Origin of the sequence: Pontibacter rufus (assembly GCF_015694705.1) — a bacterium.
Lineage (GTDB): Bacteria > Bacteroidota > Bacteroidia > Cytophagales > Hymenobacteraceae > Pontibacter > Pontibacter rufus.
In genome coordinates, this window is the sequence record NZ_JADQDR010000002.1 from 57,672 (window position 1) to 115,004 (window position 57,333).

General features: G+C 49.0%; 56 protein-coding genes, 3 tRNA genes and 1 riboswitch (1 of these 60 cut by a window edge). Of the genes, 37 read left to right on the top strand and 22 right to left on the bottom strand.

What is annotated here, in order from left to right; genetic code table 11:
* Positions 1-94 precede the first annotated feature (94 nt).
* The 3 genes from I2I11_RS04705 to I2I11_RS04715 all read right to left on the bottom strand — a co-directional run bounded on the left by I2I11_RS04705 (position 95) and on the right by I2I11_RS04715 (position 540).
* A tRNA-Arg gene (locus I2I11_RS04705) sits at positions 95-168 on the bottom strand.
* Between the two features lie 95 nt (positions 169-263).
* Positions 264-337, bottom strand: a tRNA-Pro gene (locus tag I2I11_RS04710).
* A 116-nt stretch (positions 338-453) separates the two neighbouring features.
* Positions 454-540, bottom strand: a tRNA-Ser gene (locus I2I11_RS04715).
* A gap of 352 nt (positions 541-892) precedes the next feature.
* On the opposite strand from I2I11_RS04715, the gene I2I11_RS04720 reads away from it, so the two are divergent.
* The 14 genes from I2I11_RS04720 to lysA all read left to right on the top strand — a co-directional run bounded on the left by I2I11_RS04720 (position 893) and on the right by lysA (position 18,460).
* A complete protein-coding gene (locus tag I2I11_RS04720; protein ID WP_196266529.1) occupies positions 893-1,864 on the top strand; it encodes a VWA domain-containing protein in 972 nt (323 codons plus the stop codon).
* A complete protein-coding gene (locus tag I2I11_RS04725) occupies positions 1,861-2,817 on the top strand; it encodes an ICP22 family protein (RefSeq protein ID WP_196266530.1) in 957 nt (318 codons plus the stop codon). The genes I2I11_RS04720 and I2I11_RS04725 overlap by 4 nt, the downstream gene beginning before the upstream one ends.
* A gap of 416 nt (positions 2,818-3,233) precedes the next feature.
* Positions 3,234-4,418, top strand: coding sequence for an acetyl-CoA C-acyltransferase (locus I2I11_RS04730; RefSeq protein WP_230679897.1), 1,185 nt, complete (start codon positions 3,234-3,236; stop codon positions 4,416-4,418).
* Between the two features lie 235 nt (positions 4,419-4,653).
* Complete coding sequence (locus I2I11_RS04735; RefSeq protein ID WP_230679898.1) at positions 4,654-5,976, top strand: toxin-antitoxin system YwqK family antitoxin; 1,323 nt, start codon at positions 4,654-4,656, stop codon at positions 5,974-5,976.
* 123 nt (positions 5,977-6,099) lie between these two features.
* Entirely contained in the window at positions 6,100-7,386 is a 1,287-nt protein-coding gene (locus I2I11_RS04740) for a hypothetical protein (RefSeq protein ID WP_196266531.1), read from the top strand.
* 373 nt (positions 7,387-7,759) lie between these two features.
* On the top strand, positions 7,760-9,394 hold the full coding sequence (locus tag I2I11_RS04745; protein ID WP_196266532.1) for an amidase: 1,635 nt from the start codon (positions 7,760-7,762) through the stop codon (positions 9,392-9,394).
* 132 nt (positions 9,395-9,526) lie between these two features.
* Complete coding sequence (locus I2I11_RS04750) at positions 9,527-9,865, top strand: hypothetical protein (RefSeq protein ID WP_196266533.1); 339 nt, start codon at positions 9,527-9,529, stop codon at positions 9,863-9,865.
* 284 nt (positions 9,866-10,149) lie between these two features.
* Positions 10,150-11,148, top strand: a complete 999-nt coding sequence (gene bioB / locus I2I11_RS04755) for a biotin synthase BioB (protein WP_196266534.1) — start codon at positions 10,150-10,152, stop codon at positions 11,146-11,148.
* 78 nt (positions 11,149-11,226) lie between these two features.
* Positions 11,227-12,366: an aminotransferase class I/II-fold pyridoxal phosphate-dependent enzyme gene (locus I2I11_RS04760; protein WP_196266535.1), complete on the top strand. Its 1,140-nt coding sequence runs from the start codon at positions 11,227-11,229 to the stop codon at positions 12,364-12,366.
* The gene (gene bioD, locus I2I11_RS04765) at positions 12,363-12,992 is read left to right on the top strand and encodes a dethiobiotin synthase (RefSeq protein ID WP_196266536.1); all 630 of its coding nucleotides are present in this window, start codon (positions 12,363-12,365) and stop codon (positions 12,990-12,992) included. The genes I2I11_RS04760 and bioD overlap by 4 nt, the downstream gene beginning before the upstream one ends.
* A 145-nt stretch (positions 12,993-13,137) precedes the next feature.
* The gene (gene bioA, locus I2I11_RS04770) at positions 13,138-14,454 is read left to right on the top strand and encodes an adenosylmethionine--8-amino-7-oxononanoate transaminase (protein WP_196266537.1); all 1,317 of its coding nucleotides are present in this window, start codon (positions 13,138-13,140) and stop codon (positions 14,452-14,454) included.
* A 120-nt stretch (positions 14,455-14,574) separates the two neighbouring features.
* Positions 14,575-15,783 (top strand): beta-ketoacyl synthase N-terminal-like domain-containing protein, encoded by a 1,209-nt coding sequence (locus tag I2I11_RS04775; RefSeq protein ID WP_196266538.1) that lies wholly within the window; start codon positions 14,575-14,577, stop codon positions 15,781-15,783.
* Positions 15,784-15,993: 210 nt separating this feature from the next.
* Positions 15,994-17,325: an aspartate kinase gene (locus tag I2I11_RS04780; RefSeq protein ID WP_196266539.1), complete on the top strand. Its 1,332-nt coding sequence runs from the start codon at positions 15,994-15,996 to the stop codon at positions 17,323-17,325.
* Positions 17,318-18,460 (top strand): diaminopimelate decarboxylase, encoded by a 1,143-nt coding sequence (lysA, locus tag I2I11_RS04785; protein WP_196266540.1) that lies wholly within the window; start codon positions 17,318-17,320, stop codon positions 18,458-18,460. The genes I2I11_RS04780 and lysA overlap by 8 nt, the downstream gene beginning before the upstream one ends.
* A gap of 101 nt (positions 18,461-18,561) precedes the next feature.
* On the opposite strand, the gene I2I11_RS04790 is transcribed toward lysA, so the two are convergent.
* The 4 genes from I2I11_RS04790 to I2I11_RS04805 form a co-directional block, all read right to left on the bottom strand.
* Positions 18,562-19,236 carry a S8 family serine peptidase gene (locus I2I11_RS04790; RefSeq protein WP_196266541.1) on the bottom strand — a complete coding sequence of 225 codons (675 nt, stop codon included), beginning with the start codon at positions 19,234-19,236 and terminating at the stop codon, positions 18,562-18,564.
* A gap of 224 nt (positions 19,237-19,460) precedes the next feature.
* Positions 19,461-20,708 (bottom strand): homoserine dehydrogenase, encoded by a 1,248-nt coding sequence (locus tag I2I11_RS04795; protein WP_196266542.1) that lies wholly within the window; start codon positions 20,706-20,708, stop codon positions 19,461-19,463.
* Entirely contained in the window at positions 20,698-21,750 is a 1,053-nt protein-coding gene (locus I2I11_RS04800) for a homoserine O-acetyltransferase family protein (RefSeq protein ID WP_196266543.1), read from the bottom strand. Before I2I11_RS04800 ends, I2I11_RS04795 begins: the two co-directional genes overlap by 11 nt.
* Before the next feature lie 104 nt (positions 21,751-21,854).
* Positions 21,855-23,183, bottom strand: coding sequence for an O-acetylhomoserine aminocarboxypropyltransferase/cysteine synthase family protein (locus tag I2I11_RS04805; protein ID WP_196266544.1), 1,329 nt, complete (start codon positions 23,181-23,183; stop codon positions 21,855-21,857).
* A 274-nt stretch (positions 23,184-23,457) separates the two neighbouring features.
* Positions 23,458-23,564, bottom strand: a riboswitch (SAM riboswitch).
* Positions 23,565-24,051: 487 nt separating this feature from the next.
* Between I2I11_RS04805 and I2I11_RS04810 the strand changes: the two genes are divergently transcribed.
* The 3 genes from I2I11_RS04810 (at position 24,052) to I2I11_RS04820 (ending at position 26,365) form a co-directional block, all read left to right on the top strand.
* Positions 24,052-24,987 carry a phosphoribosylaminoimidazolesuccinocarboxamide synthase gene (locus tag I2I11_RS04810; protein WP_196266545.1) on the top strand — a complete coding sequence of 312 codons (936 nt, stop codon included), beginning with the start codon at positions 24,052-24,054 and terminating at the stop codon, positions 24,985-24,987.
* A gap of 67 nt (positions 24,988-25,054) precedes the next feature.
* Positions 25,055-25,432 carry an STAS domain-containing protein gene (locus tag I2I11_RS04815; protein ID WP_196266546.1) on the top strand — a complete coding sequence of 126 codons (378 nt, stop codon included), beginning with the start codon at positions 25,055-25,057 and terminating at the stop codon, positions 25,430-25,432.
* 15 nt (positions 25,433-25,447) lie between these two features.
* Complete coding sequence (locus I2I11_RS04820; protein WP_196266547.1) at positions 25,448-26,365, top strand: ribonuclease Z; 918 nt, start codon at positions 25,448-25,450, stop codon at positions 26,363-26,365.
* On the opposite strand, the gene I2I11_RS04825 is transcribed toward I2I11_RS04820, so the two are convergent.
* Positions 26,349-26,792, bottom strand: a complete 444-nt coding sequence (locus I2I11_RS04825) for a DoxX family membrane protein (RefSeq protein WP_196266548.1) — start codon at positions 26,790-26,792, stop codon at positions 26,349-26,351. The genes I2I11_RS04820 and I2I11_RS04825 overlap by 17 nt on opposite strands.
* Positions 26,793-26,912: 120 nt before the next feature.
* Here I2I11_RS04825 and I2I11_RS04830 point away from each other — a divergent pair, with 120 nt between their 5' ends.
* From I2I11_RS04830 to trpS, 7 genes are all read left to right on the top strand, one after another.
* Positions 26,913-27,581, top strand: a complete 669-nt coding sequence (locus tag I2I11_RS04830; RefSeq protein WP_196266549.1) for an RNA polymerase sigma factor — start codon at positions 26,913-26,915, stop codon at positions 27,579-27,581.
* A gap of 192 nt (positions 27,582-27,773) precedes the next feature.
* Complete coding sequence (locus I2I11_RS04835) at positions 27,774-28,238, top strand: heme-binding domain-containing protein (protein WP_196266550.1); 465 nt, start codon at positions 27,774-27,776, stop codon at positions 28,236-28,238.
* Between the two features lie 161 nt (positions 28,239-28,399).
* Positions 28,400-29,194: a queuosine precursor transporter gene (locus tag I2I11_RS04840; protein WP_196266551.1), complete on the top strand. Its 795-nt coding sequence runs from the start codon at positions 28,400-28,402 to the stop codon at positions 29,192-29,194.
* 122 nt (positions 29,195-29,316) lie between these two features.
* Positions 29,317-29,715 carry a GxxExxY protein gene (locus I2I11_RS04845; protein ID WP_196266788.1) on the top strand — a complete coding sequence of 133 codons (399 nt, stop codon included), beginning with the start codon at positions 29,317-29,319 and terminating at the stop codon, positions 29,713-29,715.
* A 137-nt stretch (positions 29,716-29,852) separates the two neighbouring features.
* On the top strand, positions 29,853-30,770 hold the full coding sequence (locus tag I2I11_RS04850; protein ID WP_196266552.1) for an EamA family transporter: 918 nt from the start codon (positions 29,853-29,855) through the stop codon (positions 30,768-30,770).
* Positions 30,771-31,255: 485 nt separating this feature from the next.
* On the top strand, positions 31,256-31,732 hold the full coding sequence (locus I2I11_RS04855) for a copper resistance protein NlpE (RefSeq protein ID WP_196266553.1): 477 nt from the start codon (positions 31,256-31,258) through the stop codon (positions 31,730-31,732).
* 88 nt (positions 31,733-31,820) lie between these two features.
* A complete protein-coding gene (trpS, locus tag I2I11_RS04860) occupies positions 31,821-32,795 on the top strand; it encodes a tryptophan--tRNA ligase (protein ID WP_196266554.1) in 975 nt (324 codons plus the stop codon).
* 172 nt (positions 32,796-32,967) lie between these two features.
* Here the strand turns inward: trpS and I2I11_RS04865 are convergent, their stop codons facing one another.
* The 6 genes from I2I11_RS04865 to I2I11_RS04890 all read right to left on the bottom strand — a co-directional run bounded on the left by I2I11_RS04865 (position 32,968) and on the right by I2I11_RS04890 (position 35,895).
* On the bottom strand, positions 32,968-33,333 hold the full coding sequence (locus I2I11_RS04865; RefSeq protein WP_196266555.1) for a methylglyoxal synthase: 366 nt from the start codon (positions 33,331-33,333) through the stop codon (positions 32,968-32,970).
* 291 nt (positions 33,334-33,624) lie between these two features.
* On the bottom strand, positions 33,625-34,038 hold the full coding sequence (locus I2I11_RS04870; RefSeq protein ID WP_230679899.1) for a ribosomal maturation YjgA family protein: 414 nt from the start codon (positions 34,036-34,038) through the stop codon (positions 33,625-33,627).
* Between the two features lie 115 nt (positions 34,039-34,153).
* Positions 34,154-34,465: a helix-turn-helix domain-containing protein gene (locus I2I11_RS04875; RefSeq protein WP_196266557.1), complete on the bottom strand. Its 312-nt coding sequence runs from the start codon at positions 34,463-34,465 to the stop codon at positions 34,154-34,156.
* A 2-nt stretch (positions 34,466-34,467) separates the two neighbouring features.
* Positions 34,468-34,803, bottom strand: coding sequence for a type II toxin-antitoxin system RelE/ParE family toxin (locus I2I11_RS04880; RefSeq protein ID WP_196266558.1), 336 nt, complete (start codon positions 34,801-34,803; stop codon positions 34,468-34,470).
* A 151-nt stretch (positions 34,804-34,954) separates the two neighbouring features.
* Entirely contained in the window at positions 34,955-35,431 is a 477-nt protein-coding gene (locus tag I2I11_RS04885) for a hypothetical protein (RefSeq protein ID WP_196266559.1), read from the bottom strand.
* A gap of 95 nt (positions 35,432-35,526) precedes the next feature.
* Positions 35,527-35,895 carry a hypothetical protein gene (locus I2I11_RS04890; protein ID WP_196266560.1) on the bottom strand — a complete coding sequence of 123 codons (369 nt, stop codon included), beginning with the start codon at positions 35,893-35,895 and terminating at the stop codon, positions 35,527-35,529.
* A 120-nt stretch (positions 35,896-36,015) separates the two neighbouring features.
* On the opposite strand from I2I11_RS04890, the gene I2I11_RS04895 reads away from it, so the two are divergent.
* On the top strand, positions 36,016-36,921 hold the full coding sequence (locus tag I2I11_RS04895; protein WP_196266561.1) for an IS982 family transposase: 906 nt from the start codon (positions 36,016-36,018) through the stop codon (positions 36,919-36,921).
* An 84-nt stretch (positions 36,922-37,005) separates the two neighbouring features.
* Here the strand turns inward: I2I11_RS04895 and I2I11_RS04900 are convergent, their stop codons facing one another.
* The 4 genes from I2I11_RS04900 to I2I11_RS04915 all read right to left on the bottom strand — a co-directional run bounded on the left by I2I11_RS04900 (position 37,006) and on the right by I2I11_RS04915 (position 39,714).
* Complete coding sequence (locus I2I11_RS04900) at positions 37,006-37,959, bottom strand: hypothetical protein (protein ID WP_196266562.1); 954 nt, start codon at positions 37,957-37,959, stop codon at positions 37,006-37,008.
* A 94-nt stretch (positions 37,960-38,053) separates the two neighbouring features.
* A complete protein-coding gene (locus I2I11_RS04905; protein WP_196266563.1) occupies positions 38,054-38,506 on the bottom strand; it encodes a hypothetical protein in 453 nt (150 codons plus the stop codon).
* 200 nt (positions 38,507-38,706) lie between these two features.
* Positions 38,707-39,027, bottom strand: coding sequence for a hypothetical protein (locus tag I2I11_RS04910; protein WP_196266564.1), 321 nt, complete (start codon positions 39,025-39,027; stop codon positions 38,707-38,709).
* Positions 39,028-39,318: 291 nt separating this feature from the next.
* Positions 39,319-39,714 carry a hypothetical protein gene (locus I2I11_RS04915; protein ID WP_196266565.1) on the bottom strand — a complete coding sequence of 132 codons (396 nt, stop codon included), beginning with the start codon at positions 39,712-39,714 and terminating at the stop codon, positions 39,319-39,321.
* Between the two features lie 152 nt (positions 39,715-39,866).
* On the opposite strand from I2I11_RS04915, the gene hppD reads away from it, so the two are divergent.
* The gene (gene hppD, locus I2I11_RS04920; protein WP_196266566.1) at positions 39,867-40,961 is read left to right on the top strand and encodes a 4-hydroxyphenylpyruvate dioxygenase; all 1,095 of its coding nucleotides are present in this window, start codon (positions 39,867-39,869) and stop codon (positions 40,959-40,961) included.
* A gap of 347 nt (positions 40,962-41,308) precedes the next feature.
* Positions 41,309-43,042, top strand: a complete 1,734-nt coding sequence (locus I2I11_RS04925) for a phospho-sugar mutase (protein WP_196266567.1) — start codon at positions 41,309-41,311, stop codon at positions 43,040-43,042.
* A 51-nt stretch (positions 43,043-43,093) separates the two neighbouring features.
* Here I2I11_RS04925 and I2I11_RS04930 read toward each other — a convergent pair whose 3' ends face one another.
* Both I2I11_RS04930 and I2I11_RS04935 read right to left on the bottom strand, forming a co-directional pair.
* Positions 43,094-43,450 (bottom strand): histidine kinase, encoded by a 357-nt coding sequence (locus I2I11_RS04930; protein ID WP_196266568.1) that lies wholly within the window; start codon positions 43,448-43,450, stop codon positions 43,094-43,096.
* 36 nt (positions 43,451-43,486) lie between these two features.
* On the bottom strand, positions 43,487-44,749 hold the full coding sequence (locus I2I11_RS04935; protein ID WP_196266569.1) for a PAS domain-containing protein: 1,263 nt from the start codon (positions 44,747-44,749) through the stop codon (positions 43,487-43,489).
* A gap of 326 nt (positions 44,750-45,075) precedes the next feature.
* Between I2I11_RS04935 and I2I11_RS04940 the strand changes: the two genes are divergently transcribed.
* Positions 45,076-45,663: a nitroreductase family protein gene (locus I2I11_RS04940; RefSeq protein ID WP_196266570.1), complete on the top strand. Its 588-nt coding sequence runs from the start codon at positions 45,076-45,078 to the stop codon at positions 45,661-45,663.
* Between the two features lie 84 nt (positions 45,664-45,747).
* Here the strand turns inward: I2I11_RS04940 and dnaB are convergent, their stop codons facing one another.
* Positions 45,748-47,292 (bottom strand): replicative DNA helicase, encoded by a 1,545-nt coding sequence (gene dnaB / locus I2I11_RS04945; RefSeq protein WP_230679930.1) that lies wholly within the window; start codon positions 47,290-47,292, stop codon positions 45,748-45,750.
* A 184-nt stretch (positions 47,293-47,476) separates the two neighbouring features.
* Between dnaB and I2I11_RS04950 the strand changes: the two genes are divergently transcribed.
* Both I2I11_RS04950 and I2I11_RS04955 read left to right on the top strand, forming a co-directional pair.
* Entirely contained in the window at positions 47,477-48,853 is a 1,377-nt protein-coding gene (locus I2I11_RS04950; protein ID WP_196266572.1) for a UDP-N-acetylmuramate--L-alanine ligase, read from the top strand.
* 18 nt (positions 48,854-48,871) lie between these two features.
* Complete coding sequence (locus I2I11_RS04955; RefSeq protein ID WP_196266573.1) at positions 48,872-49,678, top strand: 3'-5' exonuclease; 807 nt, start codon at positions 48,872-48,874, stop codon at positions 49,676-49,678.
* 207 nt (positions 49,679-49,885) lie between these two features.
* Here I2I11_RS04955 and I2I11_RS04960 read toward each other — a convergent pair whose 3' ends face one another.
* Positions 49,886-50,683, bottom strand: a complete 798-nt coding sequence (locus I2I11_RS04960; protein WP_196266574.1) for a M48 family metallopeptidase — start codon at positions 50,681-50,683, stop codon at positions 49,886-49,888.
* Positions 50,684-51,047: 364 nt separating this feature from the next.
* Here I2I11_RS04960 and I2I11_RS04965 point away from each other — a divergent pair, with 364 nt between their 5' ends.
* From I2I11_RS04965 to I2I11_RS04995, 7 genes are all read left to right on the top strand, one after another.
* A complete protein-coding gene (locus I2I11_RS04965; protein WP_196266575.1) occupies positions 51,048-51,659 on the top strand; it encodes a fumarylacetoacetate hydrolase family protein in 612 nt (203 codons plus the stop codon).
* Positions 51,646-53,583: a M23 family metallopeptidase gene (locus I2I11_RS04970; RefSeq protein ID WP_230679901.1), complete on the top strand. Its 1,938-nt coding sequence runs from the start codon at positions 51,646-51,648 to the stop codon at positions 53,581-53,583. The genes I2I11_RS04965 and I2I11_RS04970 overlap by 14 nt, the downstream gene beginning before the upstream one ends.
* A 139-nt stretch (positions 53,584-53,722) precedes the next feature.
* Positions 53,723-54,178, top strand: a complete 456-nt coding sequence (bcp, locus tag I2I11_RS04975; protein WP_196266576.1) for a thioredoxin-dependent thiol peroxidase — start codon at positions 53,723-53,725, stop codon at positions 54,176-54,178.
* Positions 54,179-54,302: 124 nt separating this feature from the next.
* Positions 54,303-54,521 carry a hypothetical protein gene (locus I2I11_RS04980; RefSeq protein ID WP_196266577.1) on the top strand — a complete coding sequence of 73 codons (219 nt, stop codon included), beginning with the start codon at positions 54,303-54,305 and terminating at the stop codon, positions 54,519-54,521.
* Positions 54,522-54,524: 3 nt separating this feature from the next.
* The gene (locus I2I11_RS04985) at positions 54,525-54,848 is read left to right on the top strand and encodes a type II toxin-antitoxin system PemK/MazF family toxin (RefSeq protein WP_196266578.1); all 324 of its coding nucleotides are present in this window, start codon (positions 54,525-54,527) and stop codon (positions 54,846-54,848) included.
* Positions 54,849-55,020: 172 nt separating this feature from the next.
* Positions 55,021-55,881 carry a transketolase gene (locus I2I11_RS04990; RefSeq protein WP_196266579.1) on the top strand — a complete coding sequence of 287 codons (861 nt, stop codon included), beginning with the start codon at positions 55,021-55,023 and terminating at the stop codon, positions 55,879-55,881.
* Positions 55,882-55,955: 74 nt separating this feature from the next.
* Positions 55,956-57,333 carry the 5' portion of a vWA domain-containing protein gene (locus I2I11_RS04995; RefSeq protein ID WP_196266580.1) on the top strand. Its footprint extends 14 nt past the window's final position, so the window shows 1,378 of its 1,392 coding nt (coding positions 1-1,378); it begins with the start codon at positions 55,956-55,958; the stop codon falls past the right edge of the window.

Genomic DNA, 57,333 nt, shown 5'->3' on the forward strand with positions numbered 1-57,333 from the left:
AAGATCAGACGTACTTACCCAGAGATGTGTATAAATTGTGTGCACACAAAAAAAGCACTTACAAGTTTTACCTTATAAGCGCTTGATAACAAAGTGATCCCGTTTGGATTCGAACCAAAGACCTACTGCTTAGAAGGCAGTTGCTCTATCCAGCTGAGCTACGAGACCATCATAAAAAAAATTACGAATTATAAATCAGAATTAAGAACAGCTACAATTAAAGCTCCGTAATTCGTAATTCGTAATTCGTAATTTATAAAAAGTCGGGGTGGCAGGATTCGAACCTACGACCTCCACATCCCAAATGTGGCGCGATACCGGGCTACGCTACACCCCGAACTATATTTCCGCTTTCAGAAACAGTGGCCTTTAAGCGCCCTTGCGTTTGATTGCGATGCAAAAGTAAGCGAAGTTTTGAAAGCATCAAATTTATTTTCAAATTTATTTCGCTTGCGGAGAAGGGGGGATTCGAACCCCCGGTACCGTTTCCAGTACGGCAGTTTAGCAAACTGCTGGTTTAAGCCACTCACCCACCTCTCCGGGCTCTTCCTGCTAAAGAGATTGCAAACATACTACATTAGCGCTTACGGCGCAATAGCCCATCTTATTTTTTAGGCTGCTTCAGTTGCTTTTTGTTGCTGTTAAGGGTCTGCCCTGCACTAAGTAGCTGACTTTATTTGGCTTGCCCGCGCGGTATGGTATAAAAATAAATATCCTGCTTTTCCTGTTACTCCTCCCCGCCCGGCTGAGCCTGTATTTTCAGGCGCTCCTGCTTCCTGCTATATCAGTTCACTGCACCGGCGCGTTGTGTCAGCGGAAGTATGGCGGGCTTTTGTATATTTGTCACTGCTCCGGCAGGCAAAAAAAGATCCAACCGCAGCCGCTTTGTAACATGACCTGGTACCAAACCATCACGCTGCTCGAAATCCTGTTCGGCATCCTGTTTTTCGGGTTGTACGTGGGCTACCTGTACCGTGTGTGGCGGGTGGCGCGGTTTTTCAGACAACGGCCGCATGGCGTCTGGGTAAAGTTCCTGCTGCGCCACCTGTACGCAGCCCTGCTCGTTGTGGCGTTGCTGGGCCCATCGTTCGGCGCCATGAAAAAAGAAATCAGGACCATCGGCAAAGATTTATACATCGCCGTAGATCTTTCCAAATCAATGGACGCCACAGATGTGCAACCTTCGCGTCTCGAAAAAGCCAGGCATGAAATTCAGCGCCTCATCAGCCGTTTCAACTCCGACCGCATAGGTCTGATTGTGTTTTCTGACGAAGCCTTTGTCCAGAGTCCTCTCACCTATGACCAGAATGCGCTGCAGCTTTATACCCAGGCGCTGCGGACCAACCTGGTGCCCAACGCCGGCACCAACTATGGTCCGGTGCTGCAACTGGCCCTGAATAAACTGGGACAGCACAGCAAACCGGAAGCCACAGAGCAGAAAGCGCGTGTGCTCGTGCTCATCAGCGATGGCGAGGACTTTGGCGGCGATATAGACCAGCTGGCCAGGCAACTGCGCGAGCAGAATATCCGCGTGTACACCCTCGGCATTGGCACCACCGATGGCAGCCGCATCCCTGTAGGGCGTGGGTATAAAAAAGACGAGGAAGGCAAAACCGTCATCACCAGCCTGAACCCTGCGCCCCTGGTGCAACTGGCAGAACTGACCGGCGGGCAATATTTTGAGGTGAATAACCGCGTGAGCGAGGTGAGTCGGCTCATCAGCGCCATCAATAGCATTGAAGACGAAATGCGCGAAAGCAGGACCATCGACGTAACCGCCAACAAATATATTTACCCGCTGGCGCTCGCCTTGTTTTTTATTTTGCTGGATGTATTACTCACCATTAAGCTTATCCGGATATGAAAGCGGGATTGTTTGCTGTACTGCTGATAAGCTTCCTGAGCGGCGGGCTGCGCACCATTTCCCGCATCAACGAGTATGCGCAGGAAGCAGCGCAGGCATACCATCAGCAGAATTATACCAATGCCATTGCCGCGTACGAGTACCTGCTGCATGATTTGGAAGTGAACGACGACCAGCTTCGCCTGAACCTGGCGCACGCCTATTACGAAGCCGGTTTAATGGAGCAGGCAAAAGAAGCCTACCGGCTGCTGGCCGATCACCCCACCAGTCACCTGCGTGCGGTAGTGCACCTGCAGCTGGGAAATATTGCGGCGCGGCAGCAGAAGTATAAACAGGCGCTTTCGCTCTACAGGCAGGCGCTGATAGCCGATCCGGCCAGCGAAACAGCCCGCTACGATTACGAGTTACTGAAGAAATACCTGGAGCTGCACCCGGAAAAAGCGGAGCAGGCGACAGAGGAAAAGCTGCCCCCAAAAGCACAGGAAGACAGCCTGCAGGCGCCTCCGCCATCTGATGAGCAGCTGGAACCGCAGCCCGGTAAAAAAGAAGATGCGCAGGGAAACGAAACGGCGGAAACAGATAAGCAGGAACCATCTGACAGGTCAACAGATCAGCAGCAACCGGAAGGTGGCGAACCGGAAGATAGTTCCGGCAACGACGCAGGCGACAAGAACCGCGAAGAGGCCGGTGGCACAGCGCCCGGCGACACCAAAGGGCAAAGCCTGGAGGATGCTCCGCTATCCGGCCAAAGCCCGCTCCATGGCAGCTCAGAAAATGCTTCTGGCCAGGATCAGCGGGCTCAAACGCAACGAATCCGCCTCCAGCAAATGAACATGAGTCCTGAAAAAGCAAAACTCCTGCTGGATGCTATGCGCAATGCTGAATTGCAGTATATTCAGCAGCTCCCGAAAAAGTCTGCCCGCAAACCCGATCCCGGCAAGCCTGACTGGTAATTGCTCCACTGTTCTACCGTGTTTAAAAGATTTATCAAAGCAACGCAACCCTTCCTGTCTGTGGCTGATCATCCGGAAAAAGGCGCTTGTTACTAAAGCCTAGTAACCAAAGCAATAACAAGCTATACCTCTACGTGCATCTGCTTGCAGGTGATAACATAAGCAAAAGCGATAAGACGAAAGCCTTAAAACCAATAGCCGGACTGCAGGATTACCTGCCTGCCTGGCTGAATACACTATCTGCTTATACTTCATTTTAAGCACAGGAAACACAGGTTTAAATTCAATTAACTTAAACAAAAGGCTTCCGGTTATAGTAGCATCAATCATAAACAGCAGGCATGCGCTTGCCTAACGAACGTTTGGTTTTCAGCGAAGAAACAGGTAATTTCACATAACGAAATCAATACAAAAAGATGCAGATAAAAGAAGTATACATCATTTCGGCGGTACGCACGCCTATTGGCAGCTTTGGCGGTGCTTTGGCCAGTCTTTCTGCTACGCAGTTAGGTGCAGCCGCCATTAAAGGTGCGCTGGCGAAAGCTGGCGTGGATGGCAAAAACGTGCAGGAAGTTATCATGGGCAATGTGCTGTCTGCCAACTTGGGCCAGGCACCTGCCCGCCAGGCGGCTATTGGCGCGGGACTTGGCTACGAGGTAGAGTGTACCACTGTGAACAAAGTATGCGCCTCCGGTTCCAAAGCCATTATGTTTGCCGCACAGGCCATTATGCTGGGTCATAAAGATGTGATTGTGGCAGGCGGCATGGAAAGTATGAGCAACGTGCCCTATTACCTCGACAAAGCCCGCTGGGGCGCCAAACTTGGCCACGGCCAGATGACGGACGGCCTGCTGAAGGACGGCCTGTGGGATGTGTATAATGATTTCCATATGGGCAATGCAGCAGAAAATACCGCCCGCGAAATGAAAATTACACGCGAGATGCAGGACGACTTCGCTATAAAATCTTACAGAAAAGTGGCCGAAGCCGCTGAAGCCGGCTTGCTGAAAGATGAGATTGTGCCGGTGGAGGTTCCGCAACGCGGCAAAGATCCGATTCTGGTTACAGAAGATGAAGAGTATAAAAAAGTTAATTTCGATAAAATACCGGGCCTGAAGCCTGTATTCGACAAGGCAGGCACGGTAACGGCTGCCAATGCTTCAACCCTGAACGATGGCGCAGCGGCTGTGGTGCTCATGAGCAAAGAAAAGGCGGAAGAGCTGGGCGTTAAACCCATTGCCAGAATCCTGGGCTTTGCCGACGCCGAGCAGGACCCTATCTGGTTCACGACCACGCCATCGCTTGCCATACCCAAAGCGCTCAAAAATGCCGGGGTAAATGCTGCGGATGTAGACTTCTATGAAATAAACGAAGCTTTTTCGGTGGTATCCATTGCCAATAACCAGAAGCTTGGCCTGGAAGGCAGCAACGTGAACGTGTTTGGCGGCGCAGTGTCTCTGGGCCATCCGCTTGGGGCGTCCGGCGCGCGCATTGTGGCCACGTTGTGCAACGTACTGGATAAAAAAGCCGGCAAAATCGGCGTTACCGGCATCTGCAACGGAGGTGGCGGCGCTTCTGCTATCGTGCTCGAGAAAATGTAATTCCGCCTTTCCGGCACATAATTTGACAGAAGCCTTACGTTAAGCCCGTAAGGCTTCTTTTTTATAAGCTAACAAAACCTCGCGGCGTGCGCACCTGAAAGGCATCTTTTTAATGAGGATGCCTTCAATTTATACTTCGTTTGAATCGTTTTAAACGCATACTTGTTCTTCGTCTTTAGAGCGGCACAAGTATAAAATTTATCTTCCGCAGAATCATAAAATACGATTGTCATACATGATGCGTACATTATTCTTTATTTTCCCGGCGTTTTGCCTGCTGCAAACCGCCGCTTTCGCTCAAACAAAAGTTACCACCTTTCACGACGAAGCGCATACCGCTGTAAAGGAAGTATACTTTGTGACACCCGACTCAACTATTGTAGGCTATTACAACCGCTACTACCCTACCGGTCAGCCGGAGGTGCGGGTTAAATTTGTGGAAGGCAAGAAGGATAGTGTTTATACGGAGTTTTACCCGGATGGCCAGCCGAAATTGCAGGTAACGTATGCCATGGATGTAAAGCAGGGCCCATACAAAGCTTACCGTCCGGATGGCAAGCTGCTGCAGGAAGGTAGTTATGTTAACGACCAGCAAAGCAATCTGTTCAGGATATTTTATGAGGATGGTTCCCTGAAAAAAGAAACACAGTTTGTAAACGGCTTTCCGGAAGGGCTTGTGCGTGAATATTACCCTGGCGGCAAGCTGAAATCGGAAGTTACTTACCAGGGCAGCCAGCAGAACGGGCCGGCCAAAACATACTACCCGAACGGCAATATAGAATCGGATGCCACTTACCGCAATGGCATGCTGGAAGGCTCCCATAAAACCTACTTCGACAACGGGCAGCTACAGACGGAAGTTAGCAATGAGGCCGGCCGGAAGAACGGCACATTCAGGAGTTACTACCGCAGCGGCAAACCCAGCACCGAAGGCAGCTTTCTGGCCGGTAAAATGCATGGCGAATCCAAATCATACTACGAAAGCGGGCAGCTGCGCAGCAACATCACCTATAAAAACGGGCAGATAAGTGGCACGGGTAAATACTTTTACGAAGACGGCAAGCTGAAAGAAGAAGTAACAGCCAGCAACAACGGCGAGAATACCAAATCAACTTTATACTATCCGTCTGGCAACCTGCAGGCCGAACAGCAGCTGAAAGACAATAAAAAACACGGCGCCTGGAAAACATACTTTGATGCACCCGGCAAACTGGTGCAGGTTTCGGAAAACTATGATGCAGATAAACTGACGGGCGACAGGTTGGTATACTATGAAAACGGCCAGGTAAAGGAGAAGTATACGTATGAAGACGGTAAAATCGTAGGCATCAGTTACGAATACTATCCTTCCGGTAAAGTAAAATCAGAGACAAACCACAAAGACGGGCTTCGCTTTGGCCCTTACAAACAGTATTTTGAGAACGGCAAGGTAGAAGTACTCGGGCAGTTCCGCAACAACCGCGAAACCGGCACCTGGAAATACCAGGATGAAAATGGTAAGGTGCTGAAAACGCTGGTTTACCGCAACGGCCAGGTAGTGGAAGATAAGGCCAAATAGCGAAGTATAGCTTTCGCAAAAACACCTCCGATTGCAAAGTTGGAGGTGTTTTTTTGCTTAAATTTACAGGTATGTTCTGCCGGCGGTTCTATAAACCCGGCCTATCTTCTATACTTTACCAGGATGAACGAAGGGAAGCAGCCATTAAAACTCGACTATAACAGCTCTTATATCAGCGTAAACCTGCTCGACGAACTCGATTACATCATCGGCGGTTATGGCCAGGCAACACTTGCCTCAGTGTTTTCGCTCAACACCTTTATCGAATCTTTTATACTTAACGGGCAGTTTTACATCTCGGACCTGGAGTTTAAGCATATGCAGCTTACGTCCCGCCCTTTTTTCCCGAACGGACGTCCGGTTTTTGATTTGCTCGCGAATGAGGAGTGCATTTCGGTTATTTCCGGCATTGGCACGCCGGTAGCGAAAAGCGTGTATGTAGAGAAAGTTGACAAGCAGAATCCAGAAGAAGTATACAAAGCAGTAGCAGGGATTCAGGACACGCTGGCCGCAGAAGGCAAGGCTGCTTACCTTATCCTCGCAAAGCCGGACCAAACGCAATACAACATCAGGTACCTGAGCCTGGGCGGTACTGAAGACGGCCTTATAGTAGGTGAGCACAGCAGTTCTCCGGAGGCGATTGTAAAAAGGCTTTACGAAGCTTTGGGCAACACCAACGTGCAGACCACGCTGCCGATGTATACTTACCCTTTCCAAATTAGCGAACTCAACAAGCAGGGTATCAGCAAAGAAATCCTCTGGAAGCTAAGCGATGCCTTCAGTCAGAAACAAAACGAACTCAGTCATTACCTTGGGTTCGATTACCAGCCTATCCCGCCGCTGGTACCTATCCTATTTTCGCAGTGCAATACAATCGCTGATATTCCCGCAAAGCTGCTGCAACTGCGCCACGATTTCCAGGATTTGAGAAGCTCCATCCTCAAGTTTGAAAAGCAAATTAACGAAGCCGAATCGATAAAAGAGCAGTTTGAAGCAATTAAAGAGATAGACGAATTCTGGAAAGTGTTTAACAGCAAGTATAAGGAGAAAAGCAGCAGGCTGCTGTACCGCTTCTGGGATGTGGCCAAAGAATCCGACTACGAAAAAGCAGTTGATGGGGCAATAGACAACGACACTACATCCGACATAATCAAAGACCTGAACATCGGAAAAATTGCCGGAAAAACGCTCTCCAAAGTATACGACTGGTATAAAGAAAAAAGAGTTTTAAACCGGTTCAAAGGCGTCACCAACATCTGGGACTTGTTTCAGGATGCCCCTAACCTGCGGCAGCAAATCGTGGAGGTTGAGCGCATATTTAACATAACAATTGACACTACGGAATTAAATATGCTAAATCAGCAGATAGACAGCATGAAGCAACACCTGTCCAATCCCGACAAGCCCTGAATCGCTTCAAGCTCGCTCTTCAGCAAGAATAAATAACAGTAGGACTTCATTATGTTTAGAGGACTATACTTAAAAGAAGGCAAACTATAACAAAGCAATATTTGCCAGGTGCACATTATGAGCCTCCACTGTTCGAGCGTTCAGCGAGTGGGGGTAGGGGCCCTCGATTTGAAGCTTCTTGATTCTTTTGTCCCGAATGCTTTCGGGAGCCTAGCCGGCGAGGCGAAAAGCTAGCTATAAATCTTATACTTTAAATCCACAGTGAGCCTTTTCTACAGAGCAGAATTATTACCGCCCCCTCTCCTGCATAATTTCTCCAACAACTATATTATACTTTGAAGCAAACCCACTATCTTACTATTAAAAACATACGATGGATAGGAGAAACTTTATACGGAACGGCTCCCTGGCAAGCCTGGCGGTATCTACGCTGAGCATAAGCGCCTGCAACACGGTTGCAAACGAAAAAGAACAGCATGAAACTGCCGCTAAAGACGGGACGATAAAAGATTTTGAATTGGATGAAGCAACAGTTAACGGGCTGCAGGAGAAAATGCAGAGCGGCGAACTGACGTCCAAAGCCATTACGCAACTATACCTCGACCGCATCGAGGCCATTGACAAAAACGGCCCTAAATTAAACGCCGTGATTGAAGTAAACCCGGATGCTTTAAGTATAGCTGAGGCGATGGACAAGGAACGTAAATCAGGCAGAATAAGAGGCCCGCTGCACGGCATACCTGTATTGATTAAGGACAATATTGATACGGCTGATAAAATGCAAACCACCGCCGGCGCACTGGCACTGGAAGGCAACATCGCCTCGAACGATGCTTACATTGTGAAGCAACTGCGCAAAGCAGGTGCTGTATTGCTGGGCAAAACCAACCTGAGCGAATGGGCCAATTTCCGCTCTACCCGCTCCTCATCGGGCTGGAGCAGCCGTGGCGGCCAGACGCGCAACGCCTACGTGCTCGACCGCAGTCCCTGTGGCTCATCTTCTGGCTCGGGGGTGGCCGTATCAGCCAACCTTTGCACTATAGCCGTAGGCACCGAAACCGATGGCTCTATTGTTTGTCCAGCCGCCGTTAGCAGCGTAGTGGGCATCAAACCAACTGTTGGCCTGGTAAGCCGCACCGGCATCATTCCTATCTCCGCCACGCAGGACACCGCCGGTCCGCTGGCCCGCACCGTAACTGATGCTACCATACTTCTGGGCGTGCTCGCCGGTGCAGACGCGAAAGATGCTGTGACCAAAGAAAGTACCGGAAAGTCCTATACCGATTACACGCAGTTTCTGGATGCCAACAGTTTGCAGGGCAAGCGCATCGGCATAGAAAAGACGTTCATGAAAGGCCACGAAGGTGTAGATGTGCTGTTGCAAAAAGCCCTAGATACGCTTCGCAGCAAAGGCGCTACCATTGTGGAAGTAGAGGTGGTAGACAAAATAAACAAGCTCGGCAGCGATGAGTTCAAGGTGTTGCAGTATGAGTTTAAAGATGGCGTAGATAAGTACCTGGCCGGGGCCAATGCCAAAGTAAAATCACTCGACGATGTGATTGCCTTCAACAAAGCCCACGAGAAGGAAGCGATGCCATATTTTAAGCAGGAAACACTGGAAAGCTCAGCAGCCCTGGAAGGTTTAGATAGCAAAGATTATCAGGAGGCACAGCAAAAAAACCTGACTACTTCCCGCAAAATTATAGATGAGGTCATGGCAGAAAATAAACTTGATGCTATTTCCGGTCCGACCTATGGCCCCTCCTGGTGCATCGATGTAGTAAACGGCGATTCCTTTTCGGGCTATGGCTTGTCCACACCTGCAGCCATTGCCGGTTATCCGCACATAACAGTACCCCTGGGCGCAGTACAGGGGCTCCCGATTGGAATCTCTTTTTTTGGCGGCGCTTATACAGAACCCAAACTCATCGGCATTTCCTATGCCTATGAGCAGGCAACACACAACAGGATCACACCCGAGTTCAAGAAGTCTACCAATCCGGCCTAAGTATACATAGTATGATTCACAGAACTCCCCTGCCCCTCCGAGCAGGGGAGTTCTATTTTTTAGCCCTTCTCTGTCCCTGCCCCATCTCCTCCTCTTATCCTGATATTCTACCTCCAAAACAGTAGAGGAGTCATGCTGCACATCCTAAAACTTTCATTCCATAGAGACAGCCTCACTCCCTTCCTCAAGAATTTTTGCAGAATGACAGAACGGATAACCAATCCTGAGATTGGTACTTCTACTTCTGCTAAAGCACAGGCCGCAACCATCGTACCGACTGAAAAAACAGAAGCTTTCGAAAGAACATTAGCTACTGGAATGAATCCCAGTCCCTTGATTGGGCGCCTTGGTGTGTTCCGGTGCCGCGCATGCGGCAGCGCTCCAGCGCAGGTTCACGCCGCCGCGCCCAATCAAGGGACGAGCCCCCGCGGGCTTGAGCGCACCAAAGCCAAAGATGAAACAAGAAGCTAATAAAGCCGTGGATGAACAGCAGCTACAAAGCATAGCAAAGGAATAACTTCAAAACCATAAGATTCAAGCGATTTACAATCCATCCAACTACCTCACCAACCTGCTATACTATAAAACTTCCAGTAAACCCACCTTCTACATTAAGAATTATTTTCTAATAATTTTATCTGCTTAAAACACGCAACAGCTGAATTACTTATGCATTTATCGATGAAACCTGCGGCCGGGGTTGATTTTTAATTCCTAAATCTTCAAATTACCTTCGCAACCTAAACACGCATACCATGATGCAAAACGGACTGAACGAAGGCCTCCGGAATAACTGGAGCCTGGAAGAGATAAAGGAGCTTTACAACAAACCTGTGCTGGAGCTGATTGTAGAAGCAGCCAATGTGCACAAGCAGTACCAGGCCACCGGCGAAGTACAGGTTTGTACCTTGTTATCCGTAAAAACCGGCGGCTGCCCCGAGGACTGTGCTTACTGTCCGCAGGCAGCGCGCTACAACACCGGCGTGGATGTACACAAGCTGATGAGCCAGGAGCAGGTTTTGGCCTCCGCGCAGCGCGCGAAAGAAGGAGGCTCTACCCGCTTCTGCATGGGCGCTGCCTGGCGCGAAGTGCGCGACAACCGCGACTTCGACAAGGTGCTGAACATGGTGAAAGGCGTAAATGATTTGGGCCTGGAAGTATGCTGCACGCTGGGCATGGTAAACGAATACCAGGCAGAGCGCCTGAAAGAGGCCGGCCTGTATGCCTACAACCACAACCTGGATACCTCCGAAGATAACTATGCCAGCATCATCACCACGCGTACCTACGATGATCGCCTGAATACGATTGACAACGTGCGCAAAGCAGGAATTTCGGTGTGCTCCGGCGGCATTATCGGCTTGGGCGAAACGGAAGAGGATCGCATCGGCATGCTGTATACCTTGTCTACGATGGAGCAGCATCCGGAATCGGTGCCGGTCAATGCGCTGGTGCCGGTAAAAGGCACGCCGCTGGAAAATCAGCCGCGTGTGTCGGTGTGGGAGATGGTGCGCATGATTGCCACAGCCCGCATCCTGATGCCAAAATCAATGGTGCGCTTATCGGCTGGCCGTGAAGCCATGGACGTGACCGAGCAGGCCCTTTGTTTCCTGGCCGGTGCAAACTCCATCTTTACCGGAGAAAAGCTCCTTACTACGCCAAATCCTGATTTCGACCAGGACCGGGCGATGTTCCAGTTGCTGGGCCTCAAACCCCGCAAATCATTTAAAGAAGAAACACAAGCTGTTTGTTAGATTTTAGACGCTAGATATTAGACGTTAGACTTTACTAAAATGAAATCTCTTTCTTTTCAGTCTAAAATCTAACATCTAATGTCTAGTATCTTAGAAGAAAACCTACAGCAAAAGCTCACAGAGCGGGCGGCAAAAGGGAATTTGCGCCAGCTTAAGGTTACCTCCGGGCTGGTGGATTTCTGTTCGAACGATTACCTCGGGCTGGCACGAAGCGAAAAACTGCGGGCGCTCATCCGGGAGGAAGAAGAGAAGTATAAACATTTGCCGCTGGGCGCAACCGGCTCCCGGCTTTTATCCGGCAACCATCCGCTGTTCGAGGAACTGGAAACCATAATTGCCACGTACCATCACGGCGAAGCAGCGCTGCTGTTCAATTCCGGGTACACGGCCAATGTTGGGCTCTTGTCGGCACTGCCGCAGCGGAGCGATACTGTTTTTTACGACGAGGCCAGCCACGCCTCCATGAAAGACGGCCTGCGCCTGAGCTTTGCTAAAAGTTATAGTTTCCGGCACAACGATGTGGCCGACCTGCGTCAAAAGCTAAAACTGGCTGCCGGACAAGTATACGTGGTGGTGGAAGCTGTATACTCAATGGATGGCGACCAGGCACCTTTGCAGGAACTGGCACAACTCTGCCGGGAACAGAACGCCGCGCTGATAGTAGATGAAGCCCATGCGGTTGGTTTGTATGGCGAAAAAGGAGAAGGCTTAACCGTGGCGCTCGGGCTGGAAAAAGAGGTGTTTGCGCAGGTGATTACGTACGGCAAAGCGATGGGCAACCACGGTGCTGCTGTGGTGGGCGCTAAAGTGCTGCGCGAGTTTTTGATTAACTACAGCCGCGCTTTTATTTATACAACCGGCTTGCCAACACACGCCCTGGTGGCGCTGAAATGTGCTTATACTTTGTTGCCGGATATGACGCAGGAACGCAGGCAGGTAAAAAGGCTGGCACAGCAATTATACGGGCAGCTAAACCAACTGCCGGGTATCCGCTGCGCGCCGCAGGAGAGCGTTATACTTTCTGTATTTGTGGAGGAAGGCGGAACAGCGAAGTTAAAGACCTTGGCTTCGTTTTTACAGCAGCAGGGATTTGACGTGCGCCCGGTGCTGAGTCCTACGGTGCCTACAGGTCAGGAGCGGCTGCGGGTGATAGTACATGCTTTTAATACATCAGAACAAATTGACGGTCTCGTGAAGGCCATAGCCAAAGGAACATGAAAAGCTATTTTGTAACAGGTATCGGAACAGATGTGGGCAAAACCGTTGCCGCTGCCATACTCACGGAGGCGCTTCAGGCCGATTACTGGAAACCTGTGCAGGCAGGCGGGCTTGATTTTACAGACACTGACATGGTGCAAAGCCTGGTGTCTAATCCGGTTTCTGTGTTTCACCCGGAAGCTTACCGGCTTAAGATGCCTGCCTCACCTCATCGCGCCGCTGCTGCTGAAGGCATCGAGATTAAGATACATGGCATGCAACTGCCACAAACCGACAACAATCTGATTGTGGAAGGTGCCGGCGGCCTGATGGTGCCGCTCAACAAGCGCTACCTTATGCTGGATCTGGTGCAGCAACTGGGCCTGGAAGTTATCCTGATTTCCCGTAACTACCTCGGAAGTATAAACCATACTTTGCTCACCGCCGAAGTCCTGCGCCACCGCAAGATACCTGTAGCCGGCATTATTTTTAATGGCGAGGAAAACACGTCCTCCGAAGATTTCATTATCAAGTATACAGGCCTGCGTCGCCTCCCCTCCATCCGCCAGGAAGCTGACTTTTGCAAAGAAACCGTAGCCGAATATGCCAGGCAGTTCGAAGACTGTTTTGCGGATGTTAAATGCTAGACATTAGATGTAAGACTTTATATATCAGGTTATATTGAAGAGAGGTTTACTTTAATCAGTTTTGTTATTTTTGGGATGAAGTGTCTGATGTAACTATCAACGTAGAACATTGATATTTTTGTCTAAAGTCTAACATCTATCATAAATGAACTTAGCGCAACGCGACCAGGCTACCATCTGGCACCCTTACACGCAGATGAAAACCGCTGCGGCACCCATACCTATTGTTCGGGGCGAAGGTGCTTTGCTGGTAGCGGAGGATGGCAAAACGTATGTGGATGCGGTAGCTTCGTGGTGGGTAAACCTGCACGGCCACGCACACCCCTACATTGCGCAAAAAGTAACTGAGCAGCTGCAAACACTGGAACACGTCATTTTTGCAGGCTTCACGCACCCAGCGGCTGTTACGTTTGCCGAGCGCCTGCTGCAGATTCTGCCGGAGGGCCAAAGCCGTATCTTTTATTCTGATAACGGTTCTACAGCCGTGGAAGTGGCGCTCAAAATGGCCATCCAGTACTGGAACAACCTGGGCACTCCCCGTAAAAAAATCATTGCTTTCCGCGACAGCTACCATGGCGATACCTTTGGGGCGATGGCCGTGAGCGCGCGCAGTGCTTTTACCGCGCCGTTCTGGTCATACCTGTTCGAAGTAGCTTTTATAGATGTGCCGGTGCCTGGCCGGGAAGAAGAAAGTATAAGCCAGTTACGAACCTTAGCGGAAGCCGGCGATATAGCGGCTTTTATTTACGAACCGCTGGTGCTGGGCACGGCCGGCATGGTGATGTATACACCCGAAGTACTGGACCGCCTGCTGGAAATCTGCCAGAAGCACGACATCCTGACTATTGCCGACGAGGTGATGACGGGCTTTGGCCGTACCGGGCGCACCTTTGCCTCGGATTACATGCAGGGCCAGCCCGACATCGTTTGCCTCTCAAAGGGGCTGACAGGTGGTACGATGGCTTTGGGTGCTACCTCCTCCTCCGAAAAAGTATACAACGCCTTCCTGCACGACGATAAAAGCAAAACGCTCTTCCACGGCCACAGTTATACCGCCAATCCCGTTGCTTGTGCTGCCGGACTGGCCAGCCTGGATTTGCTGTTGCAGTCGCAAACGCAGGAAGGTATAAACCGCATTGCTACGCGCCACGCTACCTTTGCTGCAAGTATAAAAGAGCTGCCGGGCGTGCAGGAAGTGCGCCAACAGGGGACTATACTGGCCATAGAGTTTGAAGACGGCGGCACCTCCTACTTCAGCGACCTGCGGGATACTTTGTATAGCTTTGGACTAGACAACGGCGTACTGCTTCGTCCGCTTGGCAATATCATTTATATCATTCCGCCTTACTGCATCACCGATGCGCAGCTTAACCTGGTATACCAGGCCATACTTGGTATGCAGCAACTGGTTACCGGCCAGCGCCATTATCCGCGCCCTGATTTAACGATGCTGCACGATTAAGTTATCCGAACCTTTGATTGAAGCTGATTTGTATGAGCAGTAATTATACTCCTCATATAATCATCACAAAAATGAGATAAATCAAAAGGTTCAGACAAATCGCTTACCTTTACCAGCGCATTGGAAACAGAAAAAAAATATATTGTCATTAAAGGCAGCGGGGCCATTTCTCCGCTTGGGCACGATGCGGCCTCCACAGCGGCCGCTTATACTTCCGGCAAACCGGCATTCAGCTTTATACCTCACGATGGCACGTTAACACCTGTTGCTGCTTTACCCATTGCGGCAGAGCAAAAGTTGCAGGAACTCATCCAAAGTAATCCCTATTACAAGCAGCTCGACCGCTCGGTGCAGCTGGCCATTTATGCTGCCTGCCAGGCTGCCACGGAAGCAGGCTGGCTTCAGGAAGATGCCCCGGCTTCGGATGATTTGGCCGTTAATATCGGTTCTTCGCGCGGGGCCACAGGCTTATTTGAGCATCATTTTGGCCAGTACCGGCAAGGTACAGATGGCAGCCTTTCGTCGGCGGCCTCTCCTACCACCACGCTCGGCAACCTGTCGAGTTGGGTAGCGCATGCCGTGAATGCCGGGGGCGCGCAAATCAGCCACTCCATTACCTGCAGCACCGCGCTGATGGCAGTAGCCAATGGTGTGGCATGGCTCAGGGCAGGTATGGCCGGGCGGTTTCTGGCGGGTGGTACTGAAGCGCCGCTTACGCCCTTCACCATCGCCCAAATGAAAGCAGTAGGCATTTATTCCAAACTCGCAAACCAGCCTTATCCTTGTCAGCCCTACGCAGCAGTCCGGCAGAATACGTTTACCCTGGGTGAAGGCGCAGCTGTGTTTGCCTTGGAACAGGTAGCGCAATCGGCTTTAAAAACAGGCAATTTTATAGTAGAGGCTGTCGGACTGGGCTTCGAGAAGATTGTGAGTAAAACCGGTATTTCTGCCGAGGGTATCAACTTCCAGAAGTCTATGCGGCACGCACTCTCGCAGTTGCCAGAACAACATCGCACGATTGACCTTATCATCACCCATACCCCCGGCACCCGCGCCGGCGACAGTGCCGAACTGGCTGCCATCGAGGCTGTTTTCGGAACGGATGCCCCTGCCATCACCACCAACAAGTGGCTTATCGGCCATACCCTGGGAGCTTCCGGCGCACTGAGTTTGCAGTACGCACTGCACATACTCCGGGCACAACAGTATGCACCTGTGCCGTACCCGAACATATTACCGGCAAAAGCGCAAAAGCACATCTCCCGCATACTTATAAACGCTGCCGGCTTTGGGGGCAATGCAGCCAGCCTGGTTGTTACCAGAGTATAAGCAGGTATCTGATTCTCGTGCCTGGTAAACCTGCATTCAGCGCTTTATCTTCGAACTTATACCTCTTCAAATTTCAAAATCTGCTTAATAAGCTGGCCTCGTGGCAACCTGCTTTTATTTCTAATGATAAAATGCAGTATTTCTGTTGAAAAGAAATCATTCTGCACTACTTTTGCCAAGTATGAATTTATCATTTTTTCTTTCGTTTAAATGAAAATATTAAAATTTGGCGGTACTTCCGTGGGGTCTGCCGCAAGAATGAAAGCCGTAGCTGCGCTCATCCAGGGAGATGAGCCGAAAATTGTGGTGCTTTCGGCCATGTCGGGCACAACAAATGCCCTGGTACAAATAAGCGAGTTGCTGTACCAGCACAAAAATGAAGAAGCGAAAGCGCAGATTGATGCGCTCCACCATACATATAAACAGGTAGCTACAGACTTTTATACTTCCGCCGAGAAGCAGCAGCAAGCCAACGAATTGCTCAACCAGCACTTTGACTACCTTCGGGCTTTTACGCAGGATTCATTTACCACACACGAAGAGCGGGCCGTACTGGCACAGGGCGAGCTACTGTCTACCGCATTATTCCAGTTCTTCCTGGAGGAGCAGGGTATTAACTCCGTGCTGCTGCCTGCGCTCAACTTTATGAAGATTGACGAGAACGAGGAGCCGGATACAGCCTACATCGCCGCAAACCTGAAAGCGGAACTGGCAAAATATCCGGAGACAAAGTTGTTTATCACGCAGGGATACATCTGCCGCAACGCCTTCGGCGAAGTAGATAACCTGAAGCGTGGCGGCTCCGATTACTCTGCTTCGCTGATTGGTGCTGCTGCCGATGCCGACGAAATCCAGATATGGACCGACATCGACGGAATGCACAACAACGACCCGCGCATCGTCAAAAACACTTATCCTATTGCAGTGCTGTCGTTTGATGAGGCTGCGGAACTGGCTTACTTCGGAGCCAAAATTCTGCACCCGAGCAGCGTACAGCCAGCTAAACAGAAGAACATCCCCGTACGCCTGCTCAACACCATGCAGCCGGAGGCGAAAGGCACCATTATTACGGCTGAAAGCGAAGGCGGCAAAATTAAAGCGGTAGCGGCGAAGGATGGTATTACGGCTATCAAGATAAAGTCGGGACGCATGTTGCTGGCTTATGGCTTTCTGCGCAGCGTGTTTGAAGTATTCGAACGGTACAAAACGCCCATCGATATGATTACGACGTCGGAAGTAGCCGTATCGCTGACCATCGACAATGCCAGGTTCCTGAACGAAATTGTACATGAATTAGAAGCATTCGGCCAGGTAGAAGCAGATCAGGAACAAACCATTGTGTGCGTAGTAGGCGATTTTATGGAAGAACGCAGCGGCGCTGCCCTGAAGGTATTTGAAGCGCTGAAGGATATTCCGTTGCGCATGATTTCGTATGGCGGCAGCAAAAACAACATCAGCGTGCTTATCAACACTCCTCACAAAGTGGACGCGCTGCAGAAATTAAATGAGGGAATATTCGAACACAACGCCACCAATGCTTAACATAGACCTGCATGAATTGCAGCAGCACGCCACGCCGCTGTATGTATACGACCTAAACCTGCTGCGCCAGACTTTGCAAACAGCTAAAACCGAGGCCGGCAAGTATAACTACCACGTGCATTATGCGCTCAAAGCAAACGCCAATGCGCCCATACTTGCTGAAATGCTGCAGCATGGTTTCGGCGCCGACTGCGTGAGCGGCAACGAGGTGAAAGCGGCCCTAGAAAATGGTTTCGGGTCTGAAGATGTTGTTTTTGCCGGTGTTGGAAAATCCGATGCAGAAATTAACTATGCGCTGGAGCAGGATATTTTTTGCTTTAACTGCGAGTCGAAGCAGGAACTGGAAGTGCTTAACGAACTGGCAGAGAAAAAGGGGAAGACAGCCCGGATTGCCCTGCGCATCAACCCGAACGTAAACGCCAACACGCACAAGTATATTACCACCGGCCTGGAAGAAAACAAGTTTGGTATTAATGCCTGGGAGTTAGAGAGCGTGCTGGAGCTGCTTGCGCAACTGAAAAGTATCGAGCTCATCGGTATTCACTTCCATATCGGTTCGCAAATAACGGATCTGACAGTTTTCAAAAATTTGTGCACCCGTGTGAACGAGTTCCAGGACTGGTTTGCTGCCCGCAACATCAGGTTGCAGCACATCAACGTCGGAGGCGGTCTGGGCGTGGATTATTACCACCCGGAGCAGCAGCCTATACCTGACTTTGCCGCTTACTTTGGCTTGTTCCACCAGTTTCTGGAATTAAAGCCCGGGCAGCAGGTACATTTCGAGTTGGGCCGTGCGCTGGTAGCGCAATGCGGCACGCTTGTTTCCAGGGTGCTCTACATCAAAAAGGGCTTGTCTACCAACTTTGCCATACTGGATGCCGGTATGACGGAACTGATTCGCCCGGCGCTGTACCAATCCTATCATAAAATAGAAAACCTGACAAGCCGGGAGCCCGAGGAGCGCTATGACGTGGTAGGGCCGATATGCGAATCTTCGGATTGCTTCGGCAAGGCGGTGCAGTTACCCGAAACCAGCCGCGGCGACTTTATTGCTATCAGCACGGCAGGCGCTTATGGCGAGGTAATGGCCTCGAACTATAACCTGCGCGAAAAAGCAAAGGCTTTATACTTGTAAAAAGGATCGATATCAACAAAAAGCCCGGCTTCATCTCTCATGAAGCCGGGCTTTTTGTTATCCATACTATCTCCGTTGTCAGCCAGTGCTACGATTTATTTTCACTGTGCTGCAAGTATAAAATCGGGTGCAGCCTGTGCGATGCCTGGCTGTTTCTGCAGGAAATTGGCAAGTTCCAGTGCATTTCCGTTAGAATGCTTGCTTACTTTCACCAGGTAAATGTTGCTTCCGGGCGATGATGGTTGCACTTCGGCTTTGTAATCTCTAGCAAGCTCCTGCAAAGTGCTCAGCCCATCCTGTTCTACTGTAACGATGACCTCATTGCTGATTCCGAGTAGTTGTTTGCCGGACAGGAAATATGGAGCGGCATAGGCAATCTGCGCATCTGCAGCTAATGTTAGCAGTGCCTGCTCCACTTGTTTGCAGTTAAGGCCATCCTGCAGCACCAGCGATTGCAACACCGCCGATTTGGAAGCAGCCTGTGTGCCTAAGCTTTTAACAAAGCCATACTTCTGTAGCAGGAGCTGCTGGTCAGCGGCGGATATATGTGGTTCAAAAGCCACCAGCACCTGTTTGGTATACACAACGCCAAGGCTTTTGCTTTGCCCGCCATCAACATAACTATAGCTGGAGCACGCATTTCCGGCGACCTGCATCTTGTTCAGCAAATCCGGGTCGAAGCGCACGTTACGGACAGGAGAAGCGCTGTTGTCTCTACAAGCAGAAAAAGTAATCAGCATGAGCATGCCGCTCAGGAAGGGTAGGAGTTTATTCATCACCGTACAGTTTTTATCTCCAGGAAATAATAATTGTACGTGCACCCATTAAGAAAAGCTATGAAATTCTTCCCTTTTAATGACGTTTTTTCTAAATTTTATTAAAATTTATTATCTGCGATAAATATAATTAGTATGGCCGTTGAAATCCTTTAACCTGTACGCGTGATAAAGCCTGTATAACTGCACAGTATATGATATCAAACATGCTCCTGTAATACAACCTAAGCCGCAACAAGCTCTGTTACAGCAGCTGCGCGCAATAGTTTTTCCTCTGTCAACTCATCAGGTACCTGGGCGATAAAGGCTCCCAACGCCTCTAGTTCCTGCCGGTGCTGCAGCAGGTCGCTGCGGTAAATGGTGCCAAGCAGTTGCACCACCTGGCTGTTTACGCCAAAAGAAGTTACTTCCTGCCATGGCAGATTCGGCAGTTCGCCCCTGTGCTCTACCCGCAGGTATACCCGCAGCAGCGCATCGGCAGCCACAGTAGCAGTAGCAGCTGCACTTAATTTGGCATAGTTATACTTGTAGCCCGCCAGAGCTGCCGACACATCAGCCCACACCGCAGAGCCGGTAGGATGGCTGCCGGCCCCGCGCCCTTTCAGAAACTGTGTACCGGCAAATTTGGCCTGCAGCTGCACGCCGTTAAATTCTGCATTTACTGCATAAAGCTCGCTGTCAGGCGTTACAAAAGTTGGCAGCACCTGCACCTCCAGCTTGCCCTGCGTATTAATTTTTGCTGATGCCACCAGTTTAATGCGCGCACCTGCTGCCTGCGCCAGCGCAACATCCTGCGTGCTCACCTGGCTGATACCAAACCGAAGCACCTCCTGCGGCGGTATCACCACGCCAAAAGCATGTGCTGCGATGATGCATATTTTGTGCAGGGCATCGTAACCGCCTACATCCAGCGTCGGGTTTGTCTCGGCAAAGCCAAGCACCTGCGCCTGTTGCAAAGCCTCCTGATAAGAAAGGCCTTCTGCGTCGAGTTTGTGTAGAATATAGTTGGAAGAACCATTCAGGATACCGCTTATCTCCTGCAGTGGTTCGGTGCCATAATATGCTTCAAGGGTACGCAGGATGGGAATACTGCCACATACAGCTGCTTCATAAAGCAGCGTGCCGCCATACTGGCGCTGCAATTCTACCAACTCGGGCAGGTTTTCGGCTATCATTTTTTTATTGGCTGATACCACGGTCTTGCCTTCCTGCAGGGCCTGCCGCACCAGCAGCAACGCTTCATTCGGGTCGCTGATGAGTTCGGCCAGCAGATCCAGGCTTTGGTCCTGCAGCAACTCCTGTGCATCGAAGGTAAAAGCCGTGGCTGGCAGTGGCCGATCTTTGGTTTTGTCTTTTACACAGATGTTGGCAACGTCCAGCAGTTGGTTGTGCTGCAGCACGTCGTATAAACCCTGGCCTACACAGCCAAACCCCAGGATACCTATCTTTCGCTTACCGCGTTTATCGCTCATAATTTACTAATTCTACTGTTTCTTCTTCTATATAAAATTGACTGATGGCTTCCGAAAGTTGCACGATTTCCATCAAAAAGCCATCATGGCCATAATTAGAGTGGAGCAGCGCAAACGAGGAACCCGGCACCTGGGCATGCAGCCTGCGCTGCTCTTCTACCGGGAACAGGATATCCGTATCCACGCCCACAAACAGGCAACGCGCCTGCAGGTGTGCCAGCGCCTTTTGCACGCCGCCCCTGTTACGGCCTACATGGTGCGAATCCATGGCTTTGGAAAGCAGCCAGTAAGTATAGGCGTTAAAGCGCTGGGCCAGTTTTTCACCCTGGTATACCTGGTAGGAAGCGGCTCTGTAGTTGTCGGTAATGCTGTTGCCGGGCTCCTGCTGGCTCTCCTGGTAAGTGTTGTAATGACGGTATGAGAGCATGGCAACGGCACGCGCGGTTTTCAAACCACCCAAACCGGCTGTTTCTGTGCTCTCATTCCAGGTAGGATCCTGCCGGATGGCCATGCGCTGGGTTTCGTTAAAGGCAATGCCCCAGGGCGAGTGGCGAGCATTGGATGCCACCTGTACCAGCCGCTCAAATACGCCTGGTTTCCAGATAGCCCACTCCAGCGCCTGCTGTCCTCCCAGCGAACCACCTATCAAAGTATGAATATGCTGCAAACCCAGTTCCTGCCGCAGCAGGTCGAAAGCCGCCACTACATCCCGGTTGGTGAAAGCCGGGAATGTATGATAGTATGGCTGCAGCGTTTCAGGATTGATGGACAGCGGGCCGGTAGAACCATAGCACCCACCCAGGGTATTGGCACAAACAATAAACCATTTAGCCGGATCGTACAGTTTACCTTCACCAAATAAGCCGGCCCACCAGTCAGTAAAATCGGAGCTGCCGGTCAGGGCATGGCATACCCATACTACGTTACTGGCCTGTGTATTAAGCTGGCCATAGGTGGTATAGGCGAGCTGCAGGCCGGGCAGTGCAGCGCCCGACTCCAGTTCAAACTCCTTCTGATAGTGAAAAACGTGATGTTCCGGCATAAGTAAGTGTGCTGATTTGTTAATGTGATAGTACGTTGCCTGCCAACCTATTATCACCAGTTGCGAATGTCTAATTTCCCCAACTGCTTGTTATACTTTATACTTTAGCTGAGCACAGCCTCTGGCCGGGATTGCTGTACCTGGGCAAAAGCGTGTTCAAAATCTGCTTTAATGTCGTCGATGTGCTCGATGCCGAGTGAAACGCGGAGCATTGTTGGTTCTACACCTGCGCTCTGTTGTTCAGTTTCGCTTAGCTGCTGGTGCGTGGTAGAGGCCGGATGGATAATCAGTGTTTTGGCATCGCCTACGTTGGCCAGATGGCTCACCAGTTGCAGGCTGTTCACAAATGTTTCCGCCTGCCGCTTGTCGCCTTTTAACTTAAAAGACAGCACGCCGCCGGAACCACGCTTCAGGTACTTTTTAGCCAGTTCGTGATATTTGCTGCTCTCCAGCCCCGGATAATTCACCGATTCTACCTGCTCGTGCTGCTCCAGCCATTGCGCCAGTGCCAGCGTGTTCTCTACCGTTCTGTCTACGCGCAGCGAGAGGGTTTCGAGCCCCTGCAGCAGCAGGAAGGAATTGAACGGGCTGAGCGCCGGGCCAAAATCCCGCAGGCCCTCTACCCTGGCACGTATGGCGAAGGCAATGTTTCCGAAAGGCCCGTCTGCCCCGAATACTTCCCAGAAATTAAGCCCGTGATAGCCTTCGCTGGGCTCAGAGAACTGCGGAAATTTGCCGTTGCCCCAGTTGAAATTGCCACCATCCACTATCACCCCGCCAATGCTGTTACCATGGCCGCCAATCCATTTGGTTGCAGCCTCTACTATCACGTTGGCACCATGCTCGAACGGGCGAAACAGGTAACCTCCGGCGCCAAAGGTATTGTCCACCACCAGCGGAATATCATACTTGCGGGCCAGCGCTGCAATGGCGTCAAAATCCGGAACATTGAAACGCGGGTTGCCGATGGTTTCCACGTAAAGAGCTTTGGTTTTATCGTCTATCAGCTTTTCGTAGTTTTCCACAGCATCGTCATCGGCAAAGCGGGCTTCTATACCCAGGCGCTTGAAAGAAACTTTAAACTGGTTGTATGATCCGCCATAGAGGTTCCGGGTCGACACGAAATTATCGCCGGCAGCCAGTATGTTGCTGAGCGCTATAAACTGCGCTGCCATCCCGGAAGCCACAGCTACAGCCGCCACCCCGCCTTCCAAAGCCGCTACGCGCTTTTCAAACACATCAGTGGTGGGATTCATGATGCGGGTATAAATATTACCAAACTCCTTTAGTGCAAACAGGTTAGCGCCGTGTTCGGCATTCTTGAAATTATAGGAAGTAGTCTGGTATATCGGCACGGCACGTGATTGTGTGGTCGGATCTACTTCCTGGCCGGCGTGTAGCTGTAATGTTTCAAAATGGAGTGATGCAGACATGGCTATATAGAGTTATGAGTTTGAAAAGGTGCGTTTGAATAAATTAACAGGCTTGCAAATACAGAAAAGTGTTGCATCACAGACGTGTGTCTGCCGCAAAAGCATTGAAGCCGATGAGGGGTTTAGCTTAGCAGCAACAGCAACACATAGCCATCGGGGGCATGCGCATGCTTGTAGCCGGAACAGAATAGCCGTTTTGCAGCAGGCAGCCTGCCGGCGAAACAGAAAAATGATGAGGTGGTGTTGGTTTGATTCCCTTTTTCATTATCGTATCAATTTATATTCTTCCGAACCCTTCGGAATCAGGAATTAGCACCTTTACTCGGTCGTTAGGTTGCTAGCGCTTCACAGAGCCTGTCTCTCCACGCTTCTTTATAAATCAATATCCGCAAAAGGGATAATTGACTTGATGTTGCAATATTAAGGCACGCTTAAAAGTAAAACAAGTTTTTCTGCAATTTTTTAAAAAATTACACCGCACCTTATTAAGGCAACATACGACCTGCTCTGCCGCTTCGTTGTAATCCTTAACAACTACAGCGTGTTCAAAGTTTAATAAAAAGCTTAAAGCCTGGCTTTTACAAAAGCGCAGCGCTCCAGTTCCGAAGCAGAAGCTTGCAAAAAGTACTGCCGGGCCATCCGGTAAAAGCATTATAGATAAAGGTAAGATGTTTTAAAAGGCAGTGTTTATTTTGCCCGGTTACTTACCTGCAAAAAAGCCGGAATAAATTACGATCCGCCTTTCCCGGCCTGCGCTTTGCTCCATGATACTGGATAGCCGCGTGAAAGGATAATATGGCCGCAACAGATAAATTTTCCTGCCTTCTAAAATATAATTAACTTTGCCTGCCTAAAACCTATCAATGCAATGGAGGCCATAAAAGAAACCAATTTCTCCTTTGCCGGGCAAACCGGCTTTTACAAAGGCAAAGTCCGCGACGTTTATTATTTTGACGACAAGCTGGCTATGGTGGCCACCGACCGCATTTCGGCTTTTGATGTGGTGTTGCCGCGCGCTATACCTTACAAGGGGCAGGTGCTCAACCAGATAGCCAGCCTCAACCTCAAGGCTACTTCCGACATCGTGCCGAACTGGGTAATTAGTACACCCGATCCGAACGTAACTATCGGGTACCGTTGCGAACCTTATAAAGTAGAAATGGTGATACGCGGCTACCTGGCCGGGCATGCCTGGCGCGAGTACCAGGCAGGGCGGCGCACGCTATGCGGCGTAACGCTGCCCGAAGGACTGCGCGAGAATGACAGGCTGCCCGAACCCATTATTACGCCTACCACCAAAGCCGATGAGGGGCATGACGAAGATATTTCAAAAAAAGAAATTCTGGCGCAAGGGCTTGTATCTGAAGAAGATTATCTTAAATTAGAGCATTATACCAGGGCACTTTATGCCCGTGGTACCGAGCTGGCAGCAAATCGTGGCCTGATTTTGGTAGACACCAAATATGAGTTTGGCAAGTATAATGATCAGATTTTTTTAATTGACGAAATCCATACGCCTGACTCTTCTCGTTACTTCTATGGCCAGGGCTATGAGGCACGGCAGGCAGAAGGCAAGCCGCAACACCAACTCTCAAAGGAGTTTGTACGCCAGTGGCTGATTGAAAATGGTTTTCAGGGAAAGGACGGCCAAGCTGTACCGGAAATGACAGACCAGGTTGTAAACGGCATCTCGGACAGGTACATTGAATTGTTCGAGGTATTTACAGGTCAGCCCTTTAAGAAAGAACCATACAAGGAGGCGCTGCAACGCATGGAGCAGCGCATAACTGAAAACATTTTTTAGCACCAAAAGTTAACATATTTAAAGTAGATTTTGGTACATTTGCTTTTAAATCCTTAAGGGTAGATCTATGAAGTACACGATTGATAAGAAAGAAAATTACACAATTATCACGATAGATGAAAAGAAGCTGGACACGTCCATTGCGCCAGATCTGAAGTCTGAGTTCGTGAAATTGAATGCTGAAGGGATCACCAACCTGATTCTTGATCTGAGCAATGTTAAATATACAGATTCATCCGGCCTTAGCTCTATCCTGATCGCTAACCGCCTGTGCAACTCGTCTAACGGCTTGCTGATAATGACCGGTTTGCAGGACCACGTGATGAAGCTTATCTCTATCTCTAAATTAGAGTCTGTGCTCAACATACTGCCTACCGTGGAAGAGGCAATTGACCGTGTGTTTCTGCACGAAATTGAGCAGGACTTAACCAACAAAGAAGACTAAGCATACCAGCCGCCAGTGGATTTCGAACTCGTAATTTTAGGTAGTTCGTCGGCCACGCCTTCGGCAAACAGACACCATACCGCTCAAATCTTAACGATTGGTAATCAGCACCATCTGATTGATTGCGGTGAAGGAACGCAGATGCGCCTGATGCATTATAAAATAAAACATCAGCGCATCTGCAACATTTATATCAGCCACCTGCATGGCGACCATTACTTCGGGCTGGCAGGTTTGCTGTCTACCATGCACCTGCAGGGCCGCAACACGCCGTTGCACCTCTTCGCCCCTCCCGGCCTCTCCGACATTCTCAGCCTACAATTTAAGTACTCGGGCACCAACCTGTGCTTTCCGCTCATTTTTCATGAGCTGGATACTTCCGCGTACAAAAACGTATTTGAAGACAAGCAAATAACGGTGCATACAATTCCGATGGCGCACCGGGTGCCCTGCTGTGGTTTCCTGTTACGCGAAAAGCCCAAGCTGCGCCCGCTCATCAAAGAAAAGCTACCCGATTTCCTGACGCCACCACAACTGCTACGCCTGAAACGAGGCGAAGACATCAAAGACGGGCAGGGAAACGTAGTTGTCCGGAATGCGGATGTAACGTTGCCGCCCAAACGCAGCCGCAGCTATGCTTATTGCTCCGACAGCCGCTACAAACCCGACATCCTCCCCTACCTGCGCGGTGTAGACCTGCTGTACCACGAAGCTACTTTTCTGGATGAGATGCGCGACCGGGCTACTTATACTTTCCATAGCACAGCGCTTCAGGCCGGGGAACTGGCTGCCGCCGCCGAGGTGCAGCACCTTATACTTGGCCACTTTTCAGTGCGCTACAAAGACCTGCAACCACTGCTGCTCGAAGCGCTGAGAGCCTTTACGAAAGTGGATTTGGCTATAGAAGGCAGTGTCTTCAGTATAAAGGAGTAGCAGCAGGCCGGCCCTGGATGTTTGCTTTAAAGTGGCTGGTTTCGGTAGTAGCCTCTGTTACCTTTGCAAGCGTAAAAGCGCCTATTGCCATCACCAAATCCCGTACTGCAATATCCAGGTACAGTCCTCCGCTCAGGATAAGGTTCAGGGCTATACCAATCAGCCAGGCCATCACCACGTAAGCGCCAATCCGTGGTTTCACAAAAACCAAAACGCCCGCAATTATTTCAATAACGCCTACTATCAGCATAAACGTGTGCGGGCTAAAAGGCAGCATTTCTGCTACAGTGGGGTTCAGGTACTTTTCCCAGTCTGTCAGCAGGTTCGTAAACTTGTCTAAACCGGCTACAATTGGAAGAATGCCATACGTTAACCTTAAAGTGGTTCTGACGTGGTGCAAAGTTTGATTTTGTGCTACAGTGTCCATGATTTTTTCCTCCTGTATTTAATTGTTTAAGTTATCATTTAGATGCAGATCAGGATTAAATCTTACAAAAATCCGTAACAATTCAGAGCAGAATGCATCTAACAGGTAAAAGCAATCCTTATGCAGGCAACACAAGTTAAAAACACGCAGCAACTCTCTGATATAGAAGTGGTAAGGAGAGTACTGGCCGGGGAAAAAGAACTCTACGAACTCCTGATGCGGCGCCACAATCAGAAACTTTACCGTGTGATAAGAGCATACCTGAAGGATGAGTGTGAGACAGAGGATGCGATGCAGAATACGTACCTGAAGGCATACGAAAAGCTATACCAATTCAGCGGCAATGCGCAGTTTTCTACATGGCTCATCCGAATAGGTATAAACGAAGCGCTGGGATGGTTGCGGAAAAATGAAGCCTCTGTTTGTAAGCGGGCCGCGCAGGACGGGCCTACGGAAGATCGTGTGCTGGAACTACCTGATACAAAAGCAATGAACCCGGAAACCAAGATGATACAGCAGGAAACACAGCAGATGCTGGAGCAGGCGATTGACGCCCTGCCCCCAAAGTACAAGATAGTATACTTACTGAAGGAAGTGGAAGACATGAGCACTTCCGAAGTTACCGCCAGTCTCCACATCACAGAGAGCAATGTAAACGTGAGGCTGCACAGGGCAAAATCTCTGCTAAAGGAAAGCCTGTATGAGCTTTCGGCCTCCAAGGCTGTTTTCGTTTTCGGGTTGCGGCGTTGCGATAAGCTGGTAGAAAAAGTAATGGCGAAACTTGCCTGAGTATACCCACTGAAGCTGCTCCGTTGCAAATCTCAGGAGTGCCGACGCTGCGCTTCTATACGGGTATAAAGTTTCGGAGCCGGAAAGTAATTTCTGACATGGCATACCAATTATTTCCCAAATTTCGTGTTATTTGCCGGTTCTCAAATCGTTTTGAACCGTAATCGCCCATAACAACGAAATATCTACACAATGGCTCAGAATAAATTACTTACTGCTTCCGGCATTCTTTTAGGCATCTTTGTAATTTTAGTTTTAATCCAGTTTATCAGAATAGATAAAACCAATCCGCCGGTTGACGCAGCTAAAGATTTTGCCACCATCGCCAATCCGCCGCAGGATGTGCAGCTTATTCTCCGAGAATCCTGCTACGACTGCCACGCCAACACCACTGTTTATCCCTGGTACTCCGATGTAGCGCCTGTTTCGTGGTGGCTCAAAAATCATATTACTGATGGCCGCAGGCACCTCAATTTTTCGGAGTGGGGAAGTTATACCGCCAAGAAAGCAGACCACAAGCTGGAAGAAAGTATAGAAATGGTTGAAAAAGGAGAAATGCCCCTCACCTCCTATACGCTTCTGCACCCGCAGGCCAAACTGACGGCGGCAGAAAAAGAGAAGCTGCTATCCTGGTTAAAGAACTACAGGAAAAGCTGATGCCTGCGCCGCGGCTTTTCTGTTGTATCGTGGCATAAATCCCGGGCTATACTTCATACATTTATACTTCTTTAAACATATTTAATGGCCTGTTGCGCCTTCACCTGCTCCCGCCCAAGTGACTTTTATGTAGCGCAACAAAGTATAACATACCGGCACCTATGGCATCTCCGTCAGACCACGCATATAATAAAAAACGCACACAACTGTTCCTCGTGCTCAGCGGCATTTTCCTGTCCAACGCCTTGCTGGCGGAACTCATAGGGGTAAAAATATTTTCGGGAGAGGCTATTTTCGGTCTGCCGGGCGCACAGCTAAACCTGCTGGGCTACAAGCTAGATTTTAACCTCACCGCAGGCGTGGTTATCTGGCCCGTTGTGTTCATCACCACTGATATCATCAATGAATACTTTGGCAAGTCGGGCGTAAAAAAGGTGAGCGTGCTTACGGTGCTGCTTATACTTTATGCTTTCCTTGTTATCAGCATTGTGACCAAGCTGCCGCCCGCGCAATTCTGGCAGGAGCTCAATAGCACCGACGCGCAGGGCAACCCGTTTAACATCAACTATGCTTACAACAGCGTGTACCGGCAGGGGCTTGGTATTATTATCGGCTCTGTCACGGCTTTCCTGATATCACAGTTTCTGGATGCAACCGTGTTTCACTGGCTGCGCCGCTTTACCGGCAGCAAAAAAATATGGCTCCGCGCCACGGGCTCTACCCTGGTGTCTCAGCTCATTGATAGCATTGTAGTGCTGTTTATTGCCTTCTATGCTTTCGGCAACTGGCCCCTGAGCCAGGTACTGTCCGTGGCAGCCATTAACTACATCTACAAGTTTTTCATCGCCATTGCCCTTACCCCGCTGCTATACCTCGCCCATTTCCTTATCGACAAGTACCTTGGCCCTCAGGAAGCGGAAGAACTGATGGAAGAGGCCGCCACTGTAGAAAGCTGAGACCAGGATTTATAGGATTATTAGATTTTAGGATTTCTGGGGGTTTATTAAATCCTTTATTGATGAGACCATCATAACCATTTGTGAAGACTGTTTAGGATTAAGTTCAATGATTTGGAATGATGGAGTTTGATGCGTTGACACATAAGATTATTGGATGTGCCATGAAGGTGCACCGGACGCTGGGAAGCGGATTCCGGGAAGTAATATACCAGCGGGCACTTGCCATTGAGTTGGAAAAGAATGGCCTTAGCTTTAGTCGCGAGATGGAAATGACCATTTATTACGAAGATATAGAGATAGGCACGCGAAAAGTAGACTTCTTTGTAGAAAAAAATGTAATGGTAGAGCTGAAGGCAGTCGCAAAACTGGAGGATGCGCATTTGGCTCAAGCCATTAATTACCTGGAAGCCTATAATTTACCTATAGGTTTACTGATAAACTTCGGAGCCAGGAGTCTCGAATTCAAAAGGCCTTACCACACCAAACACCCCCTCAACAAACAAAATCCCAAACCATAAGCAAAATTCTTCCGAGTAAATCTCATAATCTCAAGAATACAAATCAAGAATAAGTGCTTGAATACCAAAAAACTAATCCAGAAACCCGCCCCAAAACAAATCCTGGAATCTTTAAATTTTATAAATCCTAGTCTGTTATGTTCAAAGGAATCGCTGCGGTCTTTGTAGGCGCCTGCAGCTTCGGGATACTGTCAACGTTTGTAAAACTGGCCTATGCCGAAGGTTTTACCCTGGGTGATATTACAGGAGCACAGGTATTTTTCGGGCTGCTTATACTTTGGGGAATTGTGCTGTTGCGGCAGCTGCTCCGAGGCAAAAGCAACAGTTCCTCGCTTAAAGAAAAGCTTCAGCTGGTGGCGATGGGTACCAGTACCGGTCTTGTGAGTATCTTTTATTATAAATGCGTGCAAACGGTGCCTGCTTCTATTGCGATTCTGCTGCTGATGCAGTTCACGTGGATGAGCCTGATCATGGATGCCATCCTGAAACGCAAACTGCCAACAGTAGCACAGATGGGCATGGTGGCGCTGGTGCTGCTGGGCACCAGCCTGGCCGGCCGCCTGTTCTCTGATCAGCTGCCCAGCTTCGACTGGCAGGGCATTGTTTTTGGCCTGCTGGCTGCACTATGCTATACTTTTTTCCTGACCATTAACGGCGCGGCAGGTAACCACATGCATCCTGCCACCAAAAGCGCCCTGCTCCTGACCGGCGCCTGCATCCTCGTGTTCAGCATATTTCCGCCGGCATTTCTGGTAAACGGGGCATTAGGGCACGGCCTGCTGAAGTGGGGACTGGTACTGGCCGTGTTTGGCACGGTTGTACCGCCGCTCTTCTATGCTTACGGCATACCGCGTACGGGACTTGGGCTGAGCGCCATCCTGAGCACGGCAGAGTTGCCGGTGGCTGTGCTGATGTCGCGGTTAGTGTTGCACGAAGAAGTATGGCCGGTGCAGTGGCTGGGCGTGGCGCTTATACTTACCGCCATTGTGTTATCAAACCTAAGCTCTATCCGGAAAAGCCGCCGCAAGGCAGTAGCCGCTACCGGTGAAGTATAAGCAACCATACAAAATCTTAACCTTGCATTTCAGGTATAACTGAATTATCCCGAAGGTATATTTTCCTGTTCTTTTTCCTGTAAGTATCTTCTGCATGACTGCTATTTGTTTCATGAGAAAAGGAAGCGCTGGATGTTTCTTCCTTTGATAATCTTCATGTGATTATCAACAGACATCATAGCTGCGCAACCTCTTACAGCCGCCTTACTATAGGTATTTCATCGCTATTAATACTTGTTCTGAGCAATTTACATCATATCAGGCGCACAAGTAAAATTCGCACAGAAGTGGCAGGATGCAAGGGTTGTTTCACTGCATCCGCTCTTTTCCTGCTGTGCTAAAAAAGAACAGGGCAATAATCTCAGCATATTTATGGTTAGAAGAAGAGAGTGACTGTATTTTCTTTGCCAGCAAGCTTGTTCCTGCGGCAGGAAATTCAAATACTCTGGAAAGCAGGTATAAACCTGGCCTTGACACAAACCTCTATGATGATGAAAAATATTCTGCCCTTTTTCCTTTTAGCTGCATTGCACCTGAGCAGCGGCGAAGCACAGGCAAGCGACAGCAATAAGATAGTACCCACCGAAAGAACTTCTGTACTAACTACCCAAAAAGCTGCAGGCGGCACGTATGTGGGCACCATCCCCTGCGCTGATTGCAAAGGCATTAAAATGGAGCTGACGCTGGCAGACAACAAAGCCGGGAAAGGCAAAACTTATGTGCTGAAGCAGACTTATTTAGGCAAGCCCGCCGGCAAAAATGCGCTGCAGAGCACCGGCAAATGGTTTGCCGCCACCGGCAACAGCCAGAATCCGAAAGCGGTTATTTACCAGCTGATTCCGGACAAAGCATACGAGCCCCTATACTTTGAGCGGCTGAACGACAAAACGATTGAGATGCTGGATCAGGATCAGAACAAGATCGCTGCAAAGGGCAACTATAAACTACAGAAGCAGCCTTAAGCCGGTACAGCGGCCATTTTGGAACAAGGATTTTCTTTCAGGCGCTTTTTCGCTTATTTTGCACCTGCAAACATCCAACCCCTCTTACATGGCACGTTACCTCACCGGCATACAAAGTACAGGCCGCCCGCACCTGGGCAACCTGCTGGGCGCAATTATCCCGGCTATCGAATTCTCTAAAACGGCTGATCAGGAGTCGCTCTACTTCATCGCCGATCTGCATGCCCTTACCACTGTGCGCGATGCGGAGGTGCTGCGGCACAACACGTATTCGGTAGCGGCTTCATGGCTGGCTTTTGGTTTCGACACAGACAAGCATGTATTCTACCGCCAGTCAGATGTGCCTATGGTGACGGAACTGGCCTGGTACCTGAACTGCTTTGCGCCTTTTCCGATGCTGGCGAATGCACATTCGTTTAAAGATAAATCGAGCCGCCGTGGGCTGGCTGATGTGAATGCCGGCCTGTTTACTTACCCGGTACTGATGGCTGCCGACATCTTAATGTATGATGCCAACTTTGTGCCGGTAGGCAAAGACCAGATACAGCACCTGGAAATTACACGCGACATTGCCAGCTCGTTTAACCACCAGTATGGCGAAACCTTTGTGCTGCCGGAAGCCAGTACGGATGATACCGTGATGACGGTGCCCGGCATCAACGGCGAGAAAATGAGCAAGTCATACGGCAACATTATCGATATCTTTGAAGCCGACAAGCCGCTGCGCAAAACCATCATGAGCATTATTACCGACAGCACACCCCTGGAGGAGCCCAAAGATACTGACAGTGATACCACTTTTAAGCTGTTCAGCCTGCTGGCCACGCCCCAGGAAATGGAAGAAATGCGCGGGAATTACCTGGCAGGCGGCTACGGTTACGGCCACGCCAAGCAGGCTCTTTACGAACTTATCATCCGCAAGTATGCCAAAGAGCGGGAACTGTTTAACTACTACATGAACAACCTGCCGGAAGTAGATAAGAAGCTACACGAAGGCGCTGAAAAAGCCAAAGCCATTGCCACGCCGGTATTACAGCGCGTACGCCGGAAACTGGGGTACTAACAGCCTGCCGGACAAGTATAAAAATGGCACAGCACAGCAGATATTAGTTAAGCGGCTGGTAAATCTTAAAGTATAAACAGAAGTCAGAAGTATAACAGCTATACTTCTGACTTCTGTTTATACTTTAAACCCTTTATACTTTTTACCCGATTAAAGTCTTTGCTGCGGGCGATTAATTACGTTCCAGTACAATCAGGTCGGCGGAAGCGCGGTTCAGGGCTATCGGGATGTTGTTTATCACGGCCGTACGGATAAGCGTCTGGATGTCGTGCTCGTGGCCGTGCGGGGTTTCTGCATCAATAAAAAAGATAACCTTGTCTACTTCCCCCTGTAGTATTCTGGCCGCCAGCAGTATATCGCCTCCGCTTGGCCCGTGCCCGAAAGGCTGCACATTCAAATCGAGCAGGTCGTTGATGAGCTGCGAGGTGTTGGTGGTGCCGATAAGGTTATAGCCATCCAGGGCAGTATGGTTTTCTTTTACCCAGTTCAGCAGGTCGGTTTTGCGGTTGTTATGTGCAATTAAAGCGATAGTTTTCATATTATCTGATTTTATACCTGGGGCTTCTGCGCCAGAAACCCGGATAAAGATAAGGTTTTCTGCAGAAAGGAACTTAACGTTGGACTTGTTTTGAAGGTGTGATTATTGTCGTTTTGCGTGTTGCTAAATTTTATTGATAACAGGCTGCTTCCAACAATAAAAAATGGCTGAAACACCTTATAAAGCAACTGTTCGGAAAAAGTAAAAGAGTAGCGCAGGCAGGAACACCAATACGTCTCCGGATAAGTGACAGAACGCTTCTAAGGAATAAAGGGTGATCGTACAGCAGGCTTAATCATACTTGCGCTTTGCTTTTACGCTGCGTCGCCATTCTCTATATTGCCTGACCACGCCCGTTGCCGCTACGCAAAGCAGCACCCCCAAAGTATAGGCAGCCAGGTCGCTCCACAAAAATCCCTGCCCCAGCACCAGTCCGCCCAGGGGTGTCCGCCGGATGGCCAGCAGCAAGGGTGGGTGGCAGAGCTGGCTAATTTCGATGGCATAGCAGATGCCTGCGCTCACAGCGGCAACGATCAAAGCCCTGGCGGAGCGAAAGAAAAAGCGCACGATCACGTACATCATCACCGCATACAGCATGTCGCCCACCATCAACGGCACGCCTGCTACTCTCCGCGACAGCAGCCCCGCCCCGATTACCAGCAGCAGCAAGAACAGATATTTCCCGGTACGTCTGGCTGGTTTCAAGGTATGTTCTGGTAGTTTGTCGCTTTTTTTAGCTGACATCTAACGTTATTCGTGCAGCCGAAGTCCGATGCGAAGCAAGGGTTACGGCTGCACCGGGTTAACCACTTTAGTTCTTTTAGGCAACTTTCACTTGTCTGTTAAGTAATTCAACTTTGAAATTAACCTTTGCCTCAAGTGCATTGAACACTTTAAGAATGGTATCAATGGTCACGTTAGTCGCATTATTTTCAAGTCGCGATATTTGTGCTTTTTTCACGCCCACAAGCTGCCCAAGTTGCTCCTGTGTAAGGTTTCTTTCTTTTCTTGCTGCCTGAATCATGTCTCCAATCAACTCCAGCTTAAGCTCGAACTCATACTTGTCGCGCTCTGATGTTCCTTTCAACCCAATAAGCCTGTCTTCGGCTTCATTCAATGAATATCTTTTCATGATTACTTTTCTTTAAAATAGATTTCCCGAATACGCTCGGCTTTCTCAATTTCTTTTTTATCTACCTTGCTGGTTTTCTTGACGAAACCATGTGTGGCGAGTACAAGTGTTTCTTTCTTGTCTGTTTTATCCCAGAAGGCAAGAAGTCTGTACTGAAGTCCAGCATAAAGAGTCCTGAACTCCCATATTTCGCTGGTGAGCTTTTTGAATAACTTGGGGCCGGTGTGGAACTGAGCTCTCCGGATATTCTGAAGTATTTTCTCCCGATGCTTCAGTTCAAGCGATTCCAAATACTTAAAAGCCTCCTCCAGCAAGTCAACTTCAAATTTTTGTTGCATTAGTACTTATCTTTAGATACCGCCAAAGATAAAGAAAAGTTTCCTTATATGTAAACCTCTTATGGCTCCTATTGTGGGTAACGGTTTGTACATAAGGTAGATGAGGCGTAGCCGGAGTATAACTTATGTGCCGTGTTGGGGACAGCTTTTCTTATTTTAATTTATTCACGTGAACTTCTAAAAACCCAATGCCAGTATCTTCTACTTCTTCCAAATATCCTTTTCTGATAATGAAAGAGGTTTCGGTAACGTATCCATTCTGCTTTGGATTGTCGGTGGCATTTAAAAAGATAGTATCTGCCTTCAGTTCGTAAGTACCAGATGATTTCACTTCTCTAAATCCACCTATTTCAAAAGTATTGTCTTTATAAAGCTTCAATAGGATTCCACCGATTGGCGCTTCCCTGGAAGCAACTAAGACTTCTTCTTTATTTTTAAAATTGTAAGAGAAGAATAGTTCTTCAACTACTAATAGTAAGCCAAATGATAAGACTGCTGTAGCAAAAGAGATAGCTGCATTTCTTAATCGTGCTTTTCTTCTTTTTATCAAATAGCCCACTAAAAAGACAACAGTGAGTAAAAGGCAAACAGCCATTATTAACACTGCAATTATTGAAGCTATTTCCATACTTTAAGTTTACCCCAACGTCTTGGCTAAACGACGGCGACAGCCGTCGGCTGGAGATGACGTTTAGCCAAGACGTTGGCGGACGTACTTCTTTTTTAAGCACCTTCTGCTAAAATTAATTTTTTATATTCATCTTGAATGCCGCCTTTTGTCAAGAAGTTAATTTCATTGAGCTTGAATCTCTCTTTTATGAATTGAATCGTACCTGCAAAGTCGGAAAATTCAGTGGTTTCAAATTCCAAATCGGGGTCAACATAGGAGAAGTCGTAGATGTCTACATAATCAAGGTTGCCTTCATCGAAAACTTCATAAATGTTCAACAAAACATGATTCTCGTTACTTTTTTCAAGGCCTATCCATGTAAGGATTTCTTGGTCATCACTTATCCGTCCAATAAACGCTTCCACAGGCTTGCCTAAGTTGAGTAGAGTTATGATTTCATCTTCTATTAAATATCTCGTCATTTTTAATATTAACGTGAACTCGGGAATTGCATTATGGCAAAAAGGGCTTTTTCGTTAAAACAAGAAGGCTAAAGGTTGGGTAGAAACATTGCCAGATGTTTCACCTAAACCTTTAGCCTTATGTACTTTGTCATGGATACAGCCAAAGTTGTGGAAGTGTTTTGCTTCCTTGACGATTTCTGCAAAGAAGTTGCTGCTTATTTTGCCACTCATCCACTTCCTGCTGCCCTTCATCCACGTTCCTGTGCAGGCAGAAAGCCATCTCTCTCGGAGAGCGAGGTGCTTACCATCCTGGTGCTCTATCATCTCTCTGGCTTTAAGTGCTTTGAGTACTTTTACCAGCGTCTGATTCTTCGAGAGCTGCACAGCTACTTCCCCGGAGCAGTCTCCTACACCCAATTCCTCTCGCTTGCTCGTCAGGCTTGCTTTCATGCACTTCTGCTGGCCCAGTATCGCTGCAGCCTCTCTGCCCGAACTGGCCACTACTACATCGACTCCAAGAAGCTGCCTGTCTGTGATAACGGCCGGATTCACCAGCACCATGTCTTTGATGGTATTGCCCAGCGAGGCAAGTCTTCCACCGGCTGGTTCTTTGGTTTAAAGCTGCACCTGGTGACAAATGAGCATAAGCAACTGGTGTGGTTTCTTGTCACACCAGCCAATATCGCAGATAACAACAAGCAGGTGCTCTCTTACATGCTCTCGGGCCTGAAGGGTAAGTGCTATGGAGACAAAGGCTATCTGACTGCCATGCTCGAAGAACTGCTCGAAAAGGAGCTACACCTGGTAAGCAAAATCAGAAAGAACATGAAGAACATACTCCTCAGCTTGCATGACAAGCTCAACCTGATGAAGAGAGGAACAATCGAAGCAGTCAATGACATACTCATGAGCGTCTGCGATATTAACCACACACGCCATAGAAATCCGCTAAACGCCCTGGTGCACATCCTATCCGGGCTTACTGCATATACTTTTCTGGAAAGCAATAACAGCAAGTTCAAGCCTGCCAGAATCAATGCCTAATTCCCGAGTTCACGTTAATATTATGTATGACCGCCAACGGTCTCGTGTAAAAGACGTGCTAGGCCGTCGGCCGTGGCATGACATTTACACAATGTTAGGTTGCGTTTTTCTTCTGTATTCCAGTTCTACTTGTTCAATAACTTCTTTAAAATTCAGGTAATTGTTATTATAGAGGATTATCATTGTTATTATTTCTATAAGAAACTCTCTAACAGCTCTTTCATTTATATCAACTGCATCCATTCCATGTGCAACATCGTTCCTTCTTTTTGTTTGTTTTGAAAAGTTATTAACTACACTACAATAAACTACATTTTTGTTTGTATCAATACTACTTTCTCTAAATAACTTTTTAAGTTTTTCAGAAAGTCTTTCTTGAACTTCAAAACTATTTGTTTTTAAGTTCAAGAAATTTTCAAATGCAGAATATGCTACAAAGTGAGATAATTTATAATTTCCAGATAAATACAAAAGGTAACTTTCTCCTAATAAATCATTGTAAAGGATACTTCTACTTATTCCTTCCATTTGAATCTTTGCAAAGAATCCACATTCCCCCCAATCCAAAACGTTTAAACCATAACTACCTCCAAAGAAGGTGCCTTCATACTTAATGCATTTATTAATATTATTAATACTTCTAAGTCTAATATACTTCAATTTAAATTCATCGAGTTCACCACTATCATAACCAGACCATGCAAAGCTATCTTTATTAAGTCTGTTGATTATGTTTAAGTCTTCTTCGATTGAAACTGAAGTTAGTTCAGATTTTAAATCGTTGTCTAATTCTTGGAAGTAGTTTTGGTGATATAATCTGTGGGTTAAAAACTCAAAACTTGTCAATGTTTCAAAATATCCTTTATAAGACCATTCATTAATGAAAAAATAATCTGTGTCTATTTCTCTTTTATATTCTGATACATCATAATCAGGCTCAATATTAATAGGGATAATAAGTTCTTTGATGTCAATTATATTTAGATACATCAATAGCTTTCTTACATCAACCTTTTTTATATATGAAGTTAAGTTCAATTGTCCTTACTTTTAAATTTAGAGATTTTTTTATTACTAAAATGCAACCTAACGTTCTTGGCCATAAGGCGGCGGAGCTGGCTTATGGATGTGGTTAGGCAAAGTGGCTTTTTATCTTTGCTCTGTTTAGATACACGATTAAGAAGGCAACTGGAACAGACCATATCAGCATACCGATAAGTTGCTCAATGCCAAATTCACCTTTGTCAAACGGATTATATGATGCGATAAAAACTGATTGGTACCAAAAGAATAGCAGGTAAAACACAGCCACTACCTGAGCCAACAACCTCGCCCAGTTTTTATAACGAGTTATGAAAATTCCAGCTACTAAGAACCCTAAGGCTAAAGCTGATGAAACCATAGCAATTGGTTTTGCATAGGCAACTGATTGGGCATAGTAAGGAATCTCTTCTGTGTTGGTTCCCTCTTCTGTTAAATAATCAATCATGAATAGTCCCCCGAAGTTACTTAACACTACCAAAATAGAGACTAAAGCAAGCACAATTCCAATGGTTCTGATTGACTTGGGTTTATTTTCTTTCATCCTTATCTATTCTGCCTAACTCTTATCTATTCTGCCTAACGGCTAGTGCATGAGACGTGCAAGGCCGTCGGCCGTAGCATGGCTTATGCGCCTTGTTGTGGGAAGTTGTTTTTTATTCTATTTTAATTTTCTGTTTTAAGGCTGTTTTCTGAAAATCAGGTCAAAAGCAGTTTTATTCTTTATCAAATAGTCTTTACTCCTTATACTCTTGCCTTCCTGCTTTTAGCGATGAAAGCTATTAATCGCTCTATTGCAAATGAATAAAAAAGGATATTCAAAAGGAGTGATGGGAAATAAAGAGCCATGTTTTTAGTTATAAATTCCCATAACAAGGTATGAAGAGGGAATCTCCAAATTTGGAATGTCGCCGCTAATATTGTAGATAATAATCCGCCGCCAGAAGTATTTTCATCTTCAGCAAAAGCGGCAATGAAGGAGGCAAACATCAGAAGGGTAATAATCGAACCAATCGTAATGAATGCTAGAGGATTAAAATTCTTTGGTAGAATCTTCATTTTCATGATTACAATTACCCACAACTACCAGCTAGCAGGAGTCTATTCCTACTATCTGCATTATGTATAGGGTTGCTTTCGCTTTACTTGCCAAAGCTATAAACCATTTCGGCCCAAGACTAATTTTACACTTTCCTCCCTCAATATAGCAAATCCGCAGGAACTTTATACCTGACAGCTACTCTTTTTCAGCCGGCTACAACAATAAAAGCCGCACCCGCCTTCGCCTGATGGCCCCGGTAGGTGCGGCTTGTGGCAAACAGCCATCGCATGCTTATACTTGTTCCTGTATACTTGTTATTCGGCTGTCCAGAGCACGCGCTCCTGATCGGTTAAGATGAGCAGCACGCGCGGCAGGTTGGCTACCAGCACCAGGCGCATTTCCACACCCGGAAACGAGTCCGATTCTACCCAAACGCCCTCTTTCTCGTCCTCTTCGCGCTCACTGCCGTCCAGCGAACTGGCCAGGTAAGCGGTTGGCAGCAGGATGTCGGCATCTGATTTCAGCTTTTTGTGCACCTCTTCCAGCACCTCCTCCATTTCGTCGCCGTAAGCCTCGTTAAAATCATCTTCCAGGTCGTGCAGTTCCTCCTCTATGTCGTCGTAGCGCGCGTCGTTGTAGTCCAGCGCATTCAGCTGCTGCTTCTTTTCCAGGATGGCGATAATAGCGTTATTCAGGTCTTTCGCGTTCATAAGGTGTATACTTTTTTACAAAGTTGACAACATGCCACAGCAATTGCAAGGATTGGCCGGATAATTTGCAACACAGCGGCAATCGTTTTGTTCTACCCCGAAAAGGTGTATTTTTACAGCATGCATCTGCGTAAACCATCATACTTATACCTATGGCAACCGACATTCTGCCTTTAAACGGCACCGACCATATCGAGTTTTATGTGGGCAATGCCAAGCAGGCGGCACATTTTTACCAGACAGCTTTCGGCTTTCAACTGGTGGCTTATGCCGGCCCCGAAACCGGTCTCCGCGACCGCGCCTCTTATGTATTGGTGCAGGACAAAATACGCTTTGTGTTCACCACCGCCATCACCCCCGAATCCGATATTGCCCGGCATGTGCACCAGCACGGCGATGGCGTAAAAGTGCTGGCCCTGTGGGTTGATGATGCTGAAAAATCTTTCCGGGAAACGGTAGCGCGTGGCGCGAAACCCGCCATAGAGCCCAAAACACTCACCGATGAACTTGGTGAGGTAAAAACGGCTTCTATCCATACTTACGGCGATACCATTCATACTTTTGTGGAGCGCAAAAACTACAGCGGCCCTTTTATGCCGGGCTTTGTGGCGCGAACTTCGGAGTTGCAGACAACTTCTACCGGCCTGAAGTATGTGGACCATTGCGTGGGCAACGTAGAGTTGGGCAAGATGAACGAATGGGTGGCGTTCTACGAAAAAGTAATGGGCTTTAAACTGCTAATCACTTTCGACGACAGCGACATCAGCACCGAATATACGGCCCTGATGTCGAAGGTAGTGTCTAACGGCAATGGCTATGTGAAATTCCCGATAAACGAGCCTGCCGCGGGTAAAAAGAAATCGCAGATAGACGAATACCTGGAGTTTTACCGCGGGGCCGGCGTGCAGCACATTGCCATCGCCACCGACAATATCCTGCACACGGTGGCAGACTTAAAGAGCCGTGGCGTGGAGTTCCTGCGCGTACCCGACACGTACTACGAAGACCTGCTGGACCGCGTAGGACACATAGACGAGGACATGGCTGATCTGAAAGAATTGAACCTGCTGGTAGACTGTGACGATGAAGGTTACCTTTTACAGATTTTCAGCAAACCCGTGGAGGATCGCCCTACGGTTTTCTTTGAAATAATCCAGCGCAAGGGAGCACGGTCTTTTGGCAAAGGCAACTTCAAAGCGTTGTTCGAAGCCATTGAGCGGGAGCAGGCGCTGCGCGGCAACCTTTAGCAGTTAACCCAGGTATAGGCCCGGGAAATTTCAGTTTGAATTGACTTCATATAATAGGCCATCCTTCACCCCTGTTCTTTGGGTGTAGAAAGACATTGTGTGCTTATTTATGCGTTGCCTGCAAATTCTTCAACGTAGGTATAATTTGAAGTAAGTGGACGAAATTAGTTAACCTAAGTTCTCTTTGTCATTCTGAAAGAAACTTGGTAGAAGAGAGATTAAGCCTTTACGGCTTGCTCACAAGATCCTTTCAGGATGACAAAATAGATTGAACTAATTCTGTAGCTATACTTATAAAGTGAAAGTATAGTAGATATTTGCAAGTATAAACCAGACAAACAGCAAAAATGATAGAGACAAGTATACGCCAGAAAATTGACGCATGGCTCGCCGGCAACTACGACGAAGCGACCAAAAAGGAAATCAGCGGCATGCTGGAGCGCAACGAGCACGAAGCGCTGTCGGATGCTTTTTACAGGAACCTGGAGTTTGGCACCGGCGGTCTGCGCGGCATTATGGGCGCAGGCAGCAACCGTATGAACCGCTATACGTTAGGCATGGCCACCCAAGGTCTGTGCAATTACCTGAAGCTCAACTTCCCTGACCAGCAGGTAAAAGTGGCCATTGCGCACGACAGCCGCAACAACTCCGATGTGTTTGCCCGCATTGCAGCAGATATTTTCTCGGCCAACGGCATTAAAGTATACTTGTTTGAGGCGCTGCGTCCTACGCCGGAATTGTCGTTTGCCATACGCTATTTAGGCTGCCAGAGCGGTGTGGTGGTAACCGCCTCGCACAATCCCAAAGAATACAACGGCTACAAAGTATACTGGAACGACGGCGCACAAGTAACTGCGCCGCACGACAAAAACATCATCGACGAAGTAAACAAAATAAAGTCGGTGGATGAAGTGATGTTTGTGCCCAACATTGCAAACATCGAAATGATAGGCGCGGACCTGGATCAGGCTTATATCAATGAAGTGCTGAAGTTGTCTATCTCTCAGGATGCCATTAAGCGGCAGCACGACCTAAAGATAGTATATACCCCTTTGCATGGCACCGGCATTACGCTGGTTCCGGAGGTGCTGAAGCAATTCGGCTTTACGAACGTGCATGTCGTGGAAGAGCAGGCAGAACCAAACGGCAATTTCCCAACCGTGATTTACCCGAACCCGGAAGAAAAAGATGCGATGACGCTGGCTTTAAAAAAGGCTGCTGAACTGGATGCTGATTTAGTGCTCGCCACCGATCCGGACTCCGACCGCGTAGGCATTGCTGTTAAAAACCTGGAAGGGGAATTTGTGCTGCTGAACGGCAACCAGACAGGCGCATTGCTCATCAACTACCTGTTGCAGGCCTGGCAGCAGGCAGGCAAACTGACCGGCAACGAGTTTGTGGTAAAGACCATTGTTACCACCGACCTCATCAAAGACATTGCCGACAGCTACAATGTAACCATGTACGAAACCCTGACGGGCTTTAAGTATATCGCCGGAAAAATCCGGGAACTGGAAGGCAAAGAAGTATACATTGCCGGTGGCGAGGAAAGCTACGGCTACATGATAGGCGACTTCGTGCGCGACAAAGATGCCATCTCCTCCTGCGCCCTGATTGCGGAAATGGCTGCCGTCGCCAAAGATAAAGGGCAAAGCCTGTTTGAGATGATGGTGGAAATGTATACGAAGTATAGCTTCTACAAAGAGAATCTGGTGTCGTTCACCAAAAAAGGGCAGCGCGGCGCCGAAGAGATTGAGCAGATGATGGCCGATATGCGCAGCAACCCGCCGCAAAGTATAGCCGGCTCCAAAGTAGTGGCGGTAAGCGATTACAAGTATAGCACGCGCAAACTTATACTTACCGGTGAGGAGCAGAAACTGGATCTAGAAAGCTCTAACGTGCTGCAATACCTGACGGAAGATGGCAGCAAAATCTCCGCCCGCCCGTCCGGCACCGAGCCTAAAATCAAGTTCTACATCAGCGTTAATGAGCCGCTTGCCACCGCTGCCGATTATGATGCCACCGAGCAGAAACTGAACCGGAAAATAGAACAGATGCTGACTGATCTGAAATTAAAGTAAAAGTCTTAGAACTAAAAAAGGGCGGCTTAACTTATGTTAAACTGCCCTTTTTTATACTACTTCTTTCAGCCTGTCTTCTAGTTTGGAGAGCACGTTCAGGAAACGTTCCGACAGCTTTTCTATACTTCGGAGTTCTTCGTGCGCTTCATCAATTTTACCGCTGCTGTACAATCTGTAAAGCTGCCGTGCGACAGCATCCAGTTCCTGATGCACACTCGCCAGTTGCCGCGTTTCCGGTTCATGGGCATAACGCACCTGCCCCACGGCACTGAACCAGGTGCCCACAGGCCCCAACCGGGAGAAGAAAGCCTCATCGAAAACACCGCCATAAAGTGTCGCGCGTACCTTGGATTTATATAAAATATGCTTTATCCGCAACTGCTGAATGTCAATCTGAGCTAAATTCATCTGCGGCGCCTCTCTTTCATCATACAGCCTCTCATACTATGCCTGCCCAAGTTCCTGTAGTTTCTTTTTATACAATACCTGCTGGGTTACTTCAAAAGCAAACACCAGGATACCTGTAATCTGCTCCGCTTCATCATAAAGCGGCTGGTAAATAAATGTTACATATACATCTTCGAGTTTTCCGGTGTTATGCCGGTCAAGTTTAATCAGTACCTCTTCTGCCACAAACTCTTTGCCTGTATTATAAACATCATCCAGCAGCTGAATGAATCCCTGCTCTATTACCTCTGGCAGCGCCTCCGCCACAGTTTTATTTACCAGTTCCCGCTGAGGGAAAAGCTGCTGCTGATATTGCTTATTCACGAGTTCAAAACGGTGGTTGGGCCCTTTCAGGATGCAGAACATAGCGGGCGCCTGCATAATAAGCCGCTCCATTGTTTTGCGCTCATTTTCCGCCTGGGTGTAGGCAGCCTGCACCTGGTCACCGAGGTGCGCCATCTGTTCGTTTGCCTCCAGCAGTTCCTGCACCATGCGGCGGGTATTGTGTATATCCGTCGAGCTGCCCACCCACATAATAATTTTGCCGGATTCGTCAGTCATAGGCAAAGCGCGGCACAGGTACCAGCGGTAGTCGCCATCCTTTTCCCGCAGGCGGTATTCCAGCTGCATTTCAGTTCCCTTAGCAAATGCTTCCTGCCATTTCGCTTCCGTCAAGGCTAAATCATCGGGATGCACCACATCCACCCATCCCCGGCCCATTAACTCCTTTATCGGCACACCTGTCAGCTTTGTCCAGCGCTGGTTAAAGTAGATGGGATTCCCTTGCGCATCGGTCGTGAAAATGAGCTGCGGCATAACTTCTGCCATAAACCTGAACTTCTCCTCGCTCTCCGACAGGGCCATTTTAGCAACCTCGCGATCTGTTACATCAGAAGTCCGCTGGATAAGGTACTCTACATTTCCCTCATCGTCGAGCACAGGCGTATGCGCCGCTTCCCAGTAGCGGGTATCGTAGCCGCCGCCATCTTCCCCGGGCCTGGGCAGGTCGTAACGAATGACATCCAGGTATTCCGTCTGCTTGGTTTGCCGGGCCTTGTCCAGCACTTTCCGCACGGGGTTATCTTCATAAGAATGCTCCTTATCCGGGTAAGCCTCCAGCAGAAAGTGCAAGCCAATGATCTGTTCTCTTTTTCGCATTGTTACCTGCAGGTACCGATCGCTGGCCTCCAGAATTTTATACTCCGGCGACAGCACAACAATTGCTTCAGGTATATTCTTAAAAAGTTTGCTATAGTCCATTTATGTTCGGGCAAGGGTGCGTCAAAATCAGGAAGGTATGATGGTGAAAATATCAGGCACAAAGCTTTCAGGTATAAAAAGCAAAGCAGGCTACTTGTGCCGCTCTCCTGGCAGCCACACGAAAGAGCCTGCGCCTGACCTGTATCTTCGAATCAAAAATAAGCCGGAATTACTTCTTTTCCTAAGTGTGCCTGAACAAAAGAAGGGCTACACACAGCGGCTGTAGCAGCAACAGGTATGGGTAATATTTTATAAATTGCTGATCAGCCACCGGCAGCACATTTCAACTTTAATCTTTTAAGAAAGGCTGCATTTTACTACTACCTATGCAAGACACATTTCTGACGATACAGGAAATAATACGCACCCGCAGAACCACCAAACCTGACCAGATGAATGGCCGACAGGTGCCCGACGAACAGGTATGGCAACTACTCGCCCTGGCAGACTGGGCGCCCACGCACGGACATACGGAGCCATGGCGGTTTAAAGTATACACCGGCGCTAAAAAGCTGCAATTCTGTGAGGCGCACGCCGCTTTGTATAAGCAGGAAATGCCGCCGGACAAGTACCAGCAGGACAAGTATAACAAGCTGTTACACATGGGCGACAAGGCTTCGCATGTGCTGGTGGCAGTGATGCAGCGCGGCAGCCTGCCGAAGATTCCGGCGCTGGAAGAAATTGCTGCTACTGCCTGTGCCGTGCAAAATTTACTTCTGGGCGCTGCCGCTCTGGGAATAGCCAGTTACTGGGGTTCCGGCGGCATGGCTTATCACCCAGCCATGAAAACCATGTTGCAGCTCGGGGAAGAGGACGTGGTACTGGGCATTTTATACCTGGGTTATACCGATAAACCGGCTCTAAAAGGCAAAAGGATGATTCCGCTGGAGGAAAAGGTGGAGTGGCATGCGTAATGAACCAGCAAACCTTGTGTAAGTATGAACCGCCGGGCCTAACGGCTCAGTTGCTCATACTTGCAAAGGTTTGCTGAGGTACGATTAAAACGGCGGTTCCTCGCTGAAATTAGAGGCCGGGAAACTGCCCCCTTTGCCGCCATCGTTCATGCGGCTGCCCAAACGAATGGAGCCGGGCGAATCTGCGTCGAAAGTGCTGTTCGGCAACGCATTGAAGCTGCCCATACCGTCTCCGCCAAAATCATGTTCGAGGTTGGTGAACTTGGTATACTTGCCGATGAACTTCAACTGTACGTTTTCCAGCGAGCCGTTCCGGTGCTTGGCAATGATCACCTCTCCTACGCCCGCAGTCGGGTTGCCCATTTCGTCTTCCGTAATGCCGTAATATTCGGGGCGGTACAGGAAAAGCACCATGTCGGCATCCTGCTCAATAGAGCCGGACTCACGTAAGTCGGATAATTGCGGGCGTTTGTCGCCGCCGCGTGTTTCCACGGCGCGGCTCAGCTGCGACAGCGCAATTACGGGCACGTTCAGCTCTTTGGCCAGCATTTTCATGGCCCGCGAAATAGAGGCGATTTCCTGCTCCCGGTTGCCATTGCCTTTGCCGTCGGCATTGCCGCTCATCAGCTGCAGGTAGTCGATGATGATCATCTGGATATCGTACTGCGCTTTCAGGCGGCGGCATTTGGTGCGCAGCTCGCGGATAGAAAGGCCGGGCGTATCATCTATAAAAATCGGCGCTTCGGTAAGTTTGGCGATCTTGTGGTTGAGCTGTGCCCATTCGTAATCCTCTAGGCTGCCTTTCTTTATTTTTTCCGAATCCAGCTCCGCCTCCGACGAAATCAAGCGGTTTACCAGCTGTAGCGATGACATCTCAAGCGAGAAAATCGCCACACCTTTGTTAAAATCCACGGCAGCATTGCGCATACACGACAGCACGAAAGCTGTTTTACCCATCGCGGGGCGGGCAGCAAGTATAACCAGGTCAGACTTTTGCCAGCCGGATGTTACGCGGTCCAGCGCCACCAGGCCACTGGGTACGCCGGTTAAGCCGTCGGCCTGCTTGCGCTTCTCTTCCAGTTCCTTAATGGCCTGGTGCATGAGCGAGCGCATGTCGTCGAAGTTTTTGCGAATGTTGGATTCCGATACTTCGTACAACTTGGCCTCGGTGCTGTCGAGCAGGTCGAATACGTCGGTGGTATCTTCAAAAGCCCGGGAAAGCACCTCCGATGAAATAGAAATCAGGTCGCGCTTGATGGAGTTTTCAGTGATGATGCGGGCGTGATACTCGATGTTGGCTGCCGAGTTTACGCGCGTGGTCAGTTGCGTAACGTAATAAGCACCGCCGGCCAGTTCCAGTTCCCCCTGTTCGCGCAGCTCATGCGTTACCGTCAGGATGTCCACGGGTTCCGATTTGTCGAACAGCGCCAGTATGGCTTTAAAAATGCGCTGGTGCGCCTCTTTGTAAAAACTCTGCGGGCGCAGAATATCGATTACGTTGGTGAGGGCATCTTTTTCCAGCATTAGCGCGCCGAGCACCGCTTCCTCCAGATCCAGCGCCTGCGGTGGCTTTTTGCCTAATTCTGATAACACAGGGGCCTTCTTGCTCCAGCCGTTGCGGTTGCCCATGGGCCGCACATCCATTTTCATCTCCTCCATAGCACAAATTTAAAAAACGGGCTACGCAAGTAATCCACATTGCAGCCGGAGTATTCCACATTCGGGTATAAGATATCAACATATTGACAGGCAGCTATTTTTTATTAAGGAAGGAATTCTAAATTTGTCGGTTTGCAGACATTTTGCCCCACTTATGGAGAAGAAGGAATTTCAGCGCATCCACCTGATTGCAATCGGCGGAAGCATTATGCACAACCTGGCGCTGGCGCTACACGACAAGGGCCTGCACATCACCGGCTCCGACGACGAGATATTTGAGCCGGCCAGAAGCAGGCTGGCAGCAGCAGGCATATTACCAGCGCAGGAAGGCTGGTTCCCGGAGAAGCTGAATGCCGGTATAGATGCTGTGATACTCGGCATGCACGCCCGCCCCGACAACCCGGAGCTGCTGCGGGCACAGGAACTGGGCCTGCCAGTCTTTTCGTTTCCCGAATTTATTTATGAGCAGAGCCGCGATAAGCAGCGTATCGTAATTGGTGGCAGCCATGGCAAAACCACCATCACCTCCATCATCCTGCATGTGCTGCAGTACCTGGGCCGCCCCTTCGATTATGCAGTAGGTGCGCAGTTGGAGGGCTTTGACAGGATGGTGAAACTCTCTGACGATGCCCCCATCATTATCATAGAAGGCGACGAGTACCTCTCCGACCCTGTTAAGCGCGTGCCCAAGTTCCACCTTTATCATCACCACATCGGTGTTATCAGCGGCATCAGCTGGGATCATATCAACGTGTTTCCGGACCCGGACATATACCGTGAGCAATTCCGTATTTTTGCCGAGATGACACCCAAAGCCGGCACACTCATCTATAACCAGGACGATGAGCAGGTATTGCTGGCAGCAGTTCCCCGCAACCCGGCTGATGTTGCCTATATCGGGTATACCGTGCACGACCATACCATCCGGAATGGCAAAACCATCCTGCATACCAAAAAGGACGACATAGAAATTCAGCTGTTCGGCGAACATAACCTGCGCAACATCAATGCGGCCAAGGAGGTGTGCAAGAAGATAGGCGTAAAAGCACCTGACTTTTACGAAGCGCTCAAAACGTTTAAGGGCGCCGCCAAGCGTCTCGAGAAAATGGGCGAAAGCGACAGTTCGGTTGCATTCCGCGATTTCGCTCATGCCCCGTCTAAAGTAAAAGCCACCACCGAAGCCGTAAAGGCACAGTACCCGCAGCGCGAACTGGTGGCCGTGCTGGAGCTGCACACTTTCAGCAGCCTGAACCGCAGCTTTCTGCCGCAATACGCGGGCTCCCTGGATAAAGCAGACGAGCCAATCGTATACTTCAATCCCAAAACCATTGCGCACAAACGCATGGAGATGCTGACGGAAACCGAGTTAAAGGAAGCTTTCCGGAACCCGCGCCTGCAGGTTTATACCGACTCGGAGGCGCTGCAGCAGCACCTGACCAGCCGCAACTGGCAAAATGCCAACCTGCTGCTGATGAGCTCAGGCAATTACAACAACATCAACCTGGAGGCGCTCACCAGGGCGGTTCTTTAACAATTTATACTTGCCGTTATGAAATTAAACCTGAAGCGCCCCATCGTTTTCTTCGACCTGGAAACCACCGGCACCGACATCTGCAAAGACCGCATCGTGGAAGTGAGCATGCTTAAAATACACCCGGACGGAACCGAGATCCTGAAAACGCGCCGCATTCACCCCACCATCCCTATACCTTTAGAGTCGAGCCTGATACACAGGATTTATGATGAAGATATAGCGGATGCGCCGACGTTTAAGCAGGTGGCCCGCGAGCTGGAGCAGTTTCTGAAAGGCTGCGACCTGGGCGGCTATAATCTGCTGCGCTTCGACATTCCGTTGCTGGCCGAGGAATTTCTGCGCTGCGACATCGATTTTGACATCGAGAACAGGAACATTGTAGATGCCTGCAAGATTTTCCATATGATGGAGCAACGCACTTTATCCGCCGCGTACAAGTTTTACTGTGATAAAAAGCTGGAGAATGCCCACAGCGCTGAGGCTGACACGGTGGCCTCTTACCACATTTTGATGGGCCAGTTGGACCGCTATCAAAACAGTGTGATTGAGTCATCGGAAGGTGTAAAAGATTATCCGATCCAGAATGACATGGCCGTGCTGCACAAATTCACTGTACAGAAAACTGCCGACCTGTCGGGCCGCATTGTGTACAACACCACCGGGCAGGAAGTTTTTAATTTTGGCAAGTATAAAAATGTGCCGGTAGAAGAGGTATTAACCAAAGAGCCCAGCTACTACGACTGGATGATGAAAGGCGATTTCCCGCTTCATACCAAAAAGGTACTCACACGCATCCGGTTAAGGAAAATGCAATTGTTGTAAGTTCGTCGAAGGATACCGCATCTTCAGCATTGGCTGTGATGCAGAGACGCAAAGTATAAGTATAAAAGGCCGACAGGTATATCCTGTCGGCCTTTTATACTTATACTTGCAGATAAATAAAACTAAACCTCCGCAATGCGCATCCATAAATCTGATAATGAGTGCAACTGCGGCTAAAAATGCCTGCAGGCATAAACCCGGGTTTGGTTAACGTGCCTTGTAGTATTTCAGGGCTTCGGGCATAAAGTTTTTCAGATCGTTTATGCGGGTAGCGGAACTGGGGTGCGTTGAGAGTAACTCAGGTGGCTCCTGGCCGCCTCCACTCTCCTGCATCCGCTCCCAGAACGGAATGGCGGCACGCGGATCGTAACCAGCCATGGCCATAAACACGAGGCCCAGTTTATCCGCCTCCGACTCCTGCGTGCGGTTATACTTCAGCAAACCCAGTTGCGAGCCTACACCATAGGCTGCCAGCAGCAGGTTAGCGGCAGCGCCCGGCTCCGAACCTGCCAGCGCCGAGAGGGTCTGCCCGCCAAATTGCTGCGCCAGCATCTGGCTCATACGTTCGTTACCGTGTTTGGCAATGGCATGGGCAATCTCGTGGCCCATTACCACCGCCAGGGCTGTTTCGTTTTGCGCCACCGGTAGCAGGCCTGTGTATACCACGGTTTTACCACCAGCCATGGCAAAAGCGTTTACCTGATCGTCCTGCACCAGGTTAAACTCCCAGTCAAAGCCGGCCAGCTCATCCGACATATTGTTGGCGGCCATGTACTCTTCCACCGCTTTTTCGATGCGTTGCCCTACGCGCTTCACCATCGCGGTGGCCTGCGCGTCTCTGGATAATTTATTTTCACTCAGAAACTGATCGTAGGCAGCATAACTCTGCTGCTGCATTTCTGCATCCGATACCAGGCTCAGCTGTCGTCGCCCTGTCAGCGGCACCGTGGAACAGCCGGCAAGTATGACAGCGGCTAGGGAAAAAGATAATATTTTTTTATACATAACTTTAAGATTTAAATGGCTTTGGAACCTGGAATTCAAATTTTGAACCAAATTTCGGATAAGCCAGCTTTTACGGAACATTAAATTAAAAACGCTATACTTGTGGAGCCCGAAAATTATTTTCTGCTCCTTTTCAGCCACTCGCAAAAAGGCAGTCGGTGTGCTCCGTATACGATAAAAAGTAAATAAAATGTTATTGGCACCGCTTGCAGCAATAATTAAGGCGTCTGGCTGTTAAAACTTACAGCCGGTGGCAAGTATACCTGTTAGATTTATGGCATTCGCGTGCAGGCTTTCTGATATTTTACTGGCGCCGCAACATTAGAAATCCTATTTTTGACTATCTGAACTGTACAACACCTTTATGAAAATATTAGCTATCGGCCGCAATTACGCCGAACATATTGCTGAACTGAAAAACGAAGTGCCTGATGAACCTGTCATTTTCCTGAAGCCGGACACAGCCATACTTCGCCACAACGAGCCATTTTACTACCCGGATTACACCCAGGACATCCACCATGAAGTAGAATTAACCCTGCGCATCAGCCGCGAAGGTAAGGACATTGATAAGAAGTTTGCCCACAAATACTACGATGCGCTGGGGCTTGGCATTGACTTTACCGCACGCGACTTGCAGTCGAAAGCCAAGGCAAAGGGATTGCCCTGGGCACTGGCCAAAGGTTTTAACGGCTCTGCTCCTATATCAGAGTTTCTGCCGCTGGACCAGTTCCCGGACCTGCACAACATCAATTTCCGGCTGGATGTGAATGGCGACACCAGGCAAAAAGGCAACTCCGGCATGATGCTGAACACGTTTGATGATATTATCGCCTATATTTCGCGGTTCATCACGCTGAAAACGGGTGATATTATTTTTACCGGAACTCCCGAGGGCGTAGGGCCGGTTAAAATAGGAGACAGATTGGAAGGGTATGTGGAAGATAAAAAATTACTTGGCTTTGAAATTAAATAAGCGCTTAGCATTCGTTATACTTGGTACATTTACCAGCCTTGGCCTGCAGGCCCAAAACGGGACGCAGGTTATCAAAACAAAAACCGAAAAGACCAGCCCTGCTCCTGCAGCTGATTATTTTCTGTTCCCGATTAAGCCCGGCGAACGCAATTACCTGTCCGGCACCATGGGCGAGATACGCTCCAACCACTTCCATGGTGGTCTCGACATCAAAACCGATCAGCGCATAGGCCTGGAAGTACATGCTGCCGCCGACGGTTATATTTCCCGGGTAGACGTATCTACCTACGGCTACGGCAACCACATTTATATTACGCATCCCAATGGGCTGGTGACCACCTACGGCCACCTCTCCGCCTTCGCCGAGCCGCTGAATGCTTATGTGCTGCAGAATCAGTATGACAAGCAGGCTTTTGACGTAAAGCTCTTTCCCAAGCCGGGCCAGTTCCCGGTTAAGCGCGGCGATGTGATTGGCCTTTCCGGCAACACCGGCGGATCCGGCGGCCCGCACCTGCACTTCGAAATCCGTGATGAGCAGGATCGCCTGTACAATCCGCTGCAATACCAGTTTAAGGAGATTCTGGACACGACGCCGCCGGATATTTATACTTTGGCCATTCAGCCACTCGACATTCACAGCCGCGTGAACAAGGTGTTTGGCCGCGCGGAGTTTAAGCCGGTTAAAAGTGGCGGCAGCTATACTTTGCCCGATACCGTTTACGCCAACGGGTTGCTGGGTCTGGAACTGCAAACGACCGACCGGCTCGATGGCGCCTCCAACAAAAATGGCACGCAGGAGGTAATCGTATACGTAAATGGCAGGCAGGTTTATGAGCACTACATCGACCAGGTGCCGTTCGAGCTGTCGCGCCAGGTATCACAGCACATCGACTATGACATATACAAGCGCTACGGCCGCACCTTCCAGAAAACCTACGTGGACAATGGCAATGACCTGCCGCTGTATGATGCTCCCGGCAAACGCCAGGGCCGTATTTCCGTTCAGCCGGACTCTGTATACGAGGTAAAACTGGTAGCGAAAGATTCTTACGACAACACCTCCACGTTGAACTTTGTGGTGAAAGGCCGGGAACCTGCGTTTTACAAAACGCTGGCCAAAAGCGTGAAAAAACCCGACGTAAGCTACAATATCATCGGCAATATTTTAAAAGTGAGCGCCACCGATACCAGCGTAACGCCACGCAACGTGGAGCTGTTTATGGATGGCAAAGCCGTTCAGCTGGCGCCCAGTTATATGGACAACTCCGCGTCTGTGCTGCTTTACGACCTGCGCGGCGGCCTTCCGGACTCACTTGGTTTCTGCGGCGAGGTAATAGATTTTAATTTCCAGCGGATGGTGCCGCCGGGACAGGAAATTACCTTCTCGAATGATTACGTGCGCCTCGTTTTTGGCAAGCAGACGCTTTACGATACCTTATACTTACAGACGCGCAAAGACGGCGATGTATACACCATCGGCGATTATTTCACGCCCCTGCTCAAAGCCATAACGGCCACGATTACGCCCGACAAGCAACCGGCAGATAAGTCGAAGGCTGCCGTATACTTCCTCGGTCTGGGTCGTGGGCGCGGTTATACCGGCGGCACCTGGAACGGCAACGCCATTACGTTTACTACCCGCAACATGGGTAAGTTTAAGGTACTGGAAGACGTGCAGGAACCAAAAATAAAGCTCCTGAGCAAAAGCAAAAATCAGGTAAAGTTTAAGATCTGGGATGATTTATCCGGCATCAGCTCTTTTAACGCTTGGGTAGACGGCAAATGGGTGCTGATGAAGTATGAGCACAAAAATGCCACCATCTGGACTGAGAAACTTGATGACAGTGCCCCGCTGTCGGGGAAGTTTGTCCTGAAAGTGAAGGACAATGCCGGCAACGAAGCGACCTATACGACTACAATTTAAAAGACGTATCTCGTAGCACGTATCAGGTATCACGATTTGACTTGTCATACTTAGATCTACAGATAAAGTCGTGCTACGTGTGTCGTGATACGTGATACGCACAAGATCTTGCATCCCTTTAGTTATACTTGATAAACCCATGGAACTGAACATCGGCGACAAAGCCCCGGATTTTTCGGGAAAGGACCAGAACGACCATACCGTAAAACTAAGCGACTACCTCGGTAAAAAAGTAATTTTATACTTCTACCCCAAGGACGATACTTCCGGCTGCACCTCACAGGCCTGTAACCTGCGCGACAATTACAGCGACCTTCAGAAAGAAGGCTACGAAGTAATTGGCGTAAGTATCGACAGCGGGAAATCGCACCAGAAGTTTATCAGCAAGTATGATTTGCCTTTTACCCTGCTGGCAGATACCGATAAGCAGATTGTGGAGCAGTACGGTGTGTGGCAGGAAAAATCGATGTATGGCCGCAAATACATGGGCACCATGCGCTATACCTTCGTTATCGATGAAGAAGGCGTGATACAGGACATCATCACCAAGGTGAAAACCAGCGAACACACCGGCCAGATTCTGAAAAAAGCATAAGTAGCACAGTCGCCTGACGGGCGGCTGTGCTACTTATCTCATTCGGTAACAACAGCAAGTATAAAAAAATTTCATACCCTCACAGGAATGATGTACATTAGCCGGTTAACAGGAAAGTATACTTATGAGAGCAATCGAATTTCAAACGCGGCTAAAAGATAATCAAATCCTGATACCTGATAAAATTCAGTCTCAGCTTAAAGGTGCAAGCGATAAGGACATCAGAGTGATGATTTTAATAGATGATACTGATACCGATGAGGAACAAATGTTTAGTAATATGAACAGAGAGCAATTTCTAAAAGGATATGCTGCATCGGATTCAATCTATGACACTTACTAAAGCATGAATACACTTGAGGCTGGAGATATTGTCTTGTTAAAATTCCCTTATACAGACGGGCAATCTTACAAAAGAAGGCCAGCATTGCTACTACACAACTCTGATGACGAAGATATTATAGTTTGCCGCATCACCAGTAAAATTTATGAAAGTGATTTTGATATTCTGATCAGGGAATGGGAACAGATGGGCCTAAAACTCCCCTCTGTTATCAGAGTTCATAAAATTGCTACACTTGAAAAATCTTTAGTTGAATTAGTAATAGGCAAAATTGATAGTAGCACAAGAAAGACTGTAAAAGAGAAATTCGATTTACTCATAAATTAAAAAGGCACCTACAACCAGAAACAAATAACAAGTAGGCAGCGAAAAGAGCAAGATTGACATACAAAAATAAAAGCATAGAGCAACTTTATGAAAGTATCTTTACCTGCTCCTAAAGCCATACATGCGTAACAACTATTAAACAAATTAGCCTCAACCCTTAACATAAAACAACGTGGAAAACCCATACAACAAGAGCATCGACGAACTGAAGCAGGTGGCCGCACAAGTGCGCCGCGACATTGTACGCATGGTACATGCCGTTAACTCCGGCCACCCGGGCGGTTCGCTTGGCTGCACCGACTATTTCGTGTCGCTATACTTTAAAGTGATGAACTATAGCACTGATTTTACCATAGAGGGCAAGGGCGAAGACCTGTTCTTCCTGTCTAACGGCCACATCTCGCCGGTCTGGTACAGCACGCTAGCGCGCGCCGGCTTCTTTGATCCAAAAGAGCTGGCTACCTTCCGCAAGCTGAACTCTAGGCTGCAGGGCCACCCGGCTACTGAAGAGGGTTTGCCAGGCATCCGTATAGCCTCCGGTTCATTGGGCCAGGGATTGTCTGTTGCTACAGGCGCGGCACAAGCCAAAAAGCTCAACAACGACGACAGCCTGGTGTATGTGCTGATGGGCGACGGAGAACTGGAAGAAGGCCAGATTTGGGAAGCTGCCATTTATGCGCCTCACCATAAAATAGATAACCTGATTGCCACCGTAGACCGGAACCACCAGCAGATAGACGGCTCCACAGATGAAGTAGGCGGCCTGGGTGACCTGCATGCCAAGTTTGAGGCCTTCGGATGGCATGTGCTGGAAACGGAAGGCAATAACTTTAAGCAACTACTCGCCACGCTGGATGAAGCCAAAGCTGCCACCGGCAAAGGCAAGCCGGTAATGATACTGATGCACACAGAAATGGGCTTCGGGGTGGACTTTATGATGGGCTCGCACAAATGGCACGGCGTAGCGCCAAACGACGAGCAGCTGGAAAAAGCACTGCAGCAACTGGCCGTTAACGAAGCCGCGGACTACTAATTTATCGTTGTTCATTGCTGGTTATTCGTTTTTCGATTAACAAATAACGAACAACCAACAACGGATTCCCGGCTATGGCTAACTGGCACCGCACCTTTGCAGCATTTTGTTTTTTGCTGATATTGTTGTCAGCAGGCAGCACAGCTTTGTGTCAGGAGAAAAAGCCGCCTAAAACGCGTATCCTTTTTCTGCTGGATGCTTCGGGCAGCATGCTGGCCAAGTGGGAAGACAGCGACCGCATGGAAGTAGCCAAAAACTTGCTGGCCCACCTGGTCGATTCGCTGCAGGGCTACGAAAATGTGGAAGTTGCCCTGCGCGTGTATGGCCATCAGTTCGGCCGTGAGCGCAACGACTGCAAGGACACCAAGCTGGAAGTGCCTTTTGCTGCCCGTAATGCGGAGGTGATTAAAAAGAAGCTGCAGCAGATAGTACCGCGGGGTAACACGCCCATTACCTACTCGCTGGAGCAGGCGGCAGGCGATTTCCCGGCGGATAAGTCCAGGAATGTGGTTATCCTGATTACGGATGGATTGGAATCCTGCAACGGCGATCCTTGTGCCATGTCGCTGGCGCTGCAGAAAAAGCATATCTTTCTGCGGCCCTTTGTGATTGGCATTGGCATAGAGCCGGAATTTGAAAAGCAACTAAGCTGCATCGGGCAGTATTTTAACGCCGCCGACGTGCAGACTTTTGAGAACGTGCTGACTGAGATTGTAACGCAGGCCCTGAGCCAGACAACGGTGCGCGTGGAATTGCTGGACGAACAGGGAAAGCCCGTGGAAACGAACGTGAACATGACTTTCCTGAATGCGCTAAACGGGCAGCCGGAGTATAATTATGTACATTACCTGGACAGCAAAGGCACACCCGATATGCTGGAAGTGGACGCACTGCTCCCTTATGACCTGGTGGTGAACACCACGCCGCCCGTAGTGGAGCGGAATCTTGCCATTGAGCCCGGAAAGCCGAACGTTATCCGGGTAAAAGCGCCGCAGGGCACGCTGTACCTGCGCCAGAGCGGCCCCTCGCCTTACGGGCAGCTGGCGGCAATTGTGCGGCAGCACGGCTCTGACCAGACGCTGAACGTGCAGGTGTTTGGCAACAGGCACAAGTACCTGGCAGGTAAGTATGACCTGGAGGTATTGACGATGCCGCGCATTTATCTCAAAGATGTGGAAGTGAAGCAGGGACAAACCAGCGACATTAGCATACCGCCGCCCGGCCAGCTGGCCATACCTACGCAGGTGCAGGGCTACGGCAGTATTTATAGTTTAGACGAAAGTGGCAAACAGGTATGGGTATGCAACCTGCCGGAAGACAACAGCAAAATAACCCTGGCGCTGCAACCGGGCAGGTATAAATTCGTTTACCGCACCAAATCTGCCCAGGGCAGCAAGTTTACCGATGTGCAGGATTTCACCATCAGATCGGGTGCCACCACAACCGTAAAAA

Excerpts from the sequence above, each read along its gene's own strand:
- I2I11_RS04800 (WP_196266543.1), bottom strand. The coding sequence starts at position 21,750 with ATGCCGGAACATCACGTTTTTCACTATCAGAAGGAGTTTGAACTGGAG.
- I2I11_RS04910 (WP_196266564.1), bottom strand. The coding sequence starts at position 39,027 with ATGAAAATGAAGATTCTACCAAAGAATTTTAATCCTCTAGCATTCATT.
- I2I11_RS04730 (WP_230679897.1), top strand. The coding sequence starts at position 3,234 with ATGCAGATAAAAGAAGTATACATCATTTCGGCGGTACGCACGCCTATT.
- bioD (WP_196266536.1), top strand. The coding sequence starts at position 12,363 with ATGAAAAGCTATTTTGTAACAGGTATCGGAACAGATGTGGGCAAAACC.
- I2I11_RS04835 (WP_196266550.1), top strand. The coding sequence starts at position 27,774 with ATGGCTCAGAATAAATTACTTACTGCTTCCGGCATTCTTTTAGGCATC.
- hppD (WP_196266566.1), top strand. The coding sequence starts at position 39,867 with ATGGCAACCGACATTCTGCCTTTAAACGGCACCGACCATATCGAGTTT.
- bioB (WP_196266534.1), top strand. The coding sequence starts at position 10,150 with ATGATGCAAAACGGACTGAACGAAGGCCTCCGGAATAACTGGAGCCTG.
- I2I11_RS04915 (WP_196266565.1), bottom strand. The coding sequence starts at position 39,714 with ATGAACGCGAAAGACCTGAATAACGCTATTATCGCCATCCTGGAAAAG.
- I2I11_RS04890 (WP_196266560.1), bottom strand. The coding sequence starts at position 35,895 with ATGACGAGATATTTAATAGAAGATGAAATCATAACTCTACTCAACTTA.
- I2I11_RS04740 (WP_196266531.1), top strand. The coding sequence starts at position 6,100 with ATGAACGAAGGGAAGCAGCCATTAAAACTCGACTATAACAGCTCTTAT.
- I2I11_RS04795 (WP_196266542.1), bottom strand. The coding sequence starts at position 20,708 with ATGAGCGATAAACGCGGTAAGCGAAAGATAGGTATCCTGGGGTTTGGC.
- I2I11_RS04745 (WP_196266532.1), top strand. The coding sequence starts at position 7,760 with ATGGATAGGAGAAACTTTATACGGAACGGCTCCCTGGCAAGCCTGGCG.
- lysA (WP_196266540.1), top strand. The coding sequence starts at position 17,318 with ATGCTTAACATAGACCTGCATGAATTGCAGCAGCACGCCACGCCGCTG.
- I2I11_RS04735 (WP_230679898.1), top strand. The coding sequence starts at position 4,654 with ATGATGCGTACATTATTCTTTATTTTCCCGGCGTTTTGCCTGCTGCAA.
- I2I11_RS04780 (WP_196266539.1), top strand. The coding sequence starts at position 15,994 with ATGAAAATATTAAAATTTGGCGGTACTTCCGTGGGGTCTGCCGCAAGA.
- I2I11_RS04925 (WP_196266567.1), top strand. The coding sequence starts at position 41,309 with ATGATAGAGACAAGTATACGCCAGAAAATTGACGCATGGCTCGCCGGC.
- dnaB (WP_230679930.1), bottom strand. The coding sequence starts at position 47,292 with ATGGGCAACCGCAACGGCTGGAGCAAGAAGGCCCCTGTGTTATCAGAA.
- I2I11_RS04950 (WP_196266572.1), top strand. The coding sequence starts at position 47,477 with ATGGAGAAGAAGGAATTTCAGCGCATCCACCTGATTGCAATCGGCGGA.
- I2I11_RS04865 (WP_196266555.1), bottom strand. The coding sequence starts at position 33,333 with ATGAAAACTATCGCTTTAATTGCACATAACAACCGCAAAACCGACCTG.
- I2I11_RS04810 (WP_196266545.1), top strand. The coding sequence starts at position 24,052 with ATGGAGGCCATAAAAGAAACCAATTTCTCCTTTGCCGGGCAAACCGGC.
- I2I11_RS04790 (WP_196266541.1), bottom strand. The coding sequence starts at position 19,236 with ATGAATAAACTCCTACCCTTCCTGAGCGGCATGCTCATGCTGATTACT.
- I2I11_RS04980 (WP_196266577.1), top strand. The coding sequence starts at position 54,303 with ATGAGAGCAATCGAATTTCAAACGCGGCTAAAAGATAATCAAATCCTG.
- I2I11_RS04760 (WP_196266535.1), top strand. The coding sequence starts at position 11,227 with ATGTCTAGTATCTTAGAAGAAAACCTACAGCAAAAGCTCACAGAGCGG.
- I2I11_RS04725 (WP_196266530.1), top strand. The coding sequence starts at position 1,861 with ATGAAAGCGGGATTGTTTGCTGTACTGCTGATAAGCTTCCTGAGCGGC.
- I2I11_RS04875 (WP_196266557.1), bottom strand. The coding sequence starts at position 34,465 with ATGAAAAGATATTCATTGAATGAAGCCGAAGACAGGCTTATTGGGTTG.
- I2I11_RS04895 (WP_196266561.1), top strand. The coding sequence starts at position 36,016 with ATGTACTTTGTCATGGATACAGCCAAAGTTGTGGAAGTGTTTTGCTTC.
- I2I11_RS04930 (WP_196266568.1), bottom strand. The coding sequence starts at position 43,450 with ATGAATTTAGCTCAGATTGACATTCAGCAGTTGCGGATAAAGCATATT.
- bioA (WP_196266537.1), top strand. The coding sequence starts at position 13,138 with ATGAACTTAGCGCAACGCGACCAGGCTACCATCTGGCACCCTTACACG.
- I2I11_RS04960 (WP_196266574.1), bottom strand. The coding sequence starts at position 50,683 with ATGTATAAAAAAATATTATCTTTTTCCCTAGCCGCTGTCATACTTGCC.
- I2I11_RS04845 (WP_196266788.1), top strand. The coding sequence starts at position 29,317 with ATGGAGTTTGATGCGTTGACACATAAGATTATTGGATGTGCCATGAAG.
- I2I11_RS04955 (WP_196266573.1), top strand. The coding sequence starts at position 48,872 with ATGAAATTAAACCTGAAGCGCCCCATCGTTTTCTTCGACCTGGAAACC.
- I2I11_RS04825 (WP_196266548.1), bottom strand. The coding sequence starts at position 26,792 with ATGGACACTGTAGCACAAAATCAAACTTTGCACCACGTCAGAACCACT.
- I2I11_RS04750 (WP_196266533.1), top strand. The coding sequence starts at position 9,527 with ATGCTGCACATCCTAAAACTTTCATTCCATAGAGACAGCCTCACTCCC.
- I2I11_RS04855 (WP_196266553.1), top strand. The coding sequence starts at position 31,256 with ATGATGATGAAAAATATTCTGCCCTTTTTCCTTTTAGCTGCATTGCAC.
- I2I11_RS04965 (WP_196266575.1), top strand. The coding sequence starts at position 51,048 with ATGAAAATATTAGCTATCGGCCGCAATTACGCCGAACATATTGCTGAA.
- I2I11_RS04935 (WP_196266569.1), bottom strand. The coding sequence starts at position 44,749 with ATGGACTATAGCAAACTTTTTAAGAATATACCTGAAGCAATTGTTGTG.
- I2I11_RS04940 (WP_196266570.1), top strand. The coding sequence starts at position 45,076 with ATGCAAGACACATTTCTGACGATACAGGAAATAATACGCACCCGCAGA.
- I2I11_RS04850 (WP_196266552.1), top strand. The coding sequence starts at position 29,853 with ATGTTCAAAGGAATCGCTGCGGTCTTTGTAGGCGCCTGCAGCTTCGGG.
- I2I11_RS04830 (WP_196266549.1), top strand. The coding sequence starts at position 26,913 with ATGCAGGCAACACAAGTTAAAAACACGCAGCAACTCTCTGATATAGAA.
- I2I11_RS04805 (WP_196266544.1), bottom strand. The coding sequence starts at position 23,183 with ATGTCTGCATCACTCCATTTTGAAACATTACAGCTACACGCCGGCCAG.
- bcp (WP_196266576.1), top strand. The coding sequence starts at position 53,723 with ATGGAACTGAACATCGGCGACAAAGCCCCGGATTTTTCGGGAAAGGAC.
- I2I11_RS04885 (WP_196266559.1), bottom strand. The coding sequence starts at position 35,431 with ATGGAAATAGCTTCAATAATTGCAGTGTTAATAATGGCTGTTTGCCTT.
- I2I11_RS04720 (WP_196266529.1), top strand. The coding sequence starts at position 893 with ATGACCTGGTACCAAACCATCACGCTGCTCGAAATCCTGTTCGGCATC.
- trpS (WP_196266554.1), top strand. The coding sequence starts at position 31,821 with ATGGCACGTTACCTCACCGGCATACAAAGTACAGGCCGCCCGCACCTG.
- I2I11_RS04905 (WP_196266563.1), bottom strand. The coding sequence starts at position 38,506 with ATGAAAGAAAATAAACCCAAGTCAATCAGAACCATTGGAATTGTGCTT.
- I2I11_RS04880 (WP_196266558.1), bottom strand. The coding sequence starts at position 34,803 with ATGCAACAAAAATTTGAAGTTGACTTGCTGGAGGAGGCTTTTAAGTAT.
- I2I11_RS04985 (WP_196266578.1), top strand. The coding sequence starts at position 54,525 with ATGAATACACTTGAGGCTGGAGATATTGTCTTGTTAAAATTCCCTTAT.
- I2I11_RS04840 (WP_196266551.1), top strand. The coding sequence starts at position 28,400 with ATGGCATCTCCGTCAGACCACGCATATAATAAAAAACGCACACAACTG.
- I2I11_RS04815 (WP_196266546.1), top strand. The coding sequence starts at position 25,055 with ATGAAGTACACGATTGATAAGAAAGAAAATTACACAATTATCACGATA.